General features: G+C 72.8%; 54 protein-coding genes, 7 tRNA genes and 1 pseudogene. 21 read left to right on the top strand and 41 right to left on the bottom strand.

The window, feature by feature from the left end; translation table 11 throughout:
* Window positions 1-113 precede the first annotated feature (113 nt).
* The gene (locus AB0I68_RS33900) at window positions 114-674 is read right to left on the bottom strand and encodes an HIT domain-containing protein (RefSeq protein ID WP_363181223.1); all 561 of its coding nucleotides are present in this window, start codon (window positions 672-674) and stop codon (window positions 114-116) included.
* Between the two features lie 67 nt (window positions 675-741).
* On the opposite strand from AB0I68_RS33900, the gene AB0I68_RS33895 reads away from it, so the two are divergent.
* A complete protein-coding gene (locus AB0I68_RS33895) occupies window positions 742-1,431 on the top strand; it encodes an ion channel (protein ID WP_363181222.1) in 690 nt (229 codons plus the stop codon).
* A 25-nt stretch (window positions 1,432-1,456) separates the two neighbouring features.
* On the opposite strand, the gene thrS is transcribed toward AB0I68_RS33895, so the two are convergent.
* Entirely contained in the window at window positions 1,457-3,433 is a 1,977-nt protein-coding gene (gene thrS, locus AB0I68_RS33890) for a threonine--tRNA ligase (protein WP_363181221.1), read from the bottom strand.
* Between the two features lie 181 nt (window positions 3,434-3,614).
* On the opposite strand from thrS, the gene AB0I68_RS33885 reads away from it, so the two are divergent.
* The gene (locus AB0I68_RS33885) at window positions 3,615-4,085 is read left to right on the top strand and encodes a GNAT family N-acetyltransferase (RefSeq protein ID WP_363181220.1); all 471 of its coding nucleotides are present in this window, start codon (window positions 3,615-3,617) and stop codon (window positions 4,083-4,085) included.
* Window positions 4,086-4,173: 88 nt separating this feature from the next.
* On the opposite strand, the gene AB0I68_RS33880 is transcribed toward AB0I68_RS33885, so the two are convergent.
* Both AB0I68_RS33880 and AB0I68_RS33875 read right to left on the bottom strand, forming a co-directional pair.
* Window positions 4,174-5,418, bottom strand: coding sequence for a hypothetical protein (locus tag AB0I68_RS33880; protein WP_363181219.1), 1,245 nt, complete (start codon window positions 5,416-5,418; stop codon window positions 4,174-4,176).
* Window positions 5,418-6,008: a DUF4365 domain-containing protein gene (locus AB0I68_RS33875; protein WP_363181218.1), complete on the bottom strand. Its 591-nt coding sequence runs from the start codon at window positions 6,006-6,008 to the stop codon at window positions 5,418-5,420. The genes AB0I68_RS33880 and AB0I68_RS33875 overlap by 1 nt, the downstream gene beginning before the upstream one ends.
* A 222-nt stretch (window positions 6,009-6,230) precedes the next feature.
* Here AB0I68_RS33875 and AB0I68_RS33870 point away from each other — a divergent pair, with 222 nt between their 5' ends.
* The gene (locus tag AB0I68_RS33870; protein WP_363181217.1) at window positions 6,231-6,956 is read left to right on the top strand and encodes a 3'-5' exonuclease; all 726 of its coding nucleotides are present in this window, start codon (window positions 6,231-6,233) and stop codon (window positions 6,954-6,956) included.
* Window positions 6,957-7,017: 61 nt separating this feature from the next.
* Here the strand turns inward: AB0I68_RS33870 and AB0I68_RS33865 are convergent.
* Window positions 7,018-7,089: transfer RNA gene (locus AB0I68_RS33865), tRNA-Val, on the bottom strand.
* Window positions 7,090-7,128: 39 nt separating this feature from the next.
* Window positions 7,129-7,641 carry an SRPBCC family protein gene (locus AB0I68_RS33860; RefSeq protein WP_363181216.1) on the bottom strand — a complete coding sequence of 171 codons (513 nt, stop codon included), beginning with the start codon at window positions 7,639-7,641 and terminating at the stop codon, window positions 7,129-7,131.
* Window positions 7,642-7,784: 143 nt separating this feature from the next.
* Between AB0I68_RS33860 and AB0I68_RS33855 the strand changes: the two genes are divergently transcribed.
* Entirely contained in the window at window positions 7,785-10,118 is a 2,334-nt protein-coding gene (locus AB0I68_RS33855; protein ID WP_363181215.1) for a hypothetical protein, read from the top strand.
* Window positions 10,119-10,182: 64 nt separating this feature from the next.
* Here the strand turns inward: AB0I68_RS33855 and AB0I68_RS33850 are convergent.
* Window positions 10,183-10,254: transfer RNA gene (locus AB0I68_RS33850), tRNA-Val, on the bottom strand.
* Window positions 10,255-10,300: 46 nt separating this feature from the next.
* Window positions 10,301-10,750, bottom strand: a complete 450-nt coding sequence (locus tag AB0I68_RS33845) for a TIGR02611 family protein (protein WP_363181214.1) — start codon at window positions 10,748-10,750, stop codon at window positions 10,301-10,303.
* Window positions 10,751-10,927: 177 nt separating this feature from the next.
* On the opposite strand from AB0I68_RS33845, the gene AB0I68_RS33840 reads away from it, so the two are divergent.
* The gene (locus AB0I68_RS33840; RefSeq protein ID WP_030011909.1) at window positions 10,928-11,341 is read left to right on the top strand and encodes an SsgA family sporulation/cell division regulator; all 414 of its coding nucleotides are present in this window, start codon (window positions 10,928-10,930) and stop codon (window positions 11,339-11,341) included.
* Window positions 11,342-11,605: 264 nt separating this feature from the next.
* Complete coding sequence (locus AB0I68_RS33835; protein ID WP_363181213.1) at window positions 11,606-12,247, top strand: CGNR zinc finger domain-containing protein; 642 nt, start codon at window positions 11,606-11,608, stop codon at window positions 12,245-12,247.
* Here the strand turns inward: AB0I68_RS33835 and AB0I68_RS33830 are convergent.
* On the bottom strand, window positions 12,188-12,367 hold the full coding sequence (locus AB0I68_RS33830) for a hypothetical protein (RefSeq protein WP_352215790.1): 180 nt from the start codon (window positions 12,365-12,367) through the stop codon (window positions 12,188-12,190). The genes AB0I68_RS33835 and AB0I68_RS33830 overlap by 60 nt on opposite strands.
* A 108-nt stretch (window positions 12,368-12,475) precedes the next feature.
* Entirely contained in the window at window positions 12,476-12,925 is a 450-nt protein-coding gene (locus AB0I68_RS33825) for a hypothetical protein (protein WP_363181212.1), read from the bottom strand.
* Between the two features lie 193 nt (window positions 12,926-13,118).
* On the opposite strand from AB0I68_RS33825, the gene AB0I68_RS33820 reads away from it, so the two are divergent.
* Window positions 13,119-13,613: a DsbA family protein gene (locus AB0I68_RS33820; RefSeq protein WP_363181211.1), complete on the top strand. Its 495-nt coding sequence runs from the start codon at window positions 13,119-13,121 to the stop codon at window positions 13,611-13,613.
* A gap of 92 nt (window positions 13,614-13,705) precedes the next feature.
* On the opposite strand, the gene AB0I68_RS33815 is transcribed toward AB0I68_RS33820, so the two are convergent.
* The 3 genes from AB0I68_RS33815 to AB0I68_RS33805 all read right to left on the bottom strand — a co-directional run bounded on the left by AB0I68_RS33815 (window position 13,706) and on the right by AB0I68_RS33805 (window position 16,523).
* Window positions 13,706-14,530 carry a GNAT family N-acetyltransferase gene (locus AB0I68_RS33815; protein WP_363181210.1) on the bottom strand — a complete coding sequence of 275 codons (825 nt, stop codon included), beginning with the start codon at window positions 14,528-14,530 and terminating at the stop codon, window positions 13,706-13,708.
* A 96-nt stretch (window positions 14,531-14,626) separates the two neighbouring features.
* Window positions 14,627-15,451, bottom strand: coding sequence for an aminodeoxychorismate lyase (locus AB0I68_RS33810; protein ID WP_363181209.1), 825 nt, complete (start codon window positions 15,449-15,451; stop codon window positions 14,627-14,629).
* A gap of 16 nt (window positions 15,452-15,467) precedes the next feature.
* Entirely contained in the window at window positions 15,468-16,523 is a 1,056-nt protein-coding gene (locus tag AB0I68_RS33805; RefSeq protein WP_363181207.1) for a chorismate-binding protein, read from the bottom strand.
* Window positions 16,524-16,703: 180 nt separating this feature from the next.
* Here AB0I68_RS33805 and AB0I68_RS33800 point away from each other — a divergent pair.
* From AB0I68_RS33800 to AB0I68_RS33780, 5 genes are all read left to right on the top strand, one after another.
* Window positions 16,704-16,776 (top strand) — tRNA-Gly (locus AB0I68_RS33800).
* Window positions 16,777-16,815: 39 nt separating this feature from the next.
* Window positions 16,816-16,889: transfer RNA gene (locus tag AB0I68_RS33795), tRNA-Cys, on the top strand.
* 1 nt (window position 16,890) lies between these two features.
* Window positions 16,891-16,962 (top strand) — tRNA-Val (locus AB0I68_RS33790).
* Window positions 16,963-16,981: 19 nt separating this feature from the next.
* Window positions 16,982-17,053 (top strand) — tRNA-Val (locus tag AB0I68_RS33785).
* A gap of 48 nt (window positions 17,054-17,101) precedes the next feature.
* Window positions 17,102-17,176 (top strand) — tRNA-Val (locus AB0I68_RS33780).
* A gap of 99 nt (window positions 17,177-17,275) precedes the next feature.
* Here the strand turns inward: AB0I68_RS33780 and AB0I68_RS33775 are convergent.
* The 3 genes from AB0I68_RS33775 to AB0I68_RS33765 form a co-directional block, all read right to left on the bottom strand.
* The gene (locus AB0I68_RS33775) at window positions 17,276-17,590 is read right to left on the bottom strand and encodes a zf-TFIIB domain-containing protein (protein WP_363181206.1); all 315 of its coding nucleotides are present in this window, start codon (window positions 17,588-17,590) and stop codon (window positions 17,276-17,278) included.
* Window positions 17,591-17,655: 65 nt separating this feature from the next.
* Window positions 17,656-18,747 carry a phosphotransferase gene (locus AB0I68_RS33770; protein ID WP_363181205.1) on the bottom strand — a complete coding sequence of 364 codons (1,092 nt, stop codon included), beginning with the start codon at window positions 18,745-18,747 and terminating at the stop codon, window positions 17,656-17,658.
* Window positions 18,748-18,948: 201 nt separating this feature from the next.
* Window positions 18,949-19,134: a hypothetical protein gene (locus tag AB0I68_RS33765; protein ID WP_030860094.1), complete on the bottom strand. Its 186-nt coding sequence runs from the start codon at window positions 19,132-19,134 to the stop codon at window positions 18,949-18,951.
* Between the two features lie 563 nt (window positions 19,135-19,697).
* Here AB0I68_RS33765 and AB0I68_RS33760 point away from each other — a divergent pair.
* Window positions 19,698-20,927, top strand: coding sequence for a protein kinase (locus AB0I68_RS33760; RefSeq protein ID WP_363181204.1), 1,230 nt, complete (start codon window positions 19,698-19,700; stop codon window positions 20,925-20,927).
* Window positions 20,928-21,025: 98 nt separating this feature from the next.
* On the opposite strand, the gene AB0I68_RS33755 is transcribed toward AB0I68_RS33760, so the two are convergent.
* From AB0I68_RS33755 to AB0I68_RS33715, 9 genes are all read right to left on the bottom strand, one after another.
* Complete coding sequence (locus tag AB0I68_RS33755; protein ID WP_363181203.1) at window positions 21,026-21,865, bottom strand: RNA methyltransferase; 840 nt, start codon at window positions 21,863-21,865, stop codon at window positions 21,026-21,028.
* A gap of 58 nt (window positions 21,866-21,923) precedes the next feature.
* Complete coding sequence (gene cobA / locus AB0I68_RS33750; protein WP_363181202.1) at window positions 21,924-23,141, bottom strand: uroporphyrinogen-III C-methyltransferase; 1,218 nt, start codon at window positions 23,139-23,141, stop codon at window positions 21,924-21,926.
* Between the two features lie 275 nt (window positions 23,142-23,416).
* Entirely contained in the window at window positions 23,417-26,608 is a 3,192-nt protein-coding gene (gene cobT, locus AB0I68_RS33745; protein ID WP_363181201.1) for a nicotinate-nucleotide--dimethylbenzimidazole phosphoribosyltransferase, read from the bottom strand.
* Window positions 26,609-26,896: 288 nt separating this feature from the next.
* Window positions 26,897-28,114, bottom strand: coding sequence for a precorrin-6y C5,15-methyltransferase (decarboxylating) subunit CbiE (gene cbiE / locus AB0I68_RS33740; protein WP_363181200.1), 1,218 nt, complete (start codon window positions 28,112-28,114; stop codon window positions 26,897-26,899).
* Between the two features lie 78 nt (window positions 28,115-28,192).
* On the bottom strand, window positions 28,193-28,867 hold the full coding sequence (locus AB0I68_RS33735) for a GNAT family N-acetyltransferase (RefSeq protein ID WP_363181199.1): 675 nt from the start codon (window positions 28,865-28,867) through the stop codon (window positions 28,193-28,195).
* A gap of 239 nt (window positions 28,868-29,106) precedes the next feature.
* Entirely contained in the window at window positions 29,107-29,970 is an 864-nt protein-coding gene (locus AB0I68_RS33730) for a MetQ/NlpA family ABC transporter substrate-binding protein (protein ID WP_363181198.1), read from the bottom strand.
* A gap of 118 nt (window positions 29,971-30,088) precedes the next feature.
* Window positions 30,089-30,757, bottom strand: a complete 669-nt coding sequence (locus AB0I68_RS33725) for a methionine ABC transporter permease (protein ID WP_363181197.1) — start codon at window positions 30,755-30,757, stop codon at window positions 30,089-30,091.
* Window positions 30,754-31,827: an ATP-binding cassette domain-containing protein gene (locus AB0I68_RS33720; RefSeq protein WP_363181196.1), complete on the bottom strand. Its 1,074-nt coding sequence runs from the start codon at window positions 31,825-31,827 to the stop codon at window positions 30,754-30,756. Before AB0I68_RS33720 ends, AB0I68_RS33725 begins: the two co-directional genes overlap by 4 nt.
* Window positions 31,828-32,211: 384 nt before the next feature.
* The gene (locus AB0I68_RS33715) at window positions 32,212-32,337 is read right to left on the bottom strand and encodes a hypothetical protein (protein WP_363181195.1); all 126 of its coding nucleotides are present in this window, start codon (window positions 32,335-32,337) and stop codon (window positions 32,212-32,214) included.
* An 87-nt stretch (window positions 32,338-32,424) separates the two neighbouring features.
* Here AB0I68_RS33715 and AB0I68_RS33710 point away from each other — a divergent pair, with 87 nt between their 5' ends.
* Together AB0I68_RS33710 and AB0I68_RS33705 are read left to right on the top strand one after the other, a co-directional pair.
* Entirely contained in the window at window positions 32,425-32,793 is a 369-nt protein-coding gene (locus AB0I68_RS33710) for a hypothetical protein (RefSeq protein WP_363181194.1), read from the top strand.
* A gap of 97 nt (window positions 32,794-32,890) precedes the next feature.
* Window positions 32,891-33,265, top strand: a complete 375-nt coding sequence (locus AB0I68_RS33705) for a hypothetical protein (RefSeq protein WP_363181236.1) — start codon at window positions 32,891-32,893, stop codon at window positions 33,263-33,265.
* Here the strand turns inward: AB0I68_RS33705 and AB0I68_RS33700 are convergent.
* The 3 genes from AB0I68_RS33700 to AB0I68_RS33690 form a co-directional block, all read right to left on the bottom strand.
* Window positions 33,255-33,761, bottom strand: coding sequence for a GNAT family N-acetyltransferase (locus tag AB0I68_RS33700; protein ID WP_363181235.1), 507 nt, complete (start codon window positions 33,759-33,761; stop codon window positions 33,255-33,257). The genes AB0I68_RS33705 and AB0I68_RS33700 overlap by 11 nt on opposite strands.
* Before the next feature lie 37 nt (window positions 33,762-33,798).
* A complete protein-coding gene (locus tag AB0I68_RS33695; protein WP_363181193.1) occupies window positions 33,799-34,314 on the bottom strand; it encodes a sigma-70 family RNA polymerase sigma factor in 516 nt (171 codons plus the stop codon).
* A gap of 118 nt (window positions 34,315-34,432) precedes the next feature.
* A complete protein-coding gene (locus tag AB0I68_RS33690) occupies window positions 34,433-35,638 on the bottom strand; it encodes a glycerophosphodiester phosphodiesterase (RefSeq protein WP_363181192.1) in 1,206 nt (401 codons plus the stop codon).
* 301 nt (window positions 35,639-35,939) lie between these two features.
* Between AB0I68_RS33690 and AB0I68_RS33685 the strand changes: the two genes are divergently transcribed.
* On the top strand, window positions 35,940-36,569 hold the full coding sequence (locus AB0I68_RS33685) for a lysophospholipid acyltransferase family protein (RefSeq protein WP_109781046.1): 630 nt from the start codon (window positions 35,940-35,942) through the stop codon (window positions 36,567-36,569).
* A gap of 9 nt (window positions 36,570-36,578) precedes the next feature.
* Here AB0I68_RS33685 and AB0I68_RS33680 read toward each other — a convergent pair whose 3' ends face one another.
* The 3 genes from AB0I68_RS33680 to AB0I68_RS33670 all read right to left on the bottom strand — a co-directional run bounded on the left by AB0I68_RS33680 (window position 36,579) and on the right by AB0I68_RS33670 (window position 40,226).
* Entirely contained in the window at window positions 36,579-38,054 is a 1,476-nt protein-coding gene (locus AB0I68_RS33680; protein ID WP_363181191.1) for a membrane-associated oxidoreductase, read from the bottom strand.
* A gap of 67 nt (window positions 38,055-38,121) precedes the next feature.
* Entirely contained in the window at window positions 38,122-39,678 is a 1,557-nt protein-coding gene (locus AB0I68_RS33675) for an MFS transporter (protein ID WP_363181190.1), read from the bottom strand.
* Window positions 39,675-40,226 (bottom strand): helix-turn-helix domain-containing protein, encoded by a 552-nt coding sequence (locus AB0I68_RS33670; RefSeq protein ID WP_363181189.1) that lies wholly within the window; start codon window positions 40,224-40,226, stop codon window positions 39,675-39,677. Before AB0I68_RS33670 ends, AB0I68_RS33675 begins: the two co-directional genes overlap by 4 nt.
* An 86-nt stretch (window positions 40,227-40,312) precedes the next feature.
* Between AB0I68_RS33670 and AB0I68_RS33665 the strand changes: the two genes are divergently transcribed.
* Both AB0I68_RS33665 and AB0I68_RS33660 read left to right on the top strand, forming a co-directional pair.
* Complete coding sequence (locus AB0I68_RS33665) at window positions 40,313-40,828, top strand: HAD domain-containing protein (protein WP_363181188.1); 516 nt, start codon at window positions 40,313-40,315, stop codon at window positions 40,826-40,828.
* A 97-nt stretch (window positions 40,829-40,925) separates the two neighbouring features.
* Window positions 40,926-42,128, top strand: coding sequence for a hypothetical protein (locus AB0I68_RS33660; protein WP_363181187.1), 1,203 nt, complete (start codon window positions 40,926-40,928; stop codon window positions 42,126-42,128).
* A gap of 158 nt (window positions 42,129-42,286) precedes the next feature.
* On the opposite strand, the gene argH is transcribed toward AB0I68_RS33660, so the two are convergent.
* A complete protein-coding gene (argH, locus tag AB0I68_RS33655) occupies window positions 42,287-43,717 on the bottom strand; it encodes an argininosuccinate lyase (protein ID WP_363181186.1) in 1,431 nt (476 codons plus the stop codon).
* Window positions 43,718-43,815: 98 nt separating this feature from the next.
* Window positions 43,816-44,061 (bottom strand): annotated as a pseudogene (locus AB0I68_RS33650) (argininosuccinate synthase); the annotation flags it as partial.
* Between the two features lie 202 nt (window positions 44,062-44,263).
* Here AB0I68_RS33650 and AB0I68_RS33645 point away from each other — a divergent pair.
* From AB0I68_RS33645 to AB0I68_RS33635, 3 genes are read left to right on the top strand one after another with little or no spacing between them, the layout of a single operon-like run.
* Window positions 44,264-45,940: a hypothetical protein gene (locus tag AB0I68_RS33645; RefSeq protein WP_363181185.1), complete on the top strand. Its 1,677-nt coding sequence runs from the start codon at window positions 44,264-44,266 to the stop codon at window positions 45,938-45,940.
* 43 nt (window positions 45,941-45,983) lie between these two features.
* Window positions 45,984-46,565: a pyridoxamine 5'-phosphate oxidase family protein gene (locus AB0I68_RS33640; protein WP_363181184.1), complete on the top strand. Its 582-nt coding sequence runs from the start codon at window positions 45,984-45,986 to the stop codon at window positions 46,563-46,565.
* Between the two features lie 33 nt (window positions 46,566-46,598).
* Entirely contained in the window at window positions 46,599-47,267 is a 669-nt protein-coding gene (locus AB0I68_RS33635; protein WP_363181234.1) for a L,D-transpeptidase family protein, read from the top strand.
* Here the strand turns inward: AB0I68_RS33635 and AB0I68_RS33630 are convergent.
* The 8 genes from AB0I68_RS33630 to AB0I68_RS33595 form a co-directional block, all read right to left on the bottom strand.
* Window positions 47,261-47,602 carry a hypothetical protein gene (locus tag AB0I68_RS33630; RefSeq protein ID WP_363181183.1) on the bottom strand — a complete coding sequence of 114 codons (342 nt, stop codon included), beginning with the start codon at window positions 47,600-47,602 and terminating at the stop codon, window positions 47,261-47,263. The two genes, AB0I68_RS33635 and AB0I68_RS33630, sit on opposite strands and share 7 nt — an antisense overlap.
* A 145-nt stretch (window positions 47,603-47,747) precedes the next feature.
* On the bottom strand, window positions 47,748-48,284 hold the full coding sequence (locus AB0I68_RS33625; RefSeq protein WP_363181182.1) for an arginine repressor: 537 nt from the start codon (window positions 48,282-48,284) through the stop codon (window positions 47,748-47,750).
* 7 nt (window positions 48,285-48,291) lie between these two features.
* Window positions 48,292-49,506, bottom strand: a complete 1,215-nt coding sequence (locus AB0I68_RS33620; RefSeq protein WP_363181181.1) for an acetylornithine transaminase — start codon at window positions 49,504-49,506, stop codon at window positions 48,292-48,294.
* Entirely contained in the window at window positions 49,503-50,453 is a 951-nt protein-coding gene (argB, locus tag AB0I68_RS33615) for an acetylglutamate kinase (protein ID WP_363181180.1), read from the bottom strand. The genes AB0I68_RS33620 and argB overlap by 4 nt, the downstream gene beginning before the upstream one ends.
* Entirely contained in the window at window positions 50,450-51,607 is a 1,158-nt protein-coding gene (gene argJ / locus AB0I68_RS33610; RefSeq protein ID WP_363181179.1) for a bifunctional glutamate N-acetyltransferase/amino-acid acetyltransferase ArgJ, read from the bottom strand. The genes argB and argJ overlap by 4 nt, the downstream gene beginning before the upstream one ends.
* Window positions 51,604-52,632, bottom strand: a complete 1,029-nt coding sequence (gene argC, locus AB0I68_RS33605; protein ID WP_363181178.1) for an N-acetyl-gamma-glutamyl-phosphate reductase — start codon at window positions 52,630-52,632, stop codon at window positions 51,604-51,606. Before argC ends, argJ begins: the two co-directional genes overlap by 4 nt.
* A gap of 396 nt (window positions 52,633-53,028) precedes the next feature.
* Window positions 53,029-53,490, bottom strand: coding sequence for a ricin-type beta-trefoil lectin domain protein (locus AB0I68_RS33600; RefSeq protein ID WP_363181177.1), 462 nt, complete (start codon window positions 53,488-53,490; stop codon window positions 53,029-53,031).
* 192 nt (window positions 53,491-53,682) lie between these two features.
* Entirely contained in the window at window positions 53,683-54,453 is a 771-nt protein-coding gene (locus AB0I68_RS33595; RefSeq protein ID WP_363181176.1) for an N-acetyltransferase, read from the bottom strand.
* Window positions 54,454-54,556 lie beyond the last annotated feature (103 nt).

Below are 54,556 nucleotides of genomic sequence, written 5' to 3'. Positions count from 1 at the left end.
GCAGGACCATCGGGCCCGTGGCCGGTACGCGGATGCGGCCGGCCCACGGACCCCGGACAGCCCCTAGGGGGTGTCCGGCGGATCATGGCCGGGCCCGGGTCGTCTGGCACCCCCTAGTCGTTGGGCCAGGCGTCGGCGAGCATCTGGCGGGTGTCCGCGAGGAGTTGGGGCAGCACCTTGGTGTGGCCGACGACCGGCATGAAGTTCGTGTCCCCGCCCCAGCGGGGCACGATGTGCTGGTGCAGGTGCGCCGCGATGCCGGCGCCGGCGGCCGCGCCCTGGTTCATGCCGATGTTGAACCCGTGCGCCCCGGACGCCTTGCGCAGCGCGACCATGGCCCGCTTGGTGAGGTCGGCCAGCTCGGCCGTCTCGGCGGCGTCGAGCTCCGTGTAATCGGCGACGTGCCGGTACGGGACGACCATCAGGTGGCCGCCGTTGTACGGGTAGAGGTTCAGCACGGCGTAGACGTGCTTGCCCCGGGCCACGACCAGGCCGTCCCGGTCGGACATCTCCGGAATCCCGCAGAAGGGACAGCCGTCCCCGGCGTCCGGACCGGTCGGCTTGTTCTCCCCCTGGATGTACGCCATCCGGTGGGGCGTCCACAGACGCTGGAACGCGTCCTGCGTGCCCACACCGATCTGCTGCTCCGGCTCAGTCGTCATGGGATGCAGCATATGACCTTGTCCTTGGAGGGCGTGTCGCCGGGGCAAAGACCGGCAGCACGGCCGCGATGCTGGGCCCATGCACGTTGAAGCCGAGACCCGTGACGTCGCCTGGGAGCGCCGTACCGAGCTTCCCCTGTTCTACGCCTCGCTGGTCTTCCTCGCCGGGTACGCGGTCCGCGTGCTCGTCCCTGCGCACTCCGTCTGGCGCGACATCGCCGGTCTCGCGGTCCTGGTGACCTGGCTCGCGTTCATCGTGGACTATCTGGTGCGGCTCGTCCTGAGCCGTGCGCGGCCTCTGCGGTTCGTCCGCCGGCACTGGCTGGACACCGTGATCGTCCTCCTGCCGACGCTGCGGGCGCTGCGCATGGTCAAGGTCCACGACGCGGTCATGGCCAAGAGGCGGGACCACCCCCGCCGCGGCCTGTACCCGCGCGTGATCACGTACGCCGGCCTCTCGTCGGTGCTGCTGGGCTTCTCCGGCTCACTCGGCATCTACCACTCCGAACGGCAGGACCCGCAGTCCCCGATCCGGACGTTCTGGGACTCGGTGTGGTGCGTGGTCCAGACGCTGACGACGGTCGGCTACGGCGACGTGACGCCCGTGACCCCGGTGGGGCGGCTGATCGCGATCGGCTTGATGATCTGCGGTCTGGGCCTGCTGGGGGCGGTGACGGGTTCCTTCTCGTCCTGGCTGATCCAGATCTTCCGCCGGGACGACGAAGAGGAGCCCCCGGGGAAGGTTCGTCCCCCGGGGGCTCCTCAGTGACCTGCCTGCGGCCCGCCTGCGACGATCAGACCTGGACGCGGTCCTCGACGACCTTGGCCAGCTTGGCCAGGGCCTCGTCCTTGGGGATGCCGTTCTCCTGCGAACCGTCGCGGTAGCGGAAGGAGACGGTGCCCGCGGCCATGTCCTCGTCACCGACGATGATCATGAACGGGACCTTGAGCTTCTGGTGGTTCCTGATCTTCTTCTGCATCCGGTCGGAGGAGGCGTCCACCTCGACCCGCAGGCCCTTCTTCTTCGCCTCGGCGGCGAATTCCTGCAGGTACTCCACGTGCCCGTCACCGATCGGGATGCCGACGGCCTGGACCGGGGCCAGCCACGGCGGCATGGCGCCCGCGTAGTGCTCCAGCAGTACGGCGAAGAACCGCTCGATCGAGCCGAACAGCGCGCGGTGGATCATGACCGGCCGCTGGCGGGAGCCGTCCGGCGCGGTGTACTCGAGGTTGAACCGCTCCGGCAGGTTGAAGTCGAGCTGGACGGTCGACATCTGCCAGGTACGGCCGATGGCGTCGCGCGCCTGTACGGAGATCTTCGGGCCGTAGAAGGCCGCGCCGCCCGGGTCGGGGGTCAGCGGGAGGCCCTGCTTCTCGGCGACCTGCTGGAGGACCGCGGTGGCCTCCTCCCAGACCTCGTCCGAGCCGACGAACTTCTCCGGGTCCTTGGTCGACAGCTCCAGGTAGAAGTCGGTCAGACCGTAGTCGCGCAGCAGGTTCAGCACGAAGGTGAGGGTCCGGTCGAGCTCCTCGGCCATCTGCTCACGGGTGCAGTAGATGTGCGCGTCGTCCTGGGTGAAGCCGCGGGCGCGGGTCAGGCCGTGGACCACGCCCGACTTCTCGTACCGGTACACGGTGCCGAACTCGAACAGGCGCAGCGGCAGCTCGCGGTAGGAGCGGCCGCGCGCGTCGAAGATCAGGTTGTGCATCGGGCAGTTCATGGGCTTGAGGTAGTAGTCGGTACCACCGTCGAGCTGCATGGGGGGGTACATGCCCTCCGCGTACCAGTCCAGGTGGCCGCTCTTCTCGAAGAGGGCGCCCTTGGTGGCGTGCGGGGAGTAGACGAACTCGTAGCCCTCTTCCTCGTGCCGGCGGCGCGAGTAGTCCTCCATGGTCCGGCGGATGATGCCGCCGCGCGGGTGGAAGACGGCCAGGCCGGAGCCGATCTCGTCCGGGATGGAGAAGAGGTCCAGCTCGTTGCCGAGCTTGCGGTGGTCGCGCTTCTCGGCCTCGGCGAGGAAGTCGAGGTGGGCCTTCAGCTCGTCCTTGGAGGGCCACGCGGTGCCGTAGATGCGCTGCAGCATGGGGTTCTTCTCGCTGCCGCGCCAGTAGGCGGCCGCGTTGCGCATCAGCTTGAACGCCGGGATGTTGCGGGTGGTGGGCAGGTGGGGACCGCGGCAGAGGTCCTTCCAGCACAGCTCGCCGGTCTTGGCGTCGAGGTTGTCGTAGATGGTCAGCTCGCCGCCGCCCACCTCGACGTTCGCACCGTCGTCGGTCGACGCGGAGCCCTTGATGCCGATGAGCTCGAGCTTGTACGGCTCGTCGGCGAGCTCCTCGCGGGCCGCCTCGTCGGTGACGACGCGGCGGGAGAACTTCTGCCCCCGCTTCTGGATCTCCTGCATCTTCTTCTCGATGGCCTTGAGGTCATCGGGGGTGAAGGGCTTGGCGACGTCGAAGTCGTAGTAGAAGCCGTTCTGGACCGGCGGGCCGATGCCCAGCTTGGCCTCGGGGAACAGTTCCTGCACGGCCTGCGCCATGACGTGCGCGGTCGAGTGGCGCAGGATGTTCAGGCCGTCCTCGGAGGAGATCTCCACCGGCTCGACGGTCTCGCCGTCCTTCACCTCGTACGAGAGGTCCTTCAGCTCGCCCGCGACGCGCGCGGCGATGACGGTGCGCTCGCCGGCGAAGAGCTCGGCCGCCGTAGTGCCCGTGGCCACCACGCGCTCGTCCCGCTCGGAATCGCGTTGGATGATCACACGGACGTCTGACACCGGTCTCTCCTGAACTCTGGGGTCCCCTCCCAGCGGTGGCTGGGGGAGGGATGCGCGAGCGAACGCCGCGCGCCTGAATCGTACCGAGCGGAGTGGCTCCGCCGCGAAACGGTTATGGCGCCGCGGTCCGTTACGGTGGACCCGCCGCGCCCTCGCCCCCCGCTCCGGAGGAATTGTGCCCATGCCGAGCCCGCTCGCCGTCCGGCCGCTGGACCTGACCGAGGACGGCACGGCGTCGGCGGTGCACCGGATCGGCCGGGCCGCGTACGCGGTGGAGGCGGAGCTGATCGGCTTCGACGGCATCCCGGCGCTGCGCGAGAGCCTCGCGCAGATGCGGGAGCAGCCGCTGCACTGGCTCGGGGCGGTCGCGCAGGACGGTGCGGTCGCCGGCTTCCTGGCGTGGGCGGTGGAGCCGGACGGCAGCGCCCGCATCGACCGCCTCTGCGTGTCCCCGGCCTGGTTCCGGCGCGGCGCGGCCTCGCTCCTGCTCCGCCACGTGCTGTCCGAGGTCCTCCCCGACCGTACGGTCACGGTCACGACGGGCGCGGCCAATGCCCCGGCGGTGACCTTGTACGAGCGCCTGGGCTTCGTCCGCGGCGCGGACTTCTCCCCCGCCCCGGGCCTCACGATGGCCTCCTTCACCCGCCCCTGACCCACGGATCCAGCCCCGCCGGCGGGGTGAGGCGCGGGTCCGGGCGGGGCGGGGAGAGGGCCCCTGTGCAGCGGCGGCCCACCGCGGGTCAGTCGTCCGTCGGGAGGACGTCCGCCGGGTCGAGGGATTCGTCCAGTGACTTCATCAGGCGGTCCCGCTCGACCTCGTCCAGCGGGACCGGGGTCACGTCCGTGGCCTCGGTCAGCCGCCGGAAGCCGCCCCGGCGCTGGAGGCGCCCGCTGACCCGGATCGGCACCCCCACCAGATGCGCGTGCCCCGCGACCCGGTACGCCTCCTCGTCCAGGACGGCCTTCACGTACGGGATCTCCGCCCCGGCGAGGACCCGCAGCCGGATCGTGCCCCCGCCGCCCGGGGCCGAGCGCCGCATCCGGACCACGGCTCCCGCCACCCGGACCGGGACCGCCGGTTCGTCCCGGGTGTAGCGCGCCGCCGCCTCCCGGAGCACCGGCAGGTCCCCCGGCGAGAACTCCACCGGCTCCGGCCGGGCCGCGCACCCTGCGGGGACCCCAGCCGCCGGCGCCCACGCGAGCGCGATACGGGCCCCCTCCGAACCCCGCACCAGCGCGATCAGCGCATCCGCCAGCTCCCGGCTGACCCCGGCCTCGACCGCCGCGTCGAAGGCCTCCATGCCGCCGGTGGCCCGCCGGTAGTCCACGGCCTCCCGGGCCGCGTGCAGCGCGTGGTGCAGCCGGATCATGGTGCCCCGCCCGCCGTCCACCGGGACGTACGCGGTGAGCCTGCGCCCACCGGGGGCCGGCCCCACCAGGACCCCGTCCAGGGCGCGTTCGGCCTCTCCCCGGTGCCGGGCGCCGTAGTACCCGGCCCTGGCCCGGTCCGCCAGGGCTCCGGCCAGCAGGAGCTGCCTGGCGGCCGAGCGGAGCTGTTCCTGCACGGTCCACGCCGCCGCGCCCCGGGGCCCGTACGGCCCCTCGGGGCCCTCCGGGATCCGCCGGTCCCAGCGGATCTCGTCGCTGGGCACGCTCAGTCCGTACAGCACCTCCCGCGCGGACGGCAGCGCGCTGCGCGAGAGCGCGGTCAGCGCCTCCTCCAGCAGGTCGGAGCTGTCGGGGAAGGCCCGGCTCTCCGGGACGAGGAGGCTGGTGCCGCCGCCGGCCGCCTCGTGGGGAGCGGGAGGCGTCCAGCGCCCGTACCGCCCGGCGGCCCCGCCCCGGCGCTGCCAGCCGTGCCGGTGCAGCAGGGCCCCCAGCACGGCCGGGTCGACGTGTGCGGGATCGGGCGTACCCGAGTCGGAGAAGTCCCCGTACTCGGACGGGGACGTCAGCGGTTCGAGGTTCGGTGAGTGCCGGTGCATCAGGGTGTCCCTCCCGACCCGACCCGGGTCATGATCTCGCAGAGCGCCCGGTCGTCGAAGATCCGCGTGGTCGGGATCCGTACGGTGGTCCGGCGCCGGCCGGTCACGGGGTGCCCGGCGAGGTTGGTCCAGTAGCAGCAGTGCCGCAGGTCGAGCCGGTCGTGGCCGGCGGCCAGCCACTGGTCGCGTTCTCGCGGAACGAGCATCACGACGAGGATCTTGTGGACGGCGACCGGTGTGCGGGCCAGTTTCACCAGGTGCTCGTTGTCGAGGGTGAAGGCGAAGGTGGGCCCGGCCGGTCGGGGCGGTATCTGGTAGGTCGCCTTCAGCTGCACCTTGATGGTGACCTCGTCGTCGACGACGTGCCCGGGCGCGCCGTGGTTGACCTGCCAGTCGATGCCGTTGTCCGGAAAGGGCTGGGAGAGCGAGCAGCCGGCCGCGGCGGCGACGGCGTGCAGGTATCCCACCTGGAGGGTCTCCATGCAGGCGGTGGTGGCGAGTGTGCCGCGCAGCGGTCCGGTCCGCGCTTCGCTCCGCGGATCGATCCGCCCCTGCAGCATCCCGCCCGGTTCGGGCTGCGCGAGCGCCATGGCCGGCTCCCCATGCCTTCCGGGCTCTGCGGAATGAGGGTGTACGGGGTGACGACCGGTCATGTGTGCGGTCCCCCAGTGAAGTTGTCTCCGCACCAGAGGGACGGCAAACGGCGTACGGCGCAAACAGGCCGGGTATCACCGATTCGGGCAGGGGTGGCACGTTCCGAGGCGGCGGCGCCCGGGTGCACCCAATTGCCGATCGGGGACGAGGAGTTCGCCATGACGCGCTGGTATGAGGGCCCGCTGGCCGCATTCGACACGGAGACGACCGGGGTGGACGTGGAGCAGGACCGGATCGTGTCCGCTGCTCTCATCGTGCAGGAGTGTGCGGGCGGACGGGTCCGCTCCACCCGCTGGCTGGTCAATCCCGGTATTCCGGTGCCCCCGGGCGCCACGGAAGTGCACGGTCTGACCGATGAGCACCTCCAGCGCAACGGGCGGTGGCCCGCGCCGGTCGTGGAGGAGATAGCCCGTGCGCTCGGGGAGCAGCAGGTGGCGGGCAGGCCGGTGGTGGTGATGAACGCGCCGTTCGACCTGACGCTGCTGGACCGGGAGTTGCGCCGGCACCGGGCGTCGACGCTGGCGCGCCATCTGGACAACCGGCCGCTGACGGTGCTGGATCCGCGGGTGCTGGACAAGCATCTGGACCGGTACCGCAAGGGCCGCCGGACGCTGACGGATCTGTGCGCGCACTACGGGATAGAGCTGGAGGGCGCGCATGACGCGGCAGCGGACGCGTTGGCCTCTCTGGAGCTCGTACGGGCGGTGGGGCGCCGGTTCGCGGGCCGGCTGGAGCGGCTGACCCCGGCGGAACTGCACACGCTCCAGGCGGTGTGGCACGCGGCGCAGGCGCGGGGGCTGCAGGCGTGGTTCGCGCGTCAGGGGACACCGGAGTCGGTGGATCCGCACTGGCCGCTGCGGCCGGAGCTGCCTGCGGCGGCGTAGGGCAAAGGCCCCCGTACATGCGGAAGGCCGGTCCGTCGTAGGACGGACCGGCCTGACCCGGTGGGCGATACTGGGATCGAACCAGTGACCCCTTCGGTGTGAACGAAGTGCTCTCCCGCTGAGCTAATCGCCCGGGAACGAGTTGAACCATACAAGAGGCACGGGGTCTGGTTCAAACCGCTTCCGGCGAGGCCGCCAGGCGGGCCGCGAGGGCGTGCCGGCCAGCCCGCATCATCAGGGCGTGGTTGAGCCGGAACACGGGCCGGGCGGGGACCGCGAGGCGCCGCAGCAGGGGGCTGCGCACCTCGACCTCCTGCTCGTACAGGGCCCGTGTCCCGGACCTGCCGGGTCCCCGGCGGGCGCGTACGGTCCATCGCGCCCAGCCCTCGATGTCGCCGTGCAGGACCGCCTCGAGGAGGCCCCGCCCGGGATCACGGAGCAGTTCGGTGGCGGTCATCCGGATCTCGTACGGGAGGACGGAGCGGATGCGCAGGGTGCCGCTGCGCCCGTCGATCCGCTCGACCGCGCGGACCTGGGGCCACCAGTGCGGGTAGTCCCCGGTCTGCTCGAGTGCGGCGAAGACCCGCGCGGGCGGGGCGTCGAGGTCCCACACACTGCGGAAGCGGTAGCGGTTCCAGCGGTCCCCACGGCGGCGGTCCGTGTCCCCTGCGCGGCTGCGGTCCATGTCCCCAGTCTGGCCCGGCGGGCCGGCGCGCGGGCTCCGCTCTCCCACATCCACTCCTTATCCACTCCTTCCGTGCGTACTCAGGGCGATCTGAGTACCCGCGCCCATGTCCTGACGGCGTGACGGGGACCACACTCCGGAACATGACGTCTCCACCACCCGGCACGCCCCTGCCGCCCGCGCAGGAGCTGGTGCTCATCGACCGGGAACTGGCGCAACTCGACGCCCGGCGCGGGTATTTGCTGGCCCGCCGGGACTGGCTGCTGCGGCTGCCGGCGCCGGCCTCCCCCGCCCGCGTGGAGGAGGCTTCGGCCCCGGGTGCGCAGAACGTGCTGCTGATCCTGGGAGCGGTGCTGCTGGCGGTGGCCGCGCTGGCGTTCACGCTGGTCAGCTGGGGATCCATGGGCATCGCCGGGCGCAGCGCGGTGCTGGCCGTGGTGACGGCGGCGGCGCTGGGCGCGCCGGCGCTGCTGCTGCGCCGCGGGTTGCGTTCGACGGCCGAGTCGGTGGCGGCGGTGGCGCTGCCGCTGACCGTGCTGGACGCGTACGCGGTGTACACGGTCGCCGCGGCGGAGGCCGACGCCGCCGCGTACGCGGCGGGGGCGGCGGCCGTACTGGCGGCGCTGTGGGCGGGGTACGGCCGGGTGCTGCCGGGGCTGCTGATCCCGCTGCCGGCGGCGGTGCTGACGGCGCAGCTCCCGCTGCCGCTGGCGGCGGTGGCCTCGGCGGCGGACCCGGTGGGGGTCGGCTGGGCGCTGCTGGTGACGGCGGCGCTGGACGCGGCGCTCGTGCTGGCGGTGCCGGGGGTCCGCTCGCGGGCGTCGGTGTTCGGTCCGGCGGCGGTGAGCGCGGCCGTCCTGGGGGCGGGGGCCCTGCTGATCGGGCTGTCGCAGACGGCGGCGGCCGGCTCGGCGGGTGCGGCGGCCGGTCCGGCGCTGCTGCTGGCGGCCTGTGCGGCGCTGGGCGTCGGGGTGGCCTGGCGGGAGCCTTCGGCGGTGGCGGCCTCGGTCGTCGGTGGCCTCGCGGCGGTGGCGGCGCTCGGCGGCCCGGCCCGCACGGTGCTTTCCCGGGACTGGGCGGTGGTGGTCTTCCTGCTGCTCGCGCTGCCGCTGCTGGCGGCGGTACGGGCGACCGCGCTCCCGGTGGCGGTGCGCCGCGGCCTGGCCCTGGCCGGGGCGGGGGTGGCCGCCCCGGCCGCGCTGTGGGCGCTGGTGCCCGCGCTGGGCTCGCTGGGGTTCCGGATCCGCGTGCTGGGCGAGGTGTGGGCGGCGACGACCCCGCCCCGGGAGGCGTACGGGCCGGGCCCGGCGGCCGCGGTGACCCTGCTGGTCGCGGCGGTGGCGGCCTGGTGGCTGGCGCGGGTGCTGCCGCGTCCGGAGCCGGGCGTGATCGCGGTGGTCCTGGGCTGGGCGGGGCTGTTCACCGCTCCGGCGCTCTGCGGGCTGCCGGTGGCGGCGGTGCTCGCGGCCCAGCTGGCGGTGACGGCGGCGGCCGGGGTGTGTGCGCTGCGGGTCGCGCGCGGCCCGGGGTACGCGGCCGCGGTGTGTGCCGCGGCGGGGGCCCTGAACCTGTCGGTGGCCGCGCTGGACGGCCGTGCGGCCACGTTCGCGGTGTTCGGGCTGCTGGGTGCGGGCTGCGCGGCGGGGGCGGCGTACGGGCCCGCCGCGCTACCCACGCGGGCCGGCGGGGCGGTGCTGGCCGTCGGGTACGCGGCGGGCACGGTGGCGGCGCTGGGGGCGCTGTGGGGGCTCGCGGTGTCGTGGTGGGCGCTGCCCCTGCTGGCGGTCCCGGCAGGGGCGGCGGCGCTCGGCCCACGCCTGGGCCGGGTGCGGATCCCGGCGGAGGCCGCGGCTGCGGTGGTCGGCGCGGTGGCGCTGCTCCTCCCGGTCGGGGAGCCGGCCCTGGCGGCGCTGGTGTGCGCGCTGGCGGGGGTGGTCTGCGCGGGCGCGGCGGTGCGGGCGGAGCGGCGGGGGCTCGGCTGGGCGGCCGGGGCCCTGTTCGTGGCGGCGACCTGGATCCGGCTGTCGGCTTCCGGGGTGGCGGCGCCGGAGGCGTACACGCTGCCGGTGACGGTGCTCGCACTCGCGGTGGGATTCCAGCGCCGCCGCCGCGACCCGCAGGCCTCGTCCTGGACCGCGTACGGGCCGGGGCTGGGGGCGACGCTGCTGCCGAGCCTGATCGCGGCCTGGGGCGACCCGTACTGGCTGCGGCCGCTGCTGCTGGGTCTGGCGGCGCTCGCGGTGACCCTGCTCGGCGCGCACCGGCGGCTCCGGGCCCCGCTGCTGCTCGGCGGCGGCACGCTCGCGGCGGTGGCCCTGCACGAGCTGGCCCCGTACGTCGTCCAGGTCCTCGACGCGCTGCCGCGCTGGCTGCCGCCGGCTCTGGCGGGGCTGCTGCTCCTGGTGGTGGGGGCGACGTACGAGAAGCGGCTGCGGGACGCGCGGCGGCTGCGGGCGGCGCTGGGCCGGCTGCGGTGACGGCCGCCGGCCGCAAACGCCAAGGGCCCGGAGACTTCGAAAGTCTCCGGGCCCTTGGTCCGGGTGGGCGATACTGGGTTCGAACCAGTGACCCCTTCGGTGTGAACGAAGTGCTCTCCCACTGAGCTAATCGCCCGGACGCACCGCAAACATTACCCCATGTCAGCGGTGGTTCCCGACCATCACTGGTCCTTGAGGTCCCAGGGCATCGTGAGGCCGTACTTCCACAGGTAGAAGCCGATCAGCGCGCCGGCGATCACGAGGCCGGCGCTGGTCAGGATGATGTTGCGGCGGCGGACCTTCGGGTCCAGCGCCTTCTGCGCGGCCTCGGTGACCTTGCGCTTCGTCCAGCGCAGCGCGAGCGACGCCCAGGCGAACTCGGTGGCCCAGATCGCGAGGCCCGCGAAGATCGCGACCCAGCCGGGGCCGGGCAGGACCAGCATGGCGACGCCGGCGCCGATGACGGCGAGGCCGACGACGAAGACGCCGACCTGCCAGCTGAGGTGCAGGGTGCGGCGCGACTTGATGAAGGCGGGAGCCTTCGATACGTGCGGCGCTTCTTCCATGGTCTGCTGAGCGGTGGTGTCGTCGGCTGCGGACTCTTGGGTCCCGCGGTCACTCCCCGTATCCATGGGTCCGAATCTACCGGAGCCGGAAGCACACGTGAATGGTGGTTTGGATCCGCCGTCCGAGGGACCCAGAGGTCCGCAAAACGGTCAGAGGGGTTTACAACGGCACCGTAGGTGGCATGTCGATTTCGCCGACGTGCGAATCCCCGAGCGCACACTGAGCGAAAGGCCCTGGCGCTTATGAACACCACGGTCAGCTGCGAGCTGCACCTGCGCCTCGTTGTGTCGAGCGAGTCCTCACTGCCTGTCCCGGCGGGCCTGCGGTATGACACGGCCGATCCCTACGCCGTGCACGCCACCTTCCACACCGGCGCCGAAGAGACGGTCGAATGGGTATTCGCCCGAGATCTCCTCGCTGAGGGCCTCCACCGGCCCACCGGAACCGGAGACGTCCGCGTCTGGCCGTCCCGCAGCCACGGTCAGGGCGTCGTCTGCATCGCCCTGAGCTCACCGGAGGGAGAAGCACTGCTCGAAGCACCCGCCCGTGCACTCGAGTCGTTCCTCAAGCGGACGGACGCCGCGGTTCCACCCGGGACCGAACACCGGCACTTCGACCTCGACAAAGAGCTCTCCCACATCCTGGCCGAAAGCTGAGCCAGGCCCCCAGGGAGCACCTCCCGGCACGCGCCGGGGGCCACTCCGCACCGTCCGACTCGGGGCGACGGTGCGGGCTGGACAAAACCACATACGGCAGTGCCGGCGCTGTTCTTGCGGAAGCCACCCGCGAGGACGGCGCCGGCGTGCGTGACGGAGTCGCCGCAGGGGTACCTCCCGGCGTCGCCCGGGGACGACTAGAGTCGGCCCCCAGCGGCGGCACTGGTCCGTCGCCGCAGGCCCGGCCTCCAGGGAGCGACCACCGTGCAGATTCCCCACGACACCCGTCGCGCGCTCGACGTCGTCGTCGCGCTGGTGAACACCGCGGCCGAGACGGACCAGCCCGACGGGCTGGCGGACGTCGGCTCGCTGCGCGAGTTCGTACGCGAGTACGAGATCAGCGACGTCGGCGAGCTCGGCGCCCGCGACCTCGCCGGGGTGCGCACGGTCCGCGGCAAATTCGCACAGGTGTTCGGAGCGGCCAACCCCCGGACCGCGGCCGGACTGATCAACGAGCTGGTGGCCACCGCCGGCACCACCCCGCAGCTGACCGACCACGACGGCTACGACTGGCACGTCCACTACTTCGCGCCGGGCGCCTCGCTCGGCGACCACCTCGCGGCCGACGGCGGCATGGCACTGGCCTTCATCGTGGTCTCCGGCGAGCAGGAACGCCTGCGCCGCTGCGAGGCCCCCGATTGCCGGCGGGCCTTCGTGGACCTCTCCCGGAACCGCTCGCGGCGCTACTGCGACAGCCGGACCTGCGGGAACCGGCTGCACGTGGCGGCGTACCGGGCGCGGCGCAAGGAGGCCGACGCGGGATCGTCACAGCAGGAAGCGGGACCGTCACAGCAGGAAGAGGTCGTGCACGGCGGCCAGCAGCAGCAAGGTGCCGATCACCCCTAAGAAGATCATCAGGGGCGGCTGGGAGAGCGCGAAGAGGCAGCCTCGCGGCTCCTCGGCAACGGGGGCGGGGACCGGGGCCGGCGCGGGGGCCGGCGGATCACCCTGCGATGTGTCGAGCATGTCGGGGCGATGATGGCGCAGGGCGCCCGCATTCAGCCCTCAACACGCCAGCGTTTACGCGGGAGTTCACCCCTTCTCGTCAGGCCCCGGCGATTTCGCGCCCGGACCTCAGATGCCGTGCTTCTTGAGAATCGCTTCGATGTCGGAGAAGTCATCCGCAGGAGTGGCAGGGGCGGCGCTCTGGCGGGATTCCGGCTTCGGACGGGCGCCCCGTTCCAGCGAGGCGGCGGACGCGGCCGGGGCCACGGCCTCCCGCGCGGGACTCCCCTTGGCGGCCTTCGCCGGCTTCTCCGCCGCGCCGAGGCTGCGGCGCTCGACGGCGCGCGTGGTCATGAACAGCACCCAGGACAGCCCGAGCAGTCCGAAGCCGGCCCAGACGGTCGGATCGAAGACCATCCCGGACACCCACTCCACGAAGCCCGTCATCACCAGGGCGACCGGCACCAGCGCGTACGCCGCGATCCGCGTGGCGGCGAGGAAGCGCTTGCGGTAGGCGGTCACGGCAGCGATGCCCAGGCCCGCCGCGGACACCGCGGCACATACGGTCTCGGCAATCATGCGGTCCTCCAGGGGTGGGCGAACTGTCCCTTCCATCCTGCACCGGACACCGCCGTACCGGCCACGTCCGCGGCGGCTCCCGCGCCGATCTCCGGGAGATCTCGGGGTCGCGGCTCCTCCTCAGGGGCTGCGCCGGGGGTGCGCCGGGGGGTGCGTTTCGGTGGCGGCGCCCGGCGGCTGGGAGACTGTCCGCATGACCGATTCCGTGATCCTCGACGTCTGGTGCGAACTCCAGTGCCCGGACTGCCACCGCGCCCTGGACGACGTACACGCCCTGCGGGCCCGCTACGGCGACCGGCTGGACATCCGGCTGCGCCACTTCCCGCTGGAGAAGCACAAGCACGCCTTCGCCGCGGCGCAGGCCGCCGAGGAGGCCGCGGAGCAGGGCCGGGCCTGGCCGTACGTGGAGGCCGTACTGGCCCGCACCGCGGAGCTCGGCGAGCGCGGCGAGGCCGTCCTGCTGGACGTGGCGCGCGAACTCGGCCTCGACGCCGAGGAGTTCGACACCGCCCTGATCGACGGCCGGCACATCCTGATCGTCGACGCCGACGCGGCCGAAGGCAAGGCGATCGGCGTGACCGGCACTCCGACGTACGTGATCGACGGCGAGCGCCTCGACGGCGGCAAGAGCCAGGAGGGCCTGCGCGCCCGCATCGAGGAGATCGCGGACCGCCTGCTCGCCGGCTAGTGCTGTGACCGGGAAGGCTTGCCGGTGGGCCCCTGGCGCTCCCCCGACAGCGCCGGGGGCGCCGCGAGCCGGTGAACCCTTCCGGACACCCCCTAGAGCAGGTCCTTGGCGTAGTTGACTGCGGTCGTCCGGTAGCCGAGGGACTCGTAGAGCCGCAGGGCCGGGGTGTTGCCGGCGAAGACCTGGAGGCCGAGGACACGGTGGCCCGCGGCGAGGGCCTCGCGTTCGGCGAGCAGCATCAGGTCGCGGCCGTGCCCCCGGCCCCGGTGCTCCTCGGCGACCGCGACGTCGAAGACGTACGCGCCCTCCCCGGCCGGCGCCACCCACAGGTGGCCGACCGGGGCGCCCTCCGCCTCCAGGACCCGGAGGGTGGTGCCCTCGGTGGCCCGTCCGTGGGGCAGCTGGCGCTGGTGGTCGGCCACCGACTTCGCCCGTGCGGCCTCCTCCGGCATGCCGCGGCTGCTCCAGTCGGCGGCGTAGCCCTCGATCGCGTCGACGAGCCAGACCTCGTACTCGGGTTCCGTCATGGGGCGGCCGACGACCCCCTCCCGGAGCTCGGGCGGCTCCGCGGGGAGGTCCTTGGCCATGATGCGGCTGTACTCGGCGTACCCGAGCGCCTGCGCCATCCGCAGGCCGCCCGCCGATGCGGCGGGTACGCAGACCCGGACGCGGCGGCAGCCCCAGCCGCGCAGCACCTCCTCGGCGGCGAGCGCACCGACCGTGGCGCGGCCGCGCCTGCGGTCGGGCTCGTCGACGGCGAGGTCGCGGATCTCCCCGACGGTCGGTCCGAAGGGGGTGTCGCAGGCGACCAGCAGCGCGCCGACGCGCCTGCTGTTGACCCGGATCTCGTACGGGCGCGACCGCGCGCCCCCGGTGCTCTGCTGAAGCGGCCCGCTCGGCCGCAGGGTGGTGGTCATCAATCGAGTTCTACCCGCCCTGCGGCCACCTGCGACAGGCATTAAACGGGCGGTTCCGCCGGTTCGGCCGCCGCCCGCGTCACGGTCGTGCCCGTCTCACGGGTCCAGGTCCTCGCCGGAGCGCGCGTCGAAGATCCCCATCGCCTCGGCCGTGACCGGTCCCGGCGCGGCCGCGGCCATCGCGCGGTCGTCGACCCGGTGGACGGCCTGCACATCGCGCAGCGTGGAGGTCAGGAAGATCTCCTCGGCCTGTTCCAGCGCCTCGAAGGGCAGGTCCGTCTCCTTGGCCCCGGCCCACTCCGCGACGAGGGCGCGCGTGATGCCGGCCAGGCAGCCGGAGGCGAGGGGCGGCGTGTGCAGCTCCCCGTCGAGTACGACGAACACGTTGGAGCCGGTGCCCTCGCACAGCCGTCCGAGGGTGTTCGCGAACAGGGCCTCGGAGGCCCCGGCCCGGTGGGCGGCGGCCAGGGCGACGACGTTCTCCGCGTACGAGGTGGTCTTCAGGCCGGCGACGGCGGAGCGCTCGTTGCGGACCCAGGGCACGGTGATCACGGCGGTGGAGTCCGGCCGGCGGGCGGTCCCGCCGACGGCCACGACCAGGGTGGGGCCGGCGTCGCCGCGGTCCGAGCCGAGCGGGGAGAGGCCGCCGGTGTACGTGATGCGCAGCCGGCCGAGCGGCAGCGGATTGGCCTCCAGGACGGCCGCGCAGGCGCGGCGCACCTCGTCCAGGTCCGGGTCGGGCAGTCCGAGGCCGCCGGCCGAGCGGGTCAGCCGGTCCAGGTGCCGGGTGAGCGCGAAGGCTGTGCCGCGCTCCGCCTTCAGCGTCTCGAACACGCCGTCGCCCACGGTGAGCCCGTGGTCGAACACGGACACCTGTGCGCTGTCGGCGTCCCGCAGCGCGCCGTCGAGCCAGATCCTCACCGTACGATCCCTCCGCTCACCCAGGGGTACCGGTCACCTCATGGGCTCCCGACGCTACCCGGAGCAGCCGCGCGGCCTTCAGTTCGGTCTCGGCCCATTCACGCTCGGGGTCGGAGCCCCAGGTGATGCCGGCGCCGGTGCCGAAGAGCAGGCGCGGGCCGCCCGGGCCCTGGCGGTCTATCCAGAAGGTGCGGATGCCGACGGCGAGCTCGGCGGTGCCGCGGTCGGCGTCGACCCAGCCGATGCCCCCGCAGTAGGGGCCGCGGGGGGCGGTCTCCAGGGCGTCGATGATCCGCAGGGCGGAGGACTTGGGCGCGCCGGTGACGGAGCCGGGCGGGAAGGTGGCGGCGAGCAGCTCGGGCCAGCCGGCGCCGTCGGCGAGTTCGCCGCTGACGGTGGAGACGAGGTGGACCAGGCCCGGGTGCTCCTCGACGGCGCAGAGCTGGGGCACGGCGACGGAGCCGGTGGTGCAGACCCGGCCGAGGTCGTTGCGTACGAGGTCCACGATCATCACGTTCTCGGCGTGGTCCTTGGGCAGGAGGTCCGCGACAGTGCGGCCGGTGCCCTTGATGGGGCCGGATTCCACGTGGCGGCCGGCCCGCCGCAGGTACAGCTCGGGGGACGCGGTGGCGATCTCGACCCCGTGGGCCGGGAGGCGAATCGTTCCTGCATACGGGGCCGGGTTGCCGCGCGCGAGCAGCGCCGTCAGGGCGTCGACGTCGGCGCGGTCCGGGTCGGGCAGCGGCGCGGACATCACCCGGCAGAGGTTGGCCTGGTAGACCTCGCCGGCGGCGATGTACTCGCGGATGCGGCGCACGCCGGCCGTGTAGGCCGCGCGGTCGAGGGAGGAGGTCCACCGGTCGGCGGCGGGGCCGCGCCAGGCTCCCGCGACGGGCGCCGGTACCGGGTCGGGGCGTACGTCGCCGAAGCGCGCGCACACCAGGCGCCCCTCGAAGTCTGCGGACACCGCCCAGAAGCCGCTGGAGTCCAAGGCGGAGGGGTCGCTGGTGACGTCTCGGAGGTCGGTCGCGAGGAGGCCGCCGAAGCGGGCCAGGGGAAGCAGGTCGTGCACGGCTGCGAGTCTATGACCGGTGACGCCGCGGCGCCGGTGAGGTGACCGACGGGTGACCGGTGGTGATCGAGCGGCAGCACGCTGCGGAAACGCGTTTTTGAGCTGGCCCGGGAATCCGCTAGAGTTCAACACGTCGCCAGGGAGCGAAGGGGAAAAACCCCGGAGCGAACACGGTGACCTGCGGACGTAGCTCAGTTGGTAGAGCACCACCTTGCCAAGGTGGATGTCGCGAGTTCGAGTCTCGTCGTCCGCTCGAAGTGGGGGATCTTCCCGAGAGCCCCTGCAGCCTCATGGTGGAGTGGCCGAGAGGCGAGGCAACGGCCTGCAAAGCCGTCTACACGGGTTCAAATCCCGTCTCCACCTCCAAGGACGATTAGCTCAGCGGGAGAGCGCTTCCCTGACACGGAAGAGGTCACTGGTTCAATCCCAGTATCGTCCACTGATCCGCAAGGATCCCCGCGCGATTAGCTCAGCGGGAGAGCGCTTCCCTGACACGGAAGAGGTCACTGGTTCAATCCCAGTATCGCGCACGCAGCACCTGCAGTACCGGTTCCACCTGCGGCTTCACGGCCGTTTCCGCGCGATTAGCTCAGCGGGAGAGCGCTTCCCTGACACGGAAGAGGTCACTGGTTCAATCCCAGTATCGCGCACCATCCGCAAGCCCCGGCCGTCTCGACGGCCGGGGCTTCTGCGTGGTGCGGGTGCGCCGCCGGGGAGCGGGTGGGGCCCCGCGGGCGGGGCCCCGGGGCGCCTCAGGAGGAGAAGAGCATCCGGCCGAAGCCGCCCTTGTGGTGGCCGTGGTGACCGTGGCCGTGACCGTGGCCGCCGTGGTGCGGGGCGCCCCAGGCGGGGGCGGGGGCGGCGTGCGCGGCCGGGTAGGGGGCCGGGGGCGCGGCGGGCGGCGGGACCTGGCCGTACTGGCCCGCGATGTACTGGGACTCCAGACGGGTCAGCGCCTCCAGCTCGCCGTAGTCGAGGAAGATGCCGCGGCAGCCGCTGCACTGCTCGATCTGGACACCGTTGCGGTTGTAGGTGTGCATCATCGCGTGACACTTCGGACACTGCATGACCGGATCAACTCCTCGCCGTCTGCTTCGACACCGGATGCCTGCCCGGTGGCGTGAAGCTCACCCTACGACGGAGCCTGCGGCTCCAAGTCGGGCGGGAGGGTGGCGATTCGGGCGCAAGAGTCCACCATCAGCCGTTCCAGGTCGTCGAGTCGGCGGCGGTTTTCTACCGATTTGGCCAGGGCCAGAGCGGCGGTCTGCACGGTCAGGGCCCGGGCGGCGAGGTCCAGTTCCGGCCACGGGTCGGAGCCGGGCGGCCCGGCCGCGGGGCCTCCGGCGGCGCGGTAGGAGTCGAGGAAGCGAACCCAGGTGCCGGTGTCGAGGAGCCCGGCGGCGTACCAGGCGGCCGGCCGGGCCAGATCCCAGGCGGGGGTCCCGATGCCGAGGTCGTCGACGTCGATGAGCCGCCAGCCGCCGTCGGGTCCGGGCCCCCGGACCAACTGCCCGAGGTGCAGGTCCCCGTGGCACAGCGCCCCGCCCCGGGGGGCCGGCGCCTCCCCCCGCACCCAGGCGGGCAGGGCCCGGGCGGCGGCGCGCACGAGGTCGCCCGCGGAGCGGCCCTCGGCGGGGCCGGGCACGAGGGCGGCACCGGTACGGGATCCGGCGGAACCCGGCGCACCGGCGGCAGCGGGGGCGGCCGGGGCGCTGTCCGCCCCCGCGGGAGCGGCCGCCCCCGCGGGAGCGACGGCAGCGGCGCCGGCAGCCCGGCCCGGAGCCGTCGCCCGCGCCAGGCGGCGCAGGGCCCGGGCCAGTTTGGCCGGGCCGCGCATCGGCGGGACCGGGCCCGGCAGCCGGTGCACGGGCACCTGGTGCAGGGCCGCCAGCAGCCGGGCGGCGGCCTCCCAGGGGGCGTCCTCGGGGCGCTCCGGGTCGACCGGGGCCCCGTACGGCCAGAGGGACACGGGGCGGCCCCCGAGGTAGCCGACCTCGGGGCGCAGCGGGGCCAGCAGCACGCCGGCCAGCGCCTCGTCCGCGGCGATCCGCATCCGTACGGCGAGGCCCTCGCGGTCGCTGTCCCCGGCATGCGCCTTGGCCACGATCTCGCCGCAGCGCACGACGGTCCCGTCCTCCCGCTCGGCGAGGAGTTCGTACGGGGCGTCCCGCTCCCCCGCGCCGGCGTACGCCGCGAGGGCGGCGGGCAGTGGCTCCTGGTTCATCGCGGCTCCACGGCTCCCGTCGCTGGTGTCTCGGGAGCAGGTTACGGAACTGCGGGACGCCATGAAGAAGGGTGCTGCCCGTCCGACTCCCCAGTCGTACGGGCAGCACCCTTCTCCTGCCGTCCGTCGCGCCCCCGTCCCCACGGGGTTCGACGGGCCGATGTCCCGGTCCGGGCCGCTCTCCCGGACCCGGGGCGCCGCTCAGCGCCCCAGCATCACGCCCACGGACGACGCCTGTGCCGCCACCTGGTCGAATCCTCCGAAGAGGAAGAGCAGGAGGGCGGCCAGGGGGAGCACCATGGCCGCGGCCACCAGTGGATGGCGCGTGCCGGACTCATGGCCGTTGAACGCGAATGCCTTGCGTCCGTGCCGTGCGATGTCCGCCATGGTCCTCTCCCTGTCGGTCGGCAGCGGCGGGCTCGTGACCTCGGGGGACGAGTGCGCCACCCGCCGCTTGTCTTCAACACTAGGCGGGCGCACGGCCCCTGGCCTCCTGCCCTCGTACCCATTGGCAGGCCTCCAGGAGGATGACGGGACCACCCCTGGCGTACTCCCCTGGGTGGAGACCGCTCTCCCGTACTGGGGGTCTTCCCGGAGGGGATGACCGGGGGGTGGTGACTTCGCTCACTTCCTTCACTCCCCGCGCATGCGTGTCTGCCGACGGGGTACGCACAAGATCCCTCTGCCGCTCGGTCCCGCGCACGCGCCCCCGGCCTGCCGTGCGCCCGGCACACCACCCTCGCGGGCGCCTCAATCCCCTTGGTGCCAGGGCCGTTTGGCCGTACCGGCAAGTGCCGTACGGACAGGGGTCCGTGCGGGTGAGGAACCTCAAGTGGGCTGTGCCGCACTGACCATCGAATCTTCCGGCGAGGGCGCGGCCTCTGAGCGCTCATGGCGGATGGTCCGTAAGCTGTGGCAGGTCAACAGGACGACCGGTCAGCGGGGTGGACATGGCGATGATGCGGCTCCGGCGCGAGGACCCGCGTGTCGTCGGCTCATTCAGGCTGCACCGACGGCTGGGCGCCGGCGGCATGGGCGTGGTCTACCTGGGATCCGACCGGCGCGGCCAGCGTGTCGCGCTCAAGGTGATCCGGCCGGATCTGGCCGAGGACCAGGAGTTCCGCTCGCGGTTCGCGCGCGAGGTGTCCGCCGCCCGGCGGATCCGCGGCGGGTGCACCGCGCGCCTGGTGGCCGCGGACCTGGAGGCGGAGCGGCCGTGGTTCGCCACCCAGTACGTGCCGGGCCCGTCCCTGCACGACAAGGTGGCCGAGGAGGGTCCCCTCACGGCTGCGCAGATCGCCGCGATCGGCGCCGCGCTCTCCGAGGGACTGGTCGCCGTGCACGAGGCGGGGGTCGTCCACCGCGATCTCAAGCCCTCGAACATTCTTCTGTCTCCCAAGGGCCCCCGGATCATCGACTTCGGGATCGCCTGGGCCACCGGTGCGAGCACCCTCACCCATGTGGGCACGGCCGTCGGCTCCCCCGGCTTCCTCGCGCCCGAACAGGTGCGCGGGGCCGCCGTCACCCCGGCCACCGACGTGTTCGCGCTGGGCGCCACCCTCGCCTACGCGGCGACCGCCGACTCCCCCTTCGGGCACGGCAGTTCCGAGGTCATGCTGTACCGCGTGGTGCACGAGGAGCCGCATCTGGTCGGGGTCCCGGACGCGCTCGCGCCCCTCGTACAGGCCTGCCTGGCCAAGGATCCCGAGGAGCGGCCCAGCACGCTGCAGCTGTCGATGCGGCTGAAGGAGATCGCGGCCCGCGAGGCGCACGGGCTGTCCGACGGGCGCCCGCCCGCGCAGCGCGCCCGGACCGAGCGGCCCACCGGGCGGCTGGCGGAGCGGGCCGATGCGTACACGGACCAGCGCACGGAGCGCCGCACCGGCGGCACGCCCGCGCCCCAGCCGCCGAGCCAGGGACAGGGCCCGGACAGCGGTCCGCACACCCGGCCCGCCCCCGCACGGCCCTCGGCCTCGCGGCCCTCGTCCGCGCGGAACCCGGGCGGCCCGTCCTCCCGGCCGACCGCGGGGCGTACGGGCGGCCGCCCGGCCCCGCGGACGACGGGCACGGGGCGGCGCCCCTCGCGCCCGGACCCCAAACTGATGCGGCAGCGGCTGATCGTGTTCGTCGTGGTGACGCTGATCGTCGCGCTGGGGATCGCCGCCGCCCAGAAGTTCTAGGGCGACGTACTCGGCCGTACTCGCGCGCTCCGACGACGCGGCGAGGTGAGGCGCGGTGCCAGGGGTCGCGGGCCGGGCGGGACGTGCGGACCCCCTAGCTAGACCTCCGGCGGGGTGGGGGCCTGGGGCGGGCGGGTCGCGTAGAAGGCCACCGCCGAGGCCGCGGCCACGTTCAGCGAGTCGATCCCCTCCGCCATCGGGATCCGGACCCACTCGTCGGCGGCCCGCAGCGCGTACGTGGACAGGCCGTGCCCCTCGGACCCGAGCATGATCGCGGAACGCTCGAAGCGCTCCGGCGGGACCTGGTCCAGCGGCGTGGCCTTCGGGCTCGGCGTCATGGCCAGGATCCGGTAGCCCGCCTCGCGGACCTTCTCGAGGTCGGCGGGCCACTGGTCCAGGCGTGCGTACGGAACCGAGAAGACGGACCCCATCGAGACCTTGATGGCGCGCCGGTAGAGCGGGTCCGCGCAGTCCGGGGAGAGCAGTATCGCGCTGATGCCGAGGGCGGCTGCGCTGCGGAACGCGGCGCCCAGGTTGGCGTGGTCGACGAAGCCCTCGAAGACGGCGATCCGTCGGCCCGCCTCCTCCCCCGCGAGCAGTTCGTCGGCCGTCGGCAGCGGCTTGCGCTGCATCGAGGCGAGGGCGCCGCGGTGCACGTGGTAGCCGGTGACGCGTTCGGCGAGCTCCGGGGTGACGGCGTAGACCGGGGCCGGGAGCTCGTCGATGACGTCGCGCATGACGTCGACCCACTTCGCGGAGAGCAGCATCGAGCGCATCTCGTACCCGGCGTCCTTGGCGCGTCTGATGACCTTCTCGCCCTCGGCGATGAACAGGCCCTCTTCGGGCTCGCGCCGGCGTCGGAGTTCGACGTCGGTCAGGCCCGTGTAGTCGCGCAGGCGCGGGTCGTCGGGGTCTTCGACGGTGATGAGATCAGCCACAGGGTGATACTGCCTTGTCCGGGGTGTGGTGCCAACGGCCCTGCCGGGCGCGGGCGCTTCAGGCGGTGGGGGTACCGACGTTGACGACCTCGCCGATCACGATGACCGCGGGCGGACGGATCCCCTCCGCCCGTACGGTCTCGCCGACGGTGGCGAGGGTGGCGTCCACGCGGCGCTGGGTGGCGGTGGTGCCCTCCTGGACGACCGCGACCGGGGTGTCGGCGGAACGGCCGTGCCGGACCAGGGCCTCGGCGATCAGGCCGATCTTGTCGACGCCCATGAGGATCACCAGGGTGCCGGTGAGCTTGGCGAGGGAGGCCCAGTCCACGAGGGAACGCGGGTCGTCGGGGCCGACGTGGCCGCTGACCACGGTGAACTCGTGCGCCACGCCGCGGTGGGTGACCGGGATGCCGACGGCACTCGGCACCGAGATGGAGCTGGAGATGCCGGGGACGACGGTGCAGGGGATGCCGGCCTCGGCGAGGGCCTGGAGCTCCTCCATGCCGCGGCCGAAGACGTACGGGTCCCCGCCCTTGAGCCGGACCACGGCCTTTCCGGCCTTGGCGTGCTCGATCAGGGCGTTGTTGATGGCCTCCTGGGCCATGTAGCGGCCGTACGGGATCTTCGCGGCGTCGATGACCTCGACGTGCGGCGGGAGTTCGTCGAGCAGGTCGCGGGGGCCGAGCCGGTCGGCGATGACCACGTCGGCCTCGGCGAGGAGGCGGCGCCCGCGGACGGTGATCAGGTCGGGGTCGCCGGGGCCGCCGCCGACGAGGGCGACGCCGGGGGTGTGCGGGCGGGCGGCCGTGAGGGAGCCGTCCCGCAGCCCCTCGACGACGGCGTCGCGGACGGCGGCGGAGCGGCGGGGGTCGTTGCCGCTCAGGACGGCGACGGTCACACCCTCGACCCGGCCGGTGGCCGGGGTCCAGGCGGTGGCCGCCTCGGCGTCGTCGGCCCGCACGCACCACACCCGGCGGCTCTCGGCCTCGGCGGACGCGGCGTCGTTGGCCGCCCGGTCCCGGGTCGCGATCAGGGCGTACCAGGCGCCGTCGAGGTCGCCGTCCTGGTAGCGGCGGCGCTCCCAGCGGATCTCGCCGGTCTCCGCCATGGCGTCCACGGAGGGCGTGGCGGAAGGGGAGATCAGCAGGACGTCGGCACCGGCCGCGACGAGCGCGGGCAGCCGACGCTGGGCGACCTGACCGCCGCCGATGACGACGACACGGCGGCCGGCGAGGCGGAGTCCTACGGGGTACGCGGGGTGTGCCGGGTGTGCCATGGCGGTTGCGGCTCCTGATGCGGCGGTGTCTGCGGGCCGCTGCTGCGCTGGAGCGGCTTGTCGGGGTGTGACGTGCGGTTTCGGTGTCCGGGTCCACGATACGACCCGGGGTCCCACCGCCGGCCCCGGACCCCCGCCGGGACCCGGCCGTGCCACAACGGCATCGGCCGTGCCCGACGGGGCCGGACCCGCCCGGCCCGGACCCGCGCCTCGAACGCCGCAGCATCCGGCCCCGCCGGCGGTTGAGGCGCGGTGGGACGGGGGCCGGGGACCGGTTACTTCTCCGTGACGCCGGCCGAGTCGAACGTGGCGACCTCGTGCATCGCGCGGGCCGCGCTCTGCACCAGGGGGAGGGCCAGCAGGGCGCCCGTGCCCTCGCCCAGGCGGAGGTCCAGGTCCACCAGCGGGCGCAGGCCGAGCTTGTTCAGGGCCGCCACGTGCCCCGGCTCCGCGCTGCGGTGGCCGGCGATGCACGCCGAGAGGGATTCGGGGGCGATGGCCCGGGCGACCAGCGCCGCCGCGCCCGCGCTCACGCCGTCCAGGATCACGGGAGTCCGGAGGGACGCGCCGCCGAGGAGGAGGCCGACGATGGCCGCGTGCTCCAGGCCGCCGATGGCCGCCAGGACGCCGATCGGGTCCGCCGGGTCCGGCTGGTGGAGTTCCAGCGCGCGGCGCACGACCTCGACCTTGCGGGCGTGCGTCTCGTCGTTGATGCCCGTGCCGCGTCCGGTGACCTCCGACGGGTCGACCCCGGTGAACACCGAGATCAGCGCCGCCGACACCGTCGTGTTCGCGATGCCCATCTCGCCCGTGAGCAGTGCCTTGTTGCCCGCCGCGACCAGGTCGCGGGCGGTCTCGATGCCCACCTCGATGGCCGCGACGGCCTCCTCGCGGGTCATCGCAGGGCCCGTCGAGAGGTCGGCCGTGCCCGGGCGGACCTTGCGCGGGAGCAGGCCCGGCGTGGCCGGGAGGTCGCCGGCGACGCCGACGTCGATGACACAGACCTCGGCGCCCACCTGGTTGGCGAACGCGTTGCAGACCGCGCCGCCGCCCAGGAAGTTGGCGACCATCTGCGTGGTGACCTCCTGGGGCCACGGGGTGACGCCCTGGGCGTGGACCCCGTGGTCGCCCGCGAAGATCGCGACCGCGGCCGGCTCCGGGATCGGCGGCGGGCAGACCCGGGAGAGGCCGCTGAGCTGGGCGGAGATGATTTCGAGCATGCCCAGGGCCCCGGCGGGCTTGGTCATGCGCTTCTGGCGCTCCCACGCCTCGCCCAGCGCCTTCGCGTCGAGCGGGCGGATGCTGGCGACCGTCTCCGAGAGCAGGTCGTGCGGCTCCTCGCCGGGCAGCGCGCGGCGGCCGTACGTCTCCTCGTGCACGACCCAGGCCAGCGGCCGGCGCTTCGACCAGCCGGCCTGCGCCAGCTCGGGCTCCTCCGGGAACTCGTCGACGTAGCCGACGCACAGGTACGCGACGACCTCGAGGTGCTCCGGGAGGCCGAGCTCGCGGACCATCTCCCGCTCGTCGAAGAAGCTGACCCAGCCGACGCCGAGGCCTTCGGCGCGCGCGGCGAGCCAGAGGTTCTCGACGGCGAGGGCCGAGGAGTACGGGGCCATCTGCGGCTGGGTGTGCCGGCCGAGGGTGTGGCGGCCGCCGCGGGTGGGGTCGGCGGTGACGACGATGTTCACCGGGGTGTCGAGGATGGCCTCGATCTTGAGTTCCTTGAACTGCTTCGCCCGGCCCTTGGGCAGCGACTTCGCGTAGGCCTCGCGCTGGCGCTGGGCGAGTTCGTGCATCGTCCGGCGGGTCTCGGCCGAGCGGATGACGACGAAGTCCCAGGGCTGGGAGTGGCCCACGCTGGGCGCGTGGTGCGCGGCCTCCAGGACGCGGAGCAGCACCTCGTGCGGGATCGGGTCGGTGCGGAAGCCGTTGCGGATGTCGCGGCGTTCGCGCATGACGCGCAGGACGGCCTCGCGCTCGGCGTCGGCGTACGCGGGGGCCGCTTCGCCTGCGGAGGGCTCCACGACGGGCTCGGGCGCGGCCGGGGCGACCGGTTCGGCGACTGCTTCGGCCTCGGCTTCGGCCGCCGGCTCGGGGGTGGGCTCGGCGGCGGCTGCGGGCTCCACGGCCACGACGGCCTCGGGCTCCACCGCCACGGCCTCCGGAGCAGCCTCCGGTACGGCTTCCAGCGCCACGGGGGCCTCGGGAGCGACGGGCTCCGCGGCGACGGGCTCGACGGCCTCGGGGGCCTGGACCACGGCTTCTGCGGGCAGGGTCTCCGGCTGCGGCCCGGCGGCCGGCGCCTCCGCGACCGGTACCTCGGCCACGGGTTCCGCGACGACCGGTGCGTCCGCCACGGGTACCTCCACCACCGGCACGCTCACGGGCGCAGCCTCGGCCACGACCGGCTCCGGCTCCGGCTCGACGGCGACGGCGGGCGCCACGGGGGCCTCGACGGGCTCCGCGGCGGCAGTCGCCTCGGCGACGGGCTCCGGCGCGGCCTCCACGACCGGCGCGGGCTCCGCCGCGGCGGCCGGCTCCGGCTGGGGGGCTTCCGGGGCTCCGGGGACTTCGGCGGCCACGGGGGCCTCGGCTGCCACCAGAGCCTCGGCTGCCACCGGGACTACGGCCGGCTCCGGGACCACGGCGGACGCCGGCTCCGCCGTCCACGGCTCACCGGCCTGCGGCGGGATCTCGCCCGGCTGCGGCGCGGCCGGTACGGCGGCGGCCTCGGGGCGCGGGACGTCAAGGTACTCGGGACCGGCGGTCGGCGGCACGGCCACCTGCACCGGAACCGGCGCAACCGGCGCGCTCACCGCAGCCGCGGCTACCGGCACCGGCACGGGTGCGGCCACGGGTGCGGCGGCCACCACGGGCGCCACGGGAGCCGCGGCCGGACCCCGATCGGCGAGGGAACGTACGACTCCGCCGGTGGCCTCGGGCACGGGCGGACCCATGTGCAGCGGCCGACGGGCGGCCGCGGCCGGGGCGACGGGCGCGGCCGGGGCCACCGGGGCGGCCGCCTGCGGCGGGACGAGGAGGCCGCCGAGGTCGAGCGCACCGGAGTCGCGGCCGCCGGCCTCGTGCGCGCCCGCGCTGTACGAGGCGTCGGCGTAGGAGGGCTCGGGGAACCCGGGCTGTCCGGGGTACGCGGGCTCCGCGTAGGCGGCCGGCGCCTCGGGGTACTCGGCGTAGGGCGCGTCGCCGTAGGAGGTGTCGACGGGGAAGACCGGCGCGGGCGGGACGACCTGCGGGTCGCTCCACGCGCCCTGGCCGCTCGGCATCAGCAGCAGTTCCTCGTCCTCCGGCTCGGCCGGGTTGTCCACGAGGTCTTGGAAGGCGTAGCCGCCCTGGACGGGAGCGGGGACGGGGCCCTGATGCTGGACCGGAGCGGGATTGCCCTGCTGATCCACCATGCCCGCGTTGTCCGGGAGACCCTCGCCCGGTACCTGGCCGGTGTCAGTCATGCGTACCCCTCGCCCATCGGTTGTGCCTCTTCGATCGCCCGGTCGCCCACGAGGCCGCCGGGCGGCCTTGCGTGCGGGGTTGCCGTGCGACGCGTTCGTCTCTCGCACACCCTGCGCGACAACCAGTAAGCATTGTCGCGCCCGTTAGCCACCATGGCGGCCATAACTGCCATGGTCGGCTGTGGACTGCGCCACGTCGCGCATCTTGCGGTGCCGTCACCCCTGGCCAAACCAGGGCAGTACGGCCAGGTCAGTACGACGATCGGCCAGCCTACCCCGGCCTCCGGCCTAGCGGCCCACGGGGCGTTCGGCTGCCAGGAGGAAGACAACGGAACGGTCCTGTTCACCCCACGTACGGGTGTCCAGGCCCACCGACTGGAGGAGCGCGCACTCGACGGTGTAGCCGCCCTCGGTGAGCGCGCGGCCGATCGCCTCCGCCTCGTCGCGCGTGGAGGCGTGGCTGACGATCCGTTCGGGGCGGCGGTCGGCGACGGCCGCGACGACCTCGGCTCCCCCGCCGCCGATGCGGACGACGTCGGGTTCGGGGAGGTCTTCCAGTACGTGCGGTGCGCGGCCGGCGACGACCTGGAGCTGCACGCCCCGCTTGCGGGCGGCGGCAGTTGCGCGTTCACAGGCGCGCGGGTCGGCGTCGACCGCGATGACGGCGGCGCCGAACGCGGCGGCCTCCACGGCGAGTGCGCCGGAGCCGGTGCCGATGTCCCAGACCAGGTCGCCGGTGCGCGGGCCGAGGCGGGCGAGCTGGGCGGCGCGCAGTTGGGCCGACTCCCCTTCCCCCGCGTCGGCCTGGGGCCGGGCCCAGCCGCGTGCGCCGGTCTGGGCGGGGCTCTGGCCGAGCAGCCATGCCGGTTCGGCGGCGGAGGAGGAAGAGGAAACGGAGGAGGCCTGTCCGCCGATGACGATGACGACGTTGGGGTCGCGCCAGCTGTGGTCGGCGGCCCGGTCGGAGGTCAGGACGGTCACCTGTTCCCTGGCCGTGCCGAGCTCCTCGCAGATCACGAACGTGCGGTGGACCCCGCCGAGCAGCAGGGCGAGTTCGGCGGGGCCGGCGCCGGGCGAGGTGAGGACGGCGACCTTGCCGTGGGCGCGGCAGACGTTGACGGCGCGGCGCAGGGTGCGGGGGTGGGCGACGACGACCTGGGCGTCGTCCCAGGGCATGCCGGCGCGGGCGAAGGCTGCGGCGACGGAGGACACTGCGGGGACGACCTCGACCTCGAGGCCGTGCTCCGGGGCGCGCAGGGTGCGTACGGCTCCGAAGAAGCCGGGGTCCCCGTCGGCGAAGACGACGGCGGTGCCGCGGTGGCCGGCGATACGGCGGGCGGCGAGGCCGAGGCTGCCCAGGCGGATGCGTTCGGCGGTGGGCGGAACCTCGGGGAGTGCGAGGTGGTGGGCGGCGCCGGCCACGAGGGTGGCGGCGGAGAGCGCGGACCGGGCGGCCGCGGTCAGGGGCGAGCCGTCCCAGCCGATCACCGTGACCCGGTCGGCCATCGTCGTCAGTCTCCTGGGGTGGGGCGGGCGAGGTTTCGCCGGCAGGGGCGGGCACCGTGAGACTACCTGGTCACTGGGTCAGCTCCAGTCGGCGCCGACGGCGTAGCCGCTCGCGTCCACCTGTGTGCCGAGGCCGTATCCGTAGCCGTCGTGGCCGTTGTAGCCGTCCGGGTCCTCGAGGTCTTCGGGGACCAGGCTCCAGACGATGAGGTCGGTACGGGTGTCCGTCCAGGAGCCGTCGGGGTTCTGGGTGCGCACTATCCATGCGTTGCGAAGGACGCCTTCGCTGATGCAGCCGATCTTCTGGGCCACCTGCTGGGAGGCCGTGTTGTCGGCGGCGGTGCGCAGCTCGAGGCGTTCGAATCCCTGGTCGCGGAAGAGCCACTGGGCGACGGCGAGCACGGACTCGCTGGCGTAGCCCTCGCCGCGGGCCCAGGGGGCGGTGACGTAGCCGACCTCGGTGCTGCGGGTGCGCCAGTTGGTGTTCTGCAGGTGCACGATGCCGACGAGGCGCTGGGTGAGGAACTCGGCGACGGCGAAGACGATGCCTCTGCCCTCGGTGCGCTCCGCGTGGGAGTGCCGGGTGGCCCAGCCGTGGGCGTCGGCGTGGGTGTAGGGGTGCGGTACGGAGGTCCAGGCGGTGATGTGCTCGTCGTTCATCATCTCGGCGAGCGCGGTGACGTCCTCCGCATCGAAGGCGCGCAGCACCAGCCGGTCCGTGCTGATGGTGACGTCCGGGAAGGTGGTAGTCATGCGCAGCTCCATGCCTGAGAGGTGGGGCGACCGTGGTGCGGGACCGTGTGTGCGGGGCGTGGTGGTACGGGGCCGCCCCGCCACAGCATGCAGCATCGCCCGGCGGAAGTGCATGGCCGCCCCTTGCCCGGGAGCGGGCATGCAGCGGCCCCGCACGCCCGGGAGGGCGTGCGGGGCCGTAGGCACAGGTGGCGCCGGGTGGAGCCGTGGCCGGTGGGCCGGGAGCGGGGTGGGAGCGGTCAGGACTTCGGGGCGCCGAAGGCCGGGACGACCGAGCCCTGGTACTTGTCCTCGATGAACTTCTTGACCTCGTCCGAGTTCAGGAGCTTGGCGAGCTTCTCGATCCGCGGGTCCTTCTCGTTGCCGGCCTTCACCGCGAGGAAGTTGGCGTACGGATTGCCGTCGGCCTTCTCCAGGACCAGCGCGTCCTTGGCGGGCGAGAGCTTGGACTCGAGGGCGTAGTTGCCGTTGATGACGGCGGCGTCCACGTCGTTCAGGGCGCGCGGGACCGTGGCGGCCTCCAGCTCCTTGAACTCCAGGCCCTTCTTGTCGGTGATGTCGGACAGCTTGGCGCCGGTGCCGGCACCTTCCTTGAGGGTGATCAGGTTGTTCGCGGCGAGCAGCTGGAGCGCGCGGCCCTCGTTGGTGGTGTCGTTGGGGACGGCGACGGTCTGGCCGGGCTTGATGTCGGCGAGGGCCTTGACCTTCTTGGAGTAGAGGCCGAGGGGCTCCAGGTGCACGTTCACGACGGGCACGATGTGGGTGCCGTTCTTCTTGTTGAAGTCGTCGAGGTACGGCTTGTGCTGGAAGTAGTTGCCGTCGACCTGGCCCTGCTCGGTGGCGGTGTTGGGCAGGACGTAGTCCGTGAACTCCTTCACCTCCAGCTTGAGGCCTTCCTTGGCCGCGAGCTTGTCCTTGACGAAGTTCAGGATGTCGGCGTGCGGGCTCGGGGAGGCCGCGATGACGAGCGGCTTGCTCTCGTCGGCCTTGCCGCCGTCGGCCTTGGCGGAGGACGGGTCCGAGGAGCTGCCGCAGGCGGTGAGGCCGAGGGCGAGCGCGGCGGAGGCGGCGGCGAAAGCGGTGACCTTGATGTTCTTACGCACGAAGAGTGCCTTTCATTGCGGTGCAAGTGCGCAGGTCGTGCGCGGTCTTGCGGTGGTGGCCCAAGCACGACAAGTGCGGGCTTTCTGGGGTGGAGAAGTCTGGTGCGGCCTGCGGGATTCAGGCGGTCCGGCCGCGTCGGGCGAGGAGGCGGACCACGCCGTCGCCGATCAGCTGGATCACCGTGACGATGGCGATCAGGACCACGACGGTGGCGAGCATGAAGCCGGTCTCGAAGCGCTGGAAGCCGTAGGTGATGGCCTTGGAGCCGAGGCCTTCGCCGCCGACCGCGCCGGCCATGGCGGAGTAGCCGATCAGGGTGATCAGGGTGGTGGTGACGCCGGCGACCAGCGAGGGCAGGGCCTGCGGGAGGAACACCTTGCCGACCAGGGTGGGGACGCCGCCGCCCATGGACTCGACGGCCTCGATCAGGCCGTGGTCCACCTCGCGGACGGCCGTCTCGACGAGGCGGGCGAAGAAGGGGATGGCGCCGATGGCGAGCGGGACGATCATGGCGGTGGGGCCGATGAAGGTGCCGACGACGGCGGTGGTGACCGGGATCAGGGCGATCAGCAGGATGATGAACGGCAGCGAGCGGCCTATGTTCACGATCACGCCGAGGACCTTGTTGAGCGGCCGGTTCTGCAGGAGGCCGCCCTTGTCCGTGAGGACGAGCAGGATGCCGATCGGCAGTCCGCCGAGCACGGTCACCAGGGTGGACCACAGCACCATGTAGAGGGTGTCGTACGTGCCCTGGGTGAGCAGGGGCTGCATCTCGGACCAGGTCACTGGGCACCATCCTTGACGAGCTGGGCGAGCTCGGCGTCGGCGTCTTCTGCGTTTTCGGTGTCGTCGGCTCCGTCGACGAGGGCGACCTGGAGGCCCTGCTCGCGCAGGAAGCCCACCGGGACGACGTTGTCCTCGTAGCGGCCGGGAAGCTCGATGCGCATACGGCCGATCTGGCGGCCGGCGACGGTGTCCATCGCGGCGCCGAGGATCGAGATGTCGATGTTGTACGTCCGCGACAGCTGGGAGATGACCGGCTGGGTGGCGGCGTCGCCGTGGAAGGTGACGTCGACGACCGTGCGTTCGGGGCCGGTGGCGGCGCCGCTGACGGGGAAGAGTTCGCCGGCGAGCTCGGAGCCGGGGGTGGCGAGCAGTTCGGCGACGGTGCCGGACTCGATGATCCGGCCCTGCTTCATCAGGGCGGCCGAGTCGCAGACGGTCTTGACGACGTCCATCTCGTGGGTGATGAGCAGGACGGTCAGGCCGAGCTGCTGGTTGAGGCCGCGCAGCAGCTGGAGGATCGAGCGGGTGGTCTCGGGGTCCAGTGCGCTGGTGGCCTCGTCGGAGAGCAGCACCTTGGGGTCGCCGGCCAGGGCGCGGGCGATGCCGACGCGCTGCTTCTGGCCGCCGGAGAGCTGGCCGGGGTAGGCCTTGGCCTTGTCGGCGAGGCCGACGAGGTCGAGGAGTTCGAGGGCCTTGCGGGAGCGCTCGCGGCCGGAGACGCCGAGGATCTCCAGGGGCAGTTCGATGTTGCCCTGGACGGTGCGCGAGGACAGCAGGTTGAAGTGCTGGAAGACCATGCCGATACGGCTGCGGGCCTCGCGGAGCTCCTTGCCGGCGCGCCGGCCGCGGCCGGCCAGGGCCGTGAGGTCGACGCCGTCGACGGTCACGGTGCCGGTGGTGGGACGCTCCAGCAGGTTCACGCAGCGGATCAGGGAGGACTTGCCGGCGCCGCTCTGGCCGATGACTCCGTAGACCTCGCCCTCGCGGACGTGCAGATCGACGCCGTCCAGGGCGGTGACCTCGCGGCCACGGGACTGGTAGACCTTCGTGAGGCCCGATGTGGTGATCACAGGAATTCCGTCGCTGTCGAGTGCACGGCGCAGCGGGCTGCCGGGCACGGGGCAAACATCTGGGACGCGATACGGGTCGAACCGGGATTTATCGGCGGTTTTCACGCATGCGCGGGGGCAGGAGCAATCCGGTCCGTACTGCCGTGCAGTGGCGGGGCGGACGGGCTCGGCCGGTCTCGCTTCGGGGCGCGGGACTCAGGAGAGGGGCCCTCAGAAGGCGCACATTCGACACATACAACGAGCACCGGGCGTCATCGTCGCCTCGGTCGCAAGGGTGCGGCTGCTCGTCGTGGTCATGGGCCCAAGTAAAGCAGACCTCTCCCTTCACCGATCAACGCCGTCCGGATAGCGGACAGAATCCGACCACATCCCGGACAACATCGGTCAGCCCGGGCCGTCCGCCGACACTGCCGCACCGCCGTCGCCGACCTGCACGGACACGGCCGGGAGGTCCCGTACGACCGCATCCGCATCGCGCCCGGCGACGGTGTGCGCTGTGGCCGGGGCCACGGCCCGGAACGGCTTCCGGCCGGGCCTGCCGCGGGCGCACCCAGGGGCGCGCGCACCGGGTCTTTCGGCCCGTAATACCCTCGCTGCATGCTCGACGCCCTGACGGTCGCCCTCGGCGCCGCCGCACTCGCCCTCGCCGCCTGGTGCGGATTCGCCGCCCTGCGGGACCAGCCGACCAAGGACTGGCACTTCATCGGCATGGGCGTGGTGACCCTGCTGGCCCTGGCCCAGCTGGTGGTCGGCGTGGTCAAGCTGGCGCAGGGCGGCAAGCCCGACGAGGGCACGGTGATCTTCGTGGCCTACCTGGTGGGCGCCCTCGCGGCGGTCCCGGCCGCCGGACTGCTCTCGCTGAGCGAGCGGACCAAGTGGGGTTCGGTGACGGTGGCCGCGGGCGCGGTCGTCCTCGCCGTCCTCGAAGTACGGCTCTACGACATCTGGGGGACCCCCGGTGCCTGACACCGACAAGACCGCGGACGACAAGACCACGGACCCGGCCGGCGCCGCCGGCTCTCCCGCCTCCCCTGTCCCTGCCGCCCCCGCCGAGCGCAAGCGGCTGGTCTCCGGACCCGGGCTGCTGCTGGTCTGGCTGTACGGGGTGATCACGGTCGGCGCGGTCTCGCGCTCGCTCTACCAGATCTCCACCGAGTTCGACCGGGCGCCGCTCGCCTACTCGCTGTCCGCCGTGGCCGCCCTCGTGTACGCCTTCATCACGTACTCGCTGGTGCGCGGCGGGGAGACGGCCCGCAAGGCGGCGCGGATCTGCTGCGCCGCCGAGCTGACCGGCGTACTGGCCGTGGGCACCTGGACGCTGGTGCGCCCCGAGGCCTTCCCGGACGCGACCGTGTGGTCGGACTTCGGGATGGGCTACCTGTTCATCCCGGTGATCCTGCCGATCACCGGGATGCTCTGGCTGCGCGTCAGGCGCTGACCGCGAAGTCGGCCGCGTCGGTGGCCTCCTTCTCCAGGATCAGCAGACGGACGCCGTCGGACGCCGTGCGGCCGCCGACCTGTACGTACCCGGCCTTGCGGTAGAGGCGCAGGTTGGACTCGCTCTTGTGGCCGGTGTGCAGGCGGAAGCGGGCGGTCTCGCCGTGCCCCGCGAGGGCCTCCTCGACGGCGCGCAGCAGCCGGGCGCCGAGCCCGTGGCCCTGAAGGCGCGGGTGGACGCAGAGCTTGGCGATCCTGCCGGTGCCGTCCCCGTCGACGCTGCCGCGCACGGTGCCGACCACTTCGTCGCCGAGCCGGGCCACCAGTACCGTGTCCGACTCCAGCTCCGCCTTGAGGGAGTCCAGGGTCTGGGTGAGCGGCTGGATGCGGTAATTGCCGTACAGCTCGGCCTCGCGCTGGAACGCCAGGTACTGCAGTTTGAGGATCTGCTCGGTGTCCTCGGCAACTGCCGCCGAAATGGTCACGCTCATGCCCATGTGCGCATGCCTCCCGCTCACCTGGTAGCCCATTGGTCTACCGCTCCCTTCCCCGAAGGCGAGGAGCCGCAACCTCTGACGCCAGCATTCTGCGCAGACATCCCAGGCAACGGGAACGGACGGGTCCCAAACTTCCTTGTGAGATACCCAACTCTCCTGCGATTTCACGGTAGGTGAGGTCTCTGGGCGAAAGAAGTGCCCTCATGAGCTCCGGACACCGTCCGGGCAGTCGGGCGACCGCCGACCGCAGGGCCCGGTTCTCCTCCCCGTGCAGCAGGGCGTCTTCGGGTTCGGCGCCCGCGCTTCCGGGCCGGCAGCCGTAGGGGACCTCGCGGCGGGCCCGGCGCCGGGCGAGGCGGGCTTCGGCGCGCACCGCGCGGCGCAGCCAGCGCGCCGGCTCGGCCGGGGCGGGTTCGTGTTCCAGCAGCCTGACCCAGACGGCTTGTTCCAGGTCGGCCGCCTCCACGCCGGCGCCCGGGGCCTCCGCGGCCGCCTCGGCGGAGAGCAGCGGGGCCAGTTCCTTCAGGAGGTCGGAGTCCTTCAGCAGGTCCATGCCGGGCGGGACGCGCGGGCTGTGCCCGGCGGTTTCCCCGCCCGGCTCAGCCCACCCGTACGTGATACTCCGCTTATCTGTTGACGCGTTGCGTGCGGGCCGCGTCCGAAAGACGCCCCTACCGGCCGCGGCCCGGGCGGAAGGCCTCGGCCGCGAGCAGTCCGGTGTCGGCGTTGTCCGTGAAGATCCCGTCGATGCCCTGTTCGAAGTACGCCTTGAAAGCGCCGAAGGCGTCCCCGTACGCCGCCGGGTCGGTGCCCTTGCGGTACTCGGCCGGCAGGAAGGTGTTCTCGTTGCGCGCGGTGTAGGGGTGCAGCACCAGCCCGCGGGCGTGGGCGTCCTTGACCAGGGTGGTCGGGGTGCCGAGCTTCCCGGCCGCATCGCGCGGGAGGATCAGGTCCATGGTGGGGCCGATGCCCTGGGCGAATCCGGCGATCCACTTCAGGCCCTCGGGCGTGACCAGGTCCGCCACCGTCCGCGGGTCCTTGGCCTGTTCGAAGTCCCAGGGCCGGGTGCCCGCGCCGGACAGCAGGACCACGCGCGGCGCGGAAACCAGCCGGGAGAGCCGCTGGATGCTGGAGGGCTCGAAGGACTGGAGGAAGAGCGGAGCGCTGCGCCCGTCACGGCCGTAGCGGCGCAGCAGCTTCGCGAGGGGCTCCTCGAGACCCAGGCCCAGGGACCGGAAGTACGTCGGGTGCTTGGTCTCGACGTGCAGCCAGACGCGCTTGCCGCGCCGCTTGCCCTCCTGGTCGGCCCAGCGCAGCACCTCTTCGAACGTGGGCACGTCCCACCGGCCGTCGTAGAGCGTGTTGCGCTGGCGGACGGCGGGGATACGTTCCTTCGCACGCAGGGTCTTCAGCTCGGCGAGGGTGAAGTCCTCGGTGAACCAGCCGGTGACCGAGACCCCGTCGATCGACTTGGCCGTACGGCGGGACGCGAACTCGGGGTGGTCGGCGACATCGGTGGTGCCGCCGATCTCGTTCTCGTGGCGGCACACCAGGTGGCCGTCCTTGGTCGGCACCAGGTCCTGCTCGACGACGTCCGCGCCCAGGTCGAGGGCGAGCCGGTAGGACCCGAGGGTGTGCTCGGGCCGGTAGCCGCAGGCGCCGCGGTGGCCGATCACCAGCGGGACGGGGAGGTCCCGGTAGTCGCCGCCGTGGCGCGCGTCGGCCGCGTACGCCGCCTCTGCCGTGTCCGCCGTCTGTGCCGTCTGTGCCGTCTGTGCCGCCGAGGCGGATCCCGCCGAGAGCCCGGCCATGCCGCCGCCCGCCGCCAGGACGGCCGCCCCCAGGACCGTGCGCCGTGCTGCCCCACCCTGTGTCATGAGTGCCACTCCTGTCGTCTGAAAGGGCCGGCGGCCCCCGGGATCTCCGGGGTCCTGCGGCCCGATTCGGCGTGGCGATCGTAGGCAGCAGCCGGTGGCGCAGGGGTGGGCCCGTGGGGAACATGGCGGAAACGTGCGTCAACACTGCGTATCCACCTCGTGAACCCGATGTGCACTCGGAGCTGACCCGCGAGTATCGTCCTCACCTGCACCACCGCCGTGTGGTGCGAAACCGAGTTTCGATGCCGGAGGGCTCACGTTGTTCCGTACATCGCTCATCAAGGCCACTGTCGGCCCGGTCATGCGCATGATGTTCCGCACCCGGGTGGAGGGCATCGAGAACATCCCGGGGTCCGGGCCGGTGATCCTGGCGGGCAACCACCTCACCTTCATCGACTCCATGATCCTTCCGCTGGTGTGCGACCGCACGGTCCACTTCATCGGCAAGGACGAGTACGTGACGGGCAAGGGCATCAAGGGCCGCGCCATGGCCTGGTTCTTCACCGGGGCCGGCATGATCCCGGTCGACCGTGACGGCGCCAACGGCGGCGTCGCCGCCCTGATGACCGGCCGCCGGATCCTCGAAGAGGGCAAGATCTTCGGGATCTACCCCGAGGGCACCCGCTCCCCCGACGGCCGCCTCTACCGCGGCCGCACCGGTATCGCCCGCCTGACGCTGATGACCGGCGCCCCCGTGGTCCCCTTCGCGATGATCGGCACCGACAAGCTCCAGCCGGGCGGCGCGGGCATGCCGCGCCCGGGCCGGGTCACCGTCCGCTTCGGCGAGCCGATGGAGTTCTCCCGCTACGAGGGGATGGACCGCGACCGCTACGTGCTGCGCGCGGTCACCGACTCCGTGATGGCGGAGGTCATGCGGCTCTCGGGCCAGGAGTACGTGGACATGTACGCCACCAAGGCCAAGGCTGCCTGACCGCGCCGGCTACTGCCGCTGGAGTGACCGGCTGACGCCCGCCGCGGTCGTCGTGGCGAGGACCCAGCCGGTCACGATCAGCACGTACGACAGCCACTGGTACCAGCCGCTCGGCGCGAAGGCCCCCTCCTGGCCGAAGCCGATGATCGGCAGCATCAGGTCGATCGTGTAGAACACCGGGTTGAATTCCGGCGCCTCCCCCGCCTTGAGCTCCCTCGGCGGGTGCAGACCGTATGCGATCGTCCCCGTCAGCAGCAGCGCCAGCAGCCAGCCCGCGGCGCGCAGTGGCCGGAAGCCGTAGCCGACGGTGGCGTCCTGCAGCACCCCCCAGAGCCTTGCGTGCCGGGGCAGGGTGCGCCGGTGCTGCCGCAGTTTGGCGAGCTGCACGGTCCGGGCTCCCGCCTCGTCGCCGACCGTGCGGTAGGCCGCGGCGAGCTGCTCGTAGGCGTACGGGAGGTAGCCGGACTCCTCCCGCTCCAGCAGCGGCAGCCGTTCCTCCGGGGGCAGGTGCGGGTGCAGCACCCGGTAGGTGAGCCCGTCGGTGCGGACCACGGGCGGCCAAGTGCCGGGTTCGGCGTAGAGCATGTCCAGCTGGCTGCGGCGCAGGTTGACGATGCCGTCGATGGGCGGGCACTTGCGGAGCCAGAACTCGCCGATCGCGCAGCTGCTGGCGCGCAGGGCCACCCCGTCCGGGTTGGCCAGCCGCGCGCGGGTGAAGATCAGCTGACCGGGAATCCGGGCGCCGGTGAGGTTGATCATCCCCTCGGCTTCCAGCCGGTGGCCGCGCAGGTCGGTGCCGACGGAGACGGTCTCGGCGTGCAGGGCGATCCCGCCGGGGCTGATCAGCTTGGCCCGGTCCAGGCTGATCAGGCCGGCGATGGTGGCACCGTTGATGCGGAGCTGGCCGTGGACGGTGAGCTCGTCGGCGATGATGTCGGTGCCTATTTCGGCATGGTTGAGCTGGAGCGGGGGTTCGTCCTCCTCGTCGGGGAGGCTGCCGGGCCCGATCACCGCCCCCTGGAGGAAGAGACCGCCGGCTATCCGGGCCCCGGTGAGCCGGACCGGCCCGGTGACGCGGCAGCAGTTCAGCCGCAGGGTGATGTCGACGCTGACGGTGGAGGCCGTGAGTCCGGGCAGCGCCGAGTCGGACAGGACCAGGGCCCGCAGCCGGGCCCCGTACAGCTGGGGTTTGCGCTCGAACCAGCAGCCGCGCAGCCGGATCGCGTGCTCGACGACGGCGTACTTGAGGTTCAGCTTGCCGGTGATCCGGGCGCCCTTGACGTTGAGCTCGGCGACCTGCCCCACCGAGATCGGGTTGCTGAGCAGCAGAGCGGCGAGCACCTCGGCGCGTACGGTCCGCTCCGGCCCCCAGGCGTGCCCCTCGGAGACGTCCTCGTCGGGGTCCGTCCGGAAGTCGACGCCCCCGCCGCGCGGGAAGGCGTCCCATACGCGGCGTTCGGCCGGGGTCAGATCGGTGATCTCCATCGCCGGGATGGTGTCCTGCGCGTCAACGGGCTGTCAACTCTGTTCATGACACCACCCCTTGCGGTGATCAGTGCGCGATGCCGTCCTGGAGCTTCTGTCCCCTGAGCAGGAACCAGGCCGCCACCGCGGTGGCCAGCAGGACGGCCGCGCCCACGCCGGAGGCGAGTCGCAGGCCGTCCACGAAGGCCTCCTGGGCGGCGCCGACCATGGTCTGCGCGGTCGCGGGGTCCACCGCCTTGGCGGCCTCGACGGCGCCGCCCAGCGATTCGTGCGCGGCGTCGGCGACCGGTCCGGGGACCGAGGCCGGGGCGGTGAAGCCCTGGTAGACGCCCGTGACGACGGAGCCGAGCAGGGCGATGCCGAGGGCCGCGCCGAGTTCGTACGCGGTCTCGGAGACGGCCGAGGCCGAACCCGCCTGCTCCTTGGGGACGCTGGAGAGGATCACGTCGGCGGTGACGGTGAAGGAGAAGCCGGCGCCGAGGCCGACGACCAGCAGGGCCGCCCCGAGCAGCGGGTAGCCGCTCTCCTTGTGGATCAGGGTGAGCGCGCCGAGCCCGAGTCCGATGGCCGCGAGGCCGCCGGTCACGATCGACCGTACCGAGTACCGGCGGGCGTAGCGGCCGGCTATCAGGCCGGTGATCACCGCGCCGATGGCGGCGGGCAGTTCGGCCAGTCCCGCCTCCAGGGGGTCGCGGCCCTGGACGAGCTGGAGGAACTGGGAGAGGAAGAAGACGAGGCCGGAGAGGCCGAAGACGGTCAGCAGGTCGGCGAGGACCGCGCCGGAGAAGCCGCGGTGCTTGAAGAGCCGCATGTCGAGGAGCGGCGACGGCAGGGCGAACTGGCGGCGGACGAAGGCGTACAGGCACGCCGCGCCGATGCCGGCGGCGGCCCCGACGCCCCAGGTCACGCCGTGGGTGGCGACTTCCTTGACGGCGTAGACGACGGTGATGACGCCGACGAGCGAGAGGGCGACGCTGACCAGGTCCCAGGGGCCGGAGACCGGGTTCTTCGACTCGGGCAGCAGCTTGATGCCGACGAGGACCAAGGCGATCATCACGGGCAGGTTGATGAGGAAGACCGAGCCCCACCAGAAGTGCTGGAGCAGGGCTCCGCCGACGACGGGTCCGATGGCCGCGCCGGCCGAGGCGGTGGCGCCCCAGATGCCGATGGCGAGGCTGCGCTCCCTGGGGTCGTGGAAGATGTTCCGGATCAGCGCGAGCGTCGACGGCATCAGCGTCGCGCCGGCCACGCCGAGCAGGGCCCGGGCCACGATCATCATCTCGGGGCTGGTGGCGTAGGCGTTGAGGACGGACACGGCGCCGAAGGCGGTCGCGCCGACCAGGAGCAGCTTCTTGCGGCCGATGCGGTCGCCGAGGGAGCCCATGGAGACGAGCAGGCCGGCGATGACGAACGAGTAGATGTCGCCGATCCACAGCAGCTGGGTGCCGGACGGCTCGAGGTCCTCGCTGAGGGAGGGCGTGGCGAGGCCGAGTACGGTGGCGTCCACCGCGACCAGCAGGACGGCCAGGACGAGCACGGAGAGCGCCAGCCAGCGTCCTCTGCTCCCCCTGCCCCTGCTCGCCTCCGCTCCCTCGTCCTTGGTCAGCTGTTCGATGCGGCTCATTTCTCCACACTCCGTCGGGCGCCACCGAGCAGCAGCTCGATGATCATGTACTGGAAGTCCTTCGCGGCGACCCGGCCGTCCATGACGGCCCAGGCGCAGGTGCCGATGAGGCCGTAGAGGGCCTCGGTGAGCCAGGCGGGGCTCAGGTCGATCCGGATGTCGCCCTGTTCCTGGCCGCGCCGGAAGAGCGCGCTCACGCGGGCGTCGAGCCGGGCCCATCCCTCGTTGACCTGGTCGCCCTCGAAGAGCTGGTTCTCGGTGACGAGGAAGGCGAGCAGCTGTGCGTTGGGCTCTGCCTCGGCGACCAGCCGGCGCAGCGCGTCGACCGCCGTGCCCTCGTCGAGGCGGGCGTTGTCGAAGGCCACCTCGAACTCCCGGATGCCGAGCTCCTCGAGGGCCCGTACGAGGGCGTCGCGCCCGGCGAAGTGCCGGTGGAGGGTCGCCCGCCCGATGCCTGCGGCGCGGGCGACCTCGTCCATCGTGGCGGTCGATTTGCGGGAAAGCAGGGCTGCGGCGTCGCGGAGCACCTGGTCACGGTCCATGGCCATGAGACAAGCATACCCCGAATGAGACGCCTGTGTCTCATTCTGAAAAATGAGGTGCCCCTGGGCACCCGGAACGGAAGGCTTCCGAGATGACGCCCAAGCCCTTGCTGCTGATCGACGTGGACGGCCCGCTGAACCCCTACGCGGCCCAGGCCGAGCGCCGTCCGCAGGGGTACTCGACCCACCGGATGCGGCCGACCGGCTGGACCGGGGCGGAGAACCGGCGGCCGCTGCGGGTCTGGCTGAATCACGCCCACGGCGCGGAGCTGCTCGCACTGGCGCGCTCGTACGAGCTGGTCTGGGCGACCACCTGGAAGGACGAGGCGAACGACTGGATAGGCCCGCACCTGGGCCTGCCGCGGCTCCCGTACATCGACTGGCCGCAGATGCACGGCCGGGCGCCGCGCGGCACCTTCTGGAAGACGCAGTACATCCTGGAGTACGCAGGCGAACGGGAGTTCGCTTGGATCGACGACGACATCACCGCGATGGACCGGGAGTACGTGGACCAACTCCACCCGGCACGGGCGCTGCTGATGCACATCGACGAGCGGATCGGCCTGACCCGGCCGGACTTCGACAGGCTCGCCGACTGGGCGGCATGACGGCGGGCCCGGACGACGAGACGGTTTTGATCATGGTCGCCCACCTCCCTAGCATGCCCATGCCACCCCTGCCGCCGCCGTCCGACGAAAGCGACCCATGCGCATCCAGCGGATCCTCGCCACGACCGCCGCCCTCACCTGCCTCGCCGCGCTTCCCGCGTGCAAGGGGGAGGGCCAGGCGGCCCCACCGGGCGCACCCGCGCCCTCCGGCTCCGCCTCCGCCGGTGCGGCCGGGGGCGCAGCCGCCGAGGGCCCGCTCGTCCGGGCGCAGCAGTACATGCGCCAGTGGGCCGGCTGCGAGGACCTGAGCGCGAAGGCCGACGACCCGAGGATGCCGGACGGCGACTTCCCCAAGACCGGGAAGTGGTCGGTGACGGAGATCGGCGTCTGCAGCACCACGGCCGAGAAGAGCGACATCGTCATCGCCGTACCCAAGGACATGAAGGAGTTCCAGGCAGGCTACAAGAAGCACGTCCTGGACAAGATCTCCGGCGGCGACGGGGCGTACGGGCTCGTCAGCAACGTCCTGATCGGCAAGGACTTCGTGGCCTTCCCCACCCTGCCGAAAACCTCCATGGCCCTGGTCCGCTCCGAGATGCGCGTCCTGACCTGCAACCCGACCGCCCCCGTTCCCAAGGGCTACAAGCGGGAGAAGGCGCTGGTCGAGGATTGCGGCCTCAGCGATTTCGTCGCCGCCGAGGACGGCTCGGGCAGCCCGAACTTCGAGACCCCGCAGAACCCGTCCGACGGCGGGGGCGAGAAGCTCGGCCAGCCGAAGAGCGGCAGCCTCGGGCTCGCGCGGGCGGGCAGCATCCCCGAGCTCCGCAATCTCGTGAACAACAGTCCCCTGGCCTGCAAGGACCACTTCTCCACCGATCCGGAGGCGGTGGAGATCGAGTCCATCGACTACCAGCCGGTGGTCAAGGGCAACGCGACGGACTGGGGCGTGAGCGGCCGCGCCCTGTGCGGCCAGCCGGCCGGGGAGCGGCGCGCCCACGACCTCAGCTGGCTCGACACCGTCGGCGACATGAAGAAGCTCCAGACGAAGGCGAAGGCCGCCCAGCAGGCCGACCTGAAGGACGACGGCACGCTGAGGGCGACCGCCAGCATGCTTCTCGTCGGCGAGAACGTCGCCGTGGAGACCAACAAGCCGGCAGCCCGGTTCGTCCTGTACCAGCTCCAGTTCCTCTACCTGAACTGCGTGCCCGGCTTCTCCGCCCCGTCCGGGTACCGGCTGGAGAAGGCCCAGGTCGAGGGCTGCGTCCTGACCAACTACGAGCCGGAGCACCCGGTGCGCTGAACACGCGGGCACGGACACGACGGAGGGGCGGCCGGAGCATGGGCTCCGGCCGCCCCTCCGGGCATCCCGCGGCGTGCGGACGTACAGGCCCCGGGCCCCGGAGGGCCTGTGGGCGTGCGGGCCGCATGGCCGCGGAGGTACGGGGGCAGCGCGTGCGGCTACTGCTTGTGCGAGGCCCAGGCGTGCTGGATGACCAGGTCGGCCTTCAGCTCGGCGAGCTGCTTCGCGACCGCCGAGGGGGCGGTGCCGCCGCGGCCGTTGCGCGAGGCGAGGGCGCCCGGCACGTTGAGCACGGTCCGCACCTGCGGCGTGAGGTGCTCCGAGATCTTCGCGAACTGCTCGTCCGTGAGTTCGTCCAGCTCGATCCCGAGCCCCTCGCACTCCTTGACGCACTCGCCGGCCACCTCGTGCGCCACCCGGAACGGCACGCCCTGCTTGACCAGCCACTCCGCGATGTCCGTGGCGAGCGAGAACCCGGCCGGAGCGAGCTCCTCCATCCGCTCCCGGTTGACCGTGAGGGTGGCCATCATCCCGGTGAAGGCCGGGAGCAGGACCTCGAGCGTGTCGCAGGAGTCGAAGACCGGCTCCTTGTCCTCCTGGAGGTCGCGGTTGTACGCGAGCGGGAGGGCCTTGAGGGTGGCGAGGAGGCCCGTCAGGTTGCCGATGAGCCGGCCCGACTTGCCGCGCGCCAGCTCCGCGATGTCCGGGTTCTTCTTCTGCGGCATGATCGAGGACCCGGTCGAGAAGGCGTCGTGCAGGGTCACGAAGGAGAACTCCTTCGTGTTCCAGATGATGATCTCCTCCGCGATGCGGGACAGGTTGATCCCGATCATCGCGGTGATGAAGGCGAACTCGGCGACGAAGTCGCGGGAGGCCGTGCCGTCGATCGAGTTGCCGACCGAGCCGCGCTCGAAGCCCAGGTCGGCGGCGACCGCCTCCGGGTCCAGCCCCAGCGAGGAGCCGGCCAGCGCGCCCGAGCCGTACGGGGAGACCGCGGTCCGGGTGTCCCACTGCCGCAGCCGCTCCGCGTCCCGGGTCAGCGACTGCACGTGGGCCAGTACGTGGTGCGCGAAGAGCACCGGCTGCGCGTGCTGGAGGTGGGTCCGGCCGGGCATGGCCACGTCGTGGTGGGTCTCGGCGAGGCCGACCAGCGCGTCCTGGAGGTCCGCGATCAGGCCGCCGACGATCCGGGCGTGGTCGCGCAGGTACATCCGGAAGAGGGTGGCCACCTGGTCGTTGCGGGACCGGCCGGCGCGCAGCTTGCCGCCGAGGTCGGCGCCGAGCCGCTCCAGCAGGCCCCGCTCCAGGGCGGTGTGCACGTCCTCGTCTGCGACGGTGCCGGTGAAGGAGCCGTCGGCGACATCGGCTTCGAGCCGGTCCAGGCCCGTGATCATGCGCTCGAGCTCGTCCGCCGTCAGCAGGCCCGCCTTGGCGAGCACCCGGGCGTGGGCGCGGGATCCGGCGATGTCGTACGGCGCGAGGCGCCAGTCGAAGTGGACCGACGCGGACAGCTTGGCGAGGGCCTCGGCCGGGCCGTCGGCGAACCGGCCGCCCCAGAGCCGGACGTCACCACCGTTGTTGCTGCTCACAGCTACTGCTCCTCAAGACTGCATCTGCATGGCTTCGGATGTGAAACCGCCTCCCCGCCGCGGAGGAAACGGGGAGGCGGCCGGGTACCGCTGGTCGGTCAGGCGAGGTCGCGCCGCGCCGCGATCTTCGACGAGGGGCCGAAGATCTCGATGAAGCCCTGCGCCTTGGACTGGTCGAAGGTGTCGCCCGAGTCGTAGGTCGCGAGGTCGAAGTCGTACAGCGACTCGTCCGACGTGCGGCCGGTGACGACGGCGCGGCCGCCGTGCAGGGTCATCCGGATGTCACCGGTGACGTGCTGATCGGCCTCGTCGACGAAGCCGTCCAGGGCCCGCTGAGGGGGCGAGGACGACGCGCTCGGTCACGGGTTTCTCCTTACACGGTGCACCGGTGCGTCGGCACATCCAACGACAGGCATAACTATGCAGTACTCCGTATGTTTCGTCAATCTAGGCCGCCGTCGCACCGCTGACCAGCCCGAATATCGGGGGGCGCGGCCCGCGGACGGCCGCCTACGATCAGGAGGCAAGGTCATCCGGGGAGGGCACATGCGGGGCGCACGGCGGGACAGACAGAAGGGGCGTGCCGCGGCGGCGCGGCTGGCCGGGAAGGGCGCCGACGCCCTCCTCGACGTCGTCGGCAGCCTCCTCCCGAACGGGCCGGAGGCCTGGATCGCATTCGACGAGGAGACGCGGCGCCTGTACCCCCGCTCGCACGAGCCGCTCCGCAGCGACAGGATCGAAGCCCGGCTGTGCCATCCCGACGGGCGGATCCGCGCGTCGGCCCTCACTGCGTGGCCGTTGCCACCGCTCCGGCTCGTCCTGATCCACTACGCCGACCAGGTTCCGGTGGTACGGAGCCGCCTCCGACGGATGCTCGGCGCGTCCACGCCCCCCGTGTGGCAGTTCCCGCCGGTCCAGCTCGTCGTGATCCGCTGCGCCGACCGGGCCCCGGAGGTACGCAACCGCGCCCGACGGGTGCTCGCCAGGATCGTGGCCCAGCACCCCGAACCCGCGCTCGTCGCACTCACCCCGCTCGCGCTGAGGCTGGGCCGGCGCGAGCACGGCGCCTGGGCGGCGGAGCAGCTGGAGGCCGCCCTGAGCGGCCGGTACTCCCTCCTCGCCGCGTGGTGGCGCCCCGGCCGGCCCTCGACGACGTGGAGCTGGAACTCGCTGACCGGCGAGCAGCGCGCCGGCCTCCTGGACCGGCTGCGCGGGAGCGGCGACCTGCCGACCCGGCGGTTCGCCGCCCGCCTCACCCTCGACACCGGGCGACTCGGCGTACGGGACCTCGCCCGGCAGGCTGCCGCGGAACTCGATCCGGTGGCGAACCGGATGTGGACCGACGCCGCCTTGGCCGCGATGGCCGCCGACGGGCCGGACGACGAGGCGATCGACATCCTGCTCGGCGGACGCCTCCCGTCGGTCCGCGCCGCCGGGGTCACCGCCCTGCGCCGGGCCGGACGGGCGGCGGAGGCCACGGCCCACCTCACCGACCGGTCCGGCACGGTCCGGGCCTGCGCCCGCTGGCTCGTGCGCCAGGACGGCGGCGACCCGGAGTCGCGCTACCGGGAGATCCTCGCGGCCCCGGAGCGTGTGAGCCGGTACGCGGTGACCGGCTTCTGCGAGTGCGTCGGGCACGCCGGCGCCCCGCTGCTGCGCGCCCTGCTGGACCACCCCGTCGGCGCGGTACGGGCCGCCGCCTTGGCCGGGCTGCGCCGGCTGGACGTCACCCTCGACGACGCGGCCCTGCTCCCGATGCTGGACGACCCGTCGGCGTCGGTGGCCCGCGAGGCCGCGCGCTGCCTGCGTCCCGTGGCCCGGCGGCTGGACTCCGACGCGCTGGCCTCCCGTACCGCCCCGGAACGGGCCGTGCACACCCGGCGCGCCGCGTTCCACCTGCTGCGCGCCCAGGGCGGAATCGCTGCGCTGCGGGCCTCCGTCGCCCTGTCGTCGGACCCCGACCCGGGCCTGCACCGGCTCGCGAGGAGCACGGTGTGCACCTGGAACTGGCTCGGCACCCTTCAGGAGGGACAGGCGGAGCGTACGGAACTCGGCGCGCTGCTGGCGAGGTCGGCGCCCCCGCTGGGCACCCACGCCCTGCGGTGGTGGCGCCACCGCCTGGACCTGAAGGAGCACGAGTGCCCGGAGTTGGACGCGCGGCTCACCCGGTCGGCGCACGACGACCGCAGGCGGTGGCGCTCCCGCCGGGATCTGTGGGACTGAAATTCCCCGGCCCGAACCGGCTGTTCTGGCCGATAATCGGATCATGGGAAAGCTCTACGAACGTATCGACGGCCGACTGCGCAAGTTCATCGAGGAGCAGCCGGTCTTCTTCACCGCGACCGCCCCGCTCGCCGGTGACGGCCACGTCAACCTGTCCCCCAAGGGCCGCGCGGGGACCCTCGTCGTCATCGACGAGCAGACCCTCGCCTACCTCGACTTCGGCGGCAGCGGCGCCGAGACCATCGCCCACGTCCGCGAGAACGGCCGGATCACCCTGATGTGGTGCGCGTTCAGCGGCCCGCCGAACATCGTGCGCATCCACGGCGAGGGCGAGGCGGTCTTCCGCGACGACCCCCGCTGGGGTGAGCTGATCGCCCTGTTCGGGTCGGCCGACGGGCCTTCCGCGCGGGCGGTCATCCTCGTCCACGCCCGCCGGATCGCCGACGTGTGCGGGTACGCCGTCCCCTTCATGGAGTACCAGGGCGAGCGCACCCTCCACGCGGAGTACTTCGGCCGCAAGACGGACGAGGAGTTCGCGGAGTACTGCGAGAAGAAGGACTTCATCGGGGCGAGCCTCGACGGCCTGCCTGCGCTGCCACTGCCCCTTCCGCCCCGTACCGTCTGACATGTGCTGCGTACCGCTCTCGTCACCGGCTCACTGATCGTCACCAGCCTGCTCCCGCAGGGCCCGTACGGGTCCGCGCCGCTGCCGGCCCGCCTCGCCGACACGGGCGGCGGCAGCCAGCTGATCACCGCCGTCGCGCCCGCGCCCGGATCCACCATCGGGCGGGTGACCTGGTGGGACCGGTGGGCGGGGCGCTGGTTCGAGGCCGGCAGCGCCGACGCGCGCTTCGGCGCCAACGGCCTGACCGAGGGCGCGACCCGGACCCAGGGCACGAACACGACGCCGACGGGCCTGTACGACCTCCCGTACGCGTTCGGGATCCGCCGCGCGCCCGCCGGAACGGCGTTCCGGTACCGGAAGGTGACGGACCGCTCCTGGTGGTGCCAGGACAACGCCTCGGGCAGCTACAACCGCTGGGTGGAGCCGCTGCCCGCGGACTGTGCGCCGGGCGAGGCGGAGCACCTGGTCGCGTACGACAAGCAGTACGCGCACGCGCTGGTCATCGGCTTCAACTACGACCGGCCGGTGCACGGCCGGGGCGCGGGCATCTTCCTGCACGTCAACGGCAAGGGCGCGACGGCCGGTTGCGTGTCCGTGCCGGAGAGGGCGATGCGGGCGATCCTGCGCTGGGCCGAGCCGCGCCGCCGGCCGCACATCGCGATCGGCACGCAGGAGGGGCCGCTCGCCGTCACCCGCTACTGAGCCCCCGTAACGGCACCCGCCTCGCCCGTCGCGCGGTCCCGGGGGCGGCGCGGCCGGCCCCGGTTGCGGCCCCGGCGGGTGCGCAGGCGGCTGACGAGCAGCCGCCGGACGGCCTCCGGGTCGCGGTCGTCCAGGACGGCGAGCGCGGGGTGGGTCCCGTACCGGGCGTCCTCGGCGAGGGCGGCGTCGGCCCTCCAGCCGGCCCCGCGGGCACGGTCGCAGACGCGGAACCAGACCACCTGGGCGATCAGCGCGGCCCACGAGACCCAGGCGGCGGCCCACTCGGCGGCGCCGTCGGGGCGCAGCGACATCACGCCCGTGACGAGGAGGAGCATCTCGGCGCAGACCAGGTACAGCCCGGCGGTGGCGGGGAAGCCGGCCTCCAGCGCCTTCAGGAGGAGCGGCCGGGCCGTCCGGAACTCCGCGCGGACGCCCCGTCGGCCGGGCGGCGGCGGCCTGCCCCGGGCGGCAGCGCCCGGTTCAGCCCTCCTTCTGCGCCAGGCGCAGCAGGTGGTCGGCGAGGGCCTGCCCGCCGGACGGGTCGCGGCTGATCAGCATCAGCGTGTCGTCGCCGGCGATCGTGCCGAGGATCTCGCGGAGTTCGGCCTGGTCGATCGCGGAGGCGAGGAACTGGGCCGCCCCCGGCGGGGTGCGCAGGACGACGAGGTTCGCGGAGGCCTCCGCCGAGATCAGCAGCTCACCGGAGAGGCGCCGCATGCGCTCTTCCTTCGCCGACTCGCCGAGCGGGGCCTGCGGGGTGCGGAAACCGCCCTCGCTGGGCACCGCGTAGATCAGCTCGCCGCCGGTGTTGCGGATCTTGACCGCGCCCAGCTCGTCGAGGTCGCGGGAGAGCGTCGCCTGAGTGACGCTCAGCCCGTCGTCGGCGAGCAGCTTGGCCAGTTGGCTCTGGGAGCGGACCGGCTGCCGGTTGAGGATGTCCACGATCCGGCGGTGGCGGGCGGTGCGGGTCTGCGGAACGGAGGGCCCGGTCTGCTCGTGTTCCTGCGCCTGGCTCATCGTCGTCTCATTCCCCGGTGTGTCCGTCCCCGTTGGCTGCGTCGAGGATGCCGGGCAGGGCCTGGACGAATGCGTCCGCCTCGGCCTCGGAGAGTACGTACGGCGGCATGAGCCGTACGACGTCGGGGGCGGGCGCGTTGACCAGGAAGCCGGCATCTTGGGCCGCCTGCTGCACCTGCGGTGCGAGCGGTCCGGTCAGCACGATACCCAGGAGAAGGCCCTCACCACGGACATGGGAGACGAGCGGGTGCCCGGCAGCCTCGATTCCGGAGCGCAGCCGCTCCCCCCGCGCCTTGACCTGGTCGAGCAGGCCCTCGGCGGCGATGGTGTCGATGACGGCGAGGCCGGCGGCGCACGCGACGGGGTTCCCGCCGAAGGTGGTGCCGTGCTGGCCGGGCTGGAGCAGGTCCGCGGCCGGCCCGAAGGCGGCCACGGCGCCGATCGGCAGACCGCCGCCGAGGCCCTTCGCGAGCGTGACGAGATCGGGCTCGACTCCCTCGTGGGCCTGGTGCTCGAACCAGTGGCCGCACCGCCCGACGCCGGTCTGCACCTCGTCGAGGACGAGCAGGGTGCCGGTGGCCCGGGTGATCTCCCGGGCGGCCGTCAGGTATCCGGCCGGGGGCACGACGACGCCGTTCTCGCCCTGGATCGGCTCGATGACGAGGAGCGCGGTCTCCTCGGTGACGGCGGCCCGCAGGGCCTCGACGTCGCCGTACGGGACGTGGGTGACATCGCCGGGCAGCGGCAGGAACGGGCCCTGCTTCTTCGGCTGCCCGGTGAGCGCGAGGGCGCCCATGGTCCTGCCGTGGAAGCCGCCGTCGGTGGCGACCATGTGGGTCCGTCCGGTCAGCCGGCCGATCTTGAAGGCGGCCTCGACGGCCTCGGCTCCGGAGTTGCAGAAGAAAATCCGGCCGGGGCGGCCGAAGAGCTGGAGCAGCCGCTCGCCCAGCGCGAGGACCGGCTCGGAGGCGTAGAGGTTGGAGACGTGGCCGAGGGTGGAGATCTGCCCGGTCACGGCCTCGACGATCGCCGGGTGGGCGTGGCCGAGGGCGTTGACCGCGATTCCGCCGACGAAATCGGTGTACTGCTTGCCGTCCGCGTCCCAGACCTGGGCGCCTTCGCCGCGTGCGAGGGCCAGCGCGGGGGTGCCGTAGTTGTTGGTCAGCGTGCCCTGCCAGCGGGCGCCGTACCGCTGGTTGCCGGTCTCCTGGTTGCCGGTCATGCGGATTCCCCTCCCTGTCCGTCGGGCACGACCATCGTGCCGATTCCCTCGTCGGTGAAGATCTCCAGCAGGATCGAGTGCGGGACCCGGCCGTCGATCACGCGGGCCGTGCTCACGCCCCCGCGGACGGCGTGCAGGCAGCCCTCCATCTTGGGCACCATGCCGCTGGACAGTTCGGGCAGCAGCTTCTCCAGCTCGCTGACCGTGAGGCGGCTGATGACCTCGTCGCTGTTGGGCCAGTCCGCGTAGAGGCCCTCGACGTCGGTGAGCACCATCAGTGTCTCGGCGCCCAGCGCGGCGGCGAGCGCCGCGGCCGCCGTGTCGGCGTTCACGTTGTACACGTGGTGGTCGTCGGCGCTGCGCGCGATGGAGGAGATGACCGGGATCCGGCCGTCGGCGAGCAGTGCCTCGATCGCGCCCGTGTCGATGCCGGTGATCTCGCCGACCCGGCCGATGTCGACGAGCTCGCCGTCGATCTCCGGGGTGTGCCGGGTCGCGGTGATGGTGTGGGCGTCCTCGCCGGTCATGCCGACGGCGAGCGGACCGTGCTGGTTGAGCAGCCCGACCAGCTCGCGCTGGACCTGCCCCGCCAGGACCATCCGTACGACGTCCATGGCCTCCGGTGTGGTGACGCGCAGGCCCGCCTTGAACTCGCTGACCAGGCCCTGCTTGTCGAGCTGGGCGTTGATCTGGGGGCCGCCGCCGTGCACCACGACCGGCTTGAGGCCGGCCTGGCGCAGGAAGACCACGTCCTGGGCGAAGGCGGCCTTGAGGTCCTCGTCGATCATGGCGTTGCCGCCGAACTTGATCACGACGACCTTGCCGTTGTGGCGGGTGAGCCAGGGCAGGGCCTCGATGAGGATCTGTGCCTTGGGCAGCGCGGTGTGCTTGCGCGCGGTCCCGGCGCCGGGCTGGCCGGCCTTCTCGTTGCTCGTCCGGTCGCTCATGAGGAGTAGGCGCTGTTCTCGTGGACGTACTCGGCGGTCAGGTCGTTGGCCCAGATCACGGCGGACTCGGAGCCGGTGGCCAGGTCGGCGGTGATGCGGACCTCGCGGTCCTTCATGGAGACCAGGTCGCGGTCCTCGCCGACCGAGCCGTTCCTGCAGACCCAGACGCCGTTGATGGCCACGTTCAGCCGGTCCGGGTCGAAGGCGGCGCGGGTGGTGCCGATGGCGGAGAGCACCCGGCCCCAGTTGGGGTCCTCGCCGTGGATGGCGCACTTGAGCAGGTTGTTGCGGGCGATGGACCGGCCGACCTCGACCGCGTCGCCCTCGGTGAGCGCGCCGACGACCTCGATGCGGATGTCCTTGCTCGCGCCCTCGGCGTCGCCGATCAGCTGGCGGGCGAGGTCGTCGCAGACGGTCCGCACGGCCTCCGCGAAGGCCTCGTACGCCGGCACCCGGCCGGAGGCTCCGGAGGCGAGCAGCAGCACCGTGTCGTTGGTGGACATGCAGCCGTCGGAGTCGATCCGGTCGAAGGTGGTGCGGGTGGCGGCACGGAGCGCCGTGTCGAGGGTGGCGCTGTCCAGGTCGGCGTCGGTGGTGAGGACGACGAGCATGGTGGCCAGGCCCGGGGCGAGCATGCCCGCGCCCTTGGCCATGCCGCCGACGGTCCAGCCGTCCTGCGCGACGACGGCCGTCTTGTGCACGGTGTCGGTGGTCTTGATGGCGATGGCGGCGGCCTCGCCGCCGTCCTCGGAGAGTGCCTCGACTGCGGTCTCGATGCCCGGCAGCAGCTTGTCCATCGGCAGCAGGACGCCGATCAGGCCGGTGGACGCGACGGTGACCTCGCCGGCGTTGTGCTCGCCGCCGAGCGCCTCGGCCACCTTCTCGGCGGTGGCGTGGGTGTCCTGGAAGCCCTTGGGGCCGGTGCAGGCGTTGGCGCCGCCGGAGTTGAGGACGACCGCGCTGACGACGCCGCCGCGCAGGACCTGCTCGGACCAGAGCACGGGCGCGGCCTTGACGCGGTTGGAGGTGAAGACGCCCGCCGCGGCCAGCCGCGGCCCGTGGTTGACCACGAGGGCCAGGTCCGGGTTGCCGTTCGCCTTGATCCCGGCGGCGATGCCCGCGGCCGTGAATCCCTGTGCTGCCGTAACGGTCACGGCGCGACTCCGATCGTGGAAAGCCCGAGCTCCTCAGCGAACCCGAGGGCGATGTTCATACTCTGCACCGCGCCGCCGGCGGTGCCCTTGGTGAGGTTGTCGATGGCGCTGATCGCGATGATCCTCTGCGCGGCCTCGTCGTACGCGACCTGGATCTGAACGGCGTTGGAACCGTAGACGGACGAGGTCGCCGGCCACCGCCCCTCGGGCAGCAGGTGGACGAAGGGCTCGTCCGCGTACGCCTTCTCGTACGCGGTGCGCACCGCGTCGGCGGTGGTGCCGGGGAGGGCCTTGGCGGAGCAGGTGGCCAGGATGCCGCGGGCCATCGGCACGAGGTTCGCGGTGAAGGAGACGGAGACCCTCTGCCCGGCGATCGGGCTCAGGTTCTGCACCATCTCGGGGGTGTGCCGGTGCCCGCCGCCCACCCCGTAAGGGGTCACCGAGCCCATGACCTCGGAGCCGAGCAGGTGCGGCTTGAGGGCCTTGCCGGCGCCCGAGGTACCGGTCGCGGCGACGATCACGGCCTCCGGCTCGGCCAGCTGCGCGGCGTAGGCCGGGAACAGGGCCAGGGAGACGGCGGTCGGGAAGCACCCGGGAACCGCGATGCGCTTGGACCCCTCCAGCGCGGCGCGGCCACCGGGCAGCTCGGGGAGCCCGTAGGGCCAGGTGCCGGCGTGCGGGGCTCCGTAGAAGGCGTCCCAGTCGGCGGAGTCCTTGAGCCGGTGGTCGGCGCCCATGTCGACGACGAGGACGTCCTCGCCGAGCTGGGCGGCGACGGCGGCGGACTGCCCGTGCGGCAGCGCCAGGAAGACGACATCGTGGCCGGCGAGGACCTCGGGGGTGGTCGCCTCCAGCGTCCGGCCCGCGAGCGGCACGAGGTGCGGCTGCAGGGTGCCGAAGAGCTGTCCGGCGTTGGAGTTCCCGGTCAGCGCGCCGATCTCGACCTCGGGGTGGGAGAGCAGCAGGCGCAGGACCTCTCCGCCCGCGTACCCGCTCGCTCCGGCCACCGCTACACGTACCACCATCGGACCCTCCTCCTCGATGGCATGACTATACGTACCGCCGCACTTTTATGCAAAGCGCGCACACGCCCTGCCCGGGCGGGGATGTGACTTAGCGTTCTACTTGGCCCTTTAGCGTTCTACTCGGCCCGCCTGAGCGTTCTAGGTGGCCCGTAACGCGACAGAAGCACACCTGGCCTGAGTTGATGTCTTGCGGAGGGCGGGGGCCCGCTCAGCACAGGGCAGTGGCCTGCGGCACTGCGTGACAGCGGCGGCGAGGTGATCCGTCTGTACGTCGCGGTCTGCGCCGAGCGCATGGCACCGCTGTTCACAGGCCTGCGGCGGGGGTGCCCGGGCGGGAGACACGGCCCGCTCTTGCTCCTGGTGTCCGTTTCGGCACTGGTCCGGCCGTGCAGAAAGTCAGGCGCTCTGCCACACCCACAGCTGGGAGTTGCCGCCTGAACACTCGACGAGTTTGACGGCGTGCCTGGCGGTCGCCCCTTCGCCCAGACAGGTGCCGGTCACATGGTTGATCAGCTCGAACCCGGCGGCCGTGGGGCCGAAGAACCACAGGGCTGCCGGGTCGGTGGACAGGCACGGCTTCATCGTGGCCTCACCATTACGGGCAACCAGGCACAGCCGGTCGCCCGCGTTCTGCCGCATGGCGGAGAGCTCGAAGGCTGCGCTGTTCACCAGCCAGGTCTGATAACCGCCGCCGTTGCAGTCGGTCGCATAGGGCCCGTAGTCGGCCCGGTAGTCCAGACAGCGGCCCGTGGCCACGTTCTTGAAGTGCACGTACTCCGAGGCCGCGTTTGCCGACGTCGTACTCAGGCCACACGCAAGCACAGCGGCCGCGCTCACTGCGAGAACTCTCTTCAGCATCGCCGTCTCCCTCGACCTCGCCCGGTGCTACCACTGACGCTGAACAGTAAAGCGCCCATGCCGGTCCCGGGGTGGGCCAACGACGGATTCGGGGGTTACCGGGTCAACCTCCGCACCTCGGGGTCAGAAGGCTTCCAGGCTGAGCGCCGTAGTTGGCCGCACGGGCCGAGTAGGCCGCTCAGTCACAGGGGACTACGCCGGGGAGGAGGACGGGCGGTCCAGCGCGTGGCGGACCCAGACGTTCGGCTCCACGTACACCGCGTAGCCCTGTTCGAGCTCGCAGCGGACCGGGGCCAGGGCCCCCGGCACCCGGACCGGGCCCGTCGCGTCGAAGGGCAGCCCGGTCCACTCACGCCACTGCGCGAGCGAGCCGGTGATCGTCATCGACAGCGGGGCCACCGAGTCGATCACCGCCCCCGCGCGGACGTGGACCCGCAGCCACGGGTCGTACGGGAGACCGTCCTCGCGCGTGCGGTACGCGTACTCCCCGATCGGGGTGTCCGGCTCGGCCGGCTTGCCGCTGGGCCGGACCGGGGCCACCACCTCGGCGAACCCGCGGGCACGGGCGTTGTCCCGCATCGCGGCCAGCATCCGCGCGGACAGGCCCTCGCCCTGCCGGCCGGTGGCGACGGTGATCTCGATGGCGCTCACCGTGTCGGGGGCGACCCCGCGCCGAGGGTCGGAGAAGGCCCACATGAGGACCTGGTCCCAGCCCCGCGCGGGCAGCACCCCGTCCCGGCCCGGCGCATGCAGCGCGAAGGGCACGCTGTACCCGCGGGCGACCACCGCATCGCCGTCGGTGGCGACCAGGACGTACTCCGCCAGCTCCCCCGTCATCCGCGGATAGAGGAGCCAGGCGAGGGAGTCGTGCCGGGCGAATTGCGGCCAGGAGTCCTTCATGTCCCAGAGCCGGTCGGCCAGTTCGGGCCGCTGCGCGAGGGTGGTGATCCGTATACCGGTCATGGCCGCAGGCTAGATGAATGAGTCCAAGGGTTCGCCTGCGGACATGGCGCGAGGGCGTCCAGGGTCAATGTGTGACGAAAGACCTGGACACCCTCGCAACGGC

The organism is Streptomyces sp. NPDC050448, assembly GCF_040655295.1.
Lineage (GTDB): Bacteria > Actinomycetota > Actinomycetes > Streptomycetales > Streptomycetaceae > Streptomyces.
The sequence above is the reverse complement of the archived record's forward strand: the minus strand, read 5'-3'. Positions and strand labels throughout refer to the sequence as shown.

Bases quoted from the DNA above. Each gene is read 5' to 3' on its own strand.
- AB0I68_RS33900 (WP_363181223.1), bottom strand. From the start codon at position 674: ATGCTGCATCCCATGACGACTGAGCCGGAGCAGCAGATCGGTGTGGGC.
- AB0I68_RS33895 (WP_363181222.1), top strand. From the start codon at position 742: ATGCACGTTGAAGCCGAGACCCGTGACGTCGCCTGGGAGCGCCGTACC.
- AB0I68_RS33885 (WP_363181220.1), top strand. From the start codon at position 3,615: ATGCCGAGCCCGCTCGCCGTCCGGCCGCTGGACCTGACCGAGGACGGC.
- AB0I68_RS33880 (WP_363181219.1), bottom strand. From the start codon at position 5,418: ATGCACCGGCACTCACCGAACCTCGAACCGCTGACGTCCCCGTCCGAG.
- AB0I68_RS33875 (WP_363181218.1), bottom strand. From the start codon at position 6,008: ATGGCGCTCGCGCAGCCCGAACCGGGCGGGATGCTGCAGGGGCGGATC.
- AB0I68_RS33870 (WP_363181217.1), top strand. From the start codon at position 6,231: ATGACGCGCTGGTATGAGGGCCCGCTGGCCGCATTCGACACGGAGACG.
- AB0I68_RS33860 (WP_363181216.1), bottom strand. From the start codon at position 7,641: ATGGACCGCAGCCGCGCAGGGGACACGGACCGCCGCCGTGGGGACCGC.
- AB0I68_RS33855 (WP_363181215.1), top strand. From the start codon at position 7,785: ATGACGTCTCCACCACCCGGCACGCCCCTGCCGCCCGCGCAGGAGCTG.
- AB0I68_RS33845 (WP_363181214.1), bottom strand. From the start codon at position 10,750: ATGGATACGGGGAGTGACCGCGGGACCCAAGAGTCCGCAGCCGACGAC.
- AB0I68_RS33840 (WP_030011909.1), top strand. From the start codon at position 10,928: ATGAACACCACGGTCAGCTGCGAGCTGCACCTGCGCCTCGTTGTGTCG.
- AB0I68_RS33830 (WP_352215790.1), bottom strand. From the start codon at position 12,367: ATGCTCGACACATCGCAGGGTGATCCGCCGGCCCCCGCGCCGGCCCCG.
- AB0I68_RS33825 (WP_363181212.1), bottom strand. From the start codon at position 12,925: ATGATTGCCGAGACCGTATGTGCCGCGGTGTCCGCGGCGGGCCTGGGC.
- AB0I68_RS33820 (WP_363181211.1), top strand. From the start codon at position 13,119: ATGACCGATTCCGTGATCCTCGACGTCTGGTGCGAACTCCAGTGCCCG.
- AB0I68_RS33815 (WP_363181210.1), bottom strand. From the start codon at position 14,530: ATGACCACCACCCTGCGGCCGAGCGGGCCGCTTCAGCAGAGCACCGGG.
- AB0I68_RS33775 (WP_363181206.1), bottom strand. From the start codon at position 17,590: ATGCAGTGTCCGAAGTGTCACGCGATGATGCACACCTACAACCGCAAC.
- AB0I68_RS33770 (WP_363181205.1), bottom strand. From the start codon at position 18,747: ATGAACCAGGAGCCACTGCCCGCCGCCCTCGCGGCGTACGCCGGCGCG.
- AB0I68_RS33765 (WP_030860094.1), bottom strand. From the start codon at position 19,134: ATGGCGGACATCGCACGGCACGGACGCAAGGCATTCGCGTTCAACGGC.
- AB0I68_RS33760 (WP_363181204.1), top strand. From the start codon at position 19,698: ATGGCGATGATGCGGCTCCGGCGCGAGGACCCGCGTGTCGTCGGCTCA.
- cobA (WP_363181202.1), bottom strand. From the start codon at position 23,141: ATGGCACACCCGGCACACCCCGCGTACCCCGTAGGACTCCGCCTCGCC.
- cobT (WP_363181201.1), bottom strand. From the start codon at position 26,608: ATGACTGACACCGGCCAGGTACCGGGCGAGGGTCTCCCGGACAACGCG.
- cbiE (WP_363181200.1), bottom strand. From the start codon at position 28,114: ATGGCCGACCGGGTCACGGTGATCGGCTGGGACGGCTCGCCCCTGACC.
- AB0I68_RS33735 (WP_363181199.1), bottom strand. From the start codon at position 28,867: ATGACTACCACCTTCCCGGACGTCACCATCAGCACGGACCGGCTGGTG.
- AB0I68_RS33710 (WP_363181194.1), top strand. From the start codon at position 32,425: ATGCTCGACGCCCTGACGGTCGCCCTCGGCGCCGCCGCACTCGCCCTC.
- AB0I68_RS33700 (WP_363181235.1), bottom strand. From the start codon at position 33,761: ATGGGCATGAGCGTGACCATTTCGGCGGCAGTTGCCGAGGACACCGAG.
- AB0I68_RS33695 (WP_363181193.1), bottom strand. From the start codon at position 34,314: ATGGACCTGCTGAAGGACTCCGACCTCCTGAAGGAACTGGCCCCGCTG.
- AB0I68_RS33690 (WP_363181192.1), bottom strand. From the start codon at position 35,638: ATGACACAGGGTGGGGCAGCACGGCGCACGGTCCTGGGGGCGGCCGTC.
- AB0I68_RS33685 (WP_109781046.1), top strand. From the start codon at position 35,940: ATGCGCATGATGTTCCGCACCCGGGTGGAGGGCATCGAGAACATCCCG.
- AB0I68_RS33680 (WP_363181191.1), bottom strand. From the start codon at position 38,054: ATGGAGATCACCGATCTGACCCCGGCCGAACGCCGCGTATGGGACGCC.
- AB0I68_RS33675 (WP_363181190.1), bottom strand. From the start codon at position 39,678: ATGAGCCGCATCGAACAGCTGACCAAGGACGAGGGAGCGGAGGCGAGC.
- AB0I68_RS33670 (WP_363181189.1), bottom strand. From the start codon at position 40,226: ATGGCCATGGACCGTGACCAGGTGCTCCGCGACGCCGCAGCCCTGCTT.
- AB0I68_RS33665 (WP_363181188.1), top strand. From the start codon at position 40,313: ATGACGCCCAAGCCCTTGCTGCTGATCGACGTGGACGGCCCGCTGAAC.
- AB0I68_RS33660 (WP_363181187.1), top strand. From the start codon at position 40,926: ATGCGCATCCAGCGGATCCTCGCCACGACCGCCGCCCTCACCTGCCTC.
- AB0I68_RS33645 (WP_363181185.1), top strand. From the start codon at position 44,264: ATGCGGGGCGCACGGCGGGACAGACAGAAGGGGCGTGCCGCGGCGGCG.
- AB0I68_RS33640 (WP_363181184.1), top strand. From the start codon at position 45,984: ATGGGAAAGCTCTACGAACGTATCGACGGCCGACTGCGCAAGTTCATC.
- AB0I68_RS33630 (WP_363181183.1), bottom strand. From the start codon at position 47,602: ATGCTCCTCCTCGTCACGGGCGTGATGTCGCTGCGCCCCGACGGCGCC.
- AB0I68_RS33625 (WP_363181182.1), bottom strand. From the start codon at position 48,284: ATGAGCCAGGCGCAGGAACACGAGCAGACCGGGCCCTCCGTTCCGCAG.
- AB0I68_RS33620 (WP_363181181.1), bottom strand. From the start codon at position 49,506: ATGACCGGCAACCAGGAGACCGGCAACCAGCGGTACGGCGCCCGCTGG.
- argB (WP_363181180.1), bottom strand. From the start codon at position 50,453: ATGAGCGACCGGACGAGCAACGAGAAGGCCGGCCAGCCCGGCGCCGGG.
- argC (WP_363181178.1), bottom strand. From the start codon at position 52,632: ATGGTGGTACGTGTAGCGGTGGCCGGAGCGAGCGGGTACGCGGGCGGA.
- AB0I68_RS33600 (WP_363181177.1), bottom strand. From the start codon at position 53,490: ATGCTGAAGAGAGTTCTCGCAGTGAGCGCGGCCGCTGTGCTTGCGTGT.
- AB0I68_RS33595 (WP_363181176.1), bottom strand. From the start codon at position 54,453: ATGACCGGTATACGGATCACCACCCTCGCGCAGCGGCCCGAACTGGCC.